This is a genomic window from Cryobacterium sp. Hh11, from assembly GCF_004404045.1.
GTDB lineage: Bacteria > Actinomycetota > Actinomycetes > Actinomycetales > Microbacteriaceae > Cryobacterium > Cryobacterium levicorallinum.
Genome location: NZ_SOHF01000018.1, coordinates 1 through 50,987, shown reverse-complemented (window position 1 = coordinate 50,987; position 50,987 = coordinate 1). Strand labels below are relative to the sequence as shown.

The following is a 50,987-nucleotide window of genomic DNA, read 5'->3' as shown; positions in this document are numbered from 1 at the left end:
GTCGAGCCTTGAGCCATCAACACCCAAAACCGCGCCTGCTTCTCAACCAGTTCAAACTTCGACCACACGTACAACACCTCACAAAAATAGAGTGTTGCGACGACCGGTTGAATTCGCCGTTCCCAAGTGACACGGCATCGGCTCGCTCGGCCATCGGTCAGTTTGGACCAAGATCTGTCGCGCCGGCCGTCGCCTTGTGAGCCGGCCGGCTGACCTCGGAACCGAGACCACAGGAACCACGATTTGCGTCGCGCATCAACTTTTCCACGAATGCCTTGATCGAAGACCAAGACGGGGTAAGAAGTTCGCCCAACAGAATCTTTTCCCCGAAAAAGCGTTGGCAGGTCTTAATACTGCAATGCTCTTCTATCCTCCGAGGAGAACCCCGTGCACGAAGATGATCGCCGGGAATGTCGCGGTGAACGCCCAAAAGAAAGTGTCGAGGCCAATTAGTACGGCGGTTCCGAGATGGAGCATGGCCCCGGCGAAAAGAAACGCGACCAGTACGCCAGGCGGAGCCACAAGGGCTACGGGAAAAATGATTTCCACGCCGATAACTGACCATCCGACGAAGCCTCCAAGCCAGGGTCGCCTACGAATTACGGCTGCGGCCGTGGAATGTCCATATGTAGCCGTGTTGAGAATGCTCTGCATCGCTGATCCTTGACGCCATTGTGCGTTGGATATCTTCGATATCCCCGCAGCAAAATATGCCAACAAAGCCTGCGCCGCGATGAAATACAAACCCACGGCTTGAAAAGGACTCGACGTTGGAATCAGGAAGGTGAATGCCAAGCCCGCAAGGATGATGACCGATATTTGATTGGAGCCATCTTTGCCATAGCGAATTTGATAGGCCAGGAAAAGGCTTGACAGCAAAATGATCGTCACGTAAGCGGCGTAGAGCAGGTTGCTTTGAAACGGAGTGATGAGGGCTATGGAACAGACGATTCGAGCAATCACAACGACACGTAGCCACACTGAGCCGCTGTGCCCGACCATCCATCCACGTGACCCACCGTGTGACCTAGCGAGGATCTGTTTACTATTCCAGTCAAACAGCCCGCTCAATCCGAATTCTTTCAAGCTGAAGAGTAATTGCAGAGAACCTTGAAGAATGCCTATGCCCACGATGACGGCGGTAATTCGTGCGGCGCTCTCGATTGTCAACATGGCTTATGACACCGGGTGAGTCAGCGAATAGAAACGAACGAGTGGCACAGATGCTCCGCTTGGACCGCGTGTTTCAATCAAAGCGAATTGGTATAAGGCCTGCGCCGACAATGAACCTCCGAGGCGTTTGCGCGCGACGTCAAGCAAGATTATGTATGGCGCGGTGAACTGAAGCCTGTCTGTAGAGCTGTTGATACTGGAAAGCGCCAGCAGCTGGAACAATTCGATCATGCCCTCTCGGTAGCGTTTTCGAGGGTTCCAAAGTGGATAGAGAATTCCTCTCGGGGATAAGTTCAACTCCAACCATGGGCTGAAGCTCGTTTCCTTGTCGCGACTGCGATAGACAAAGTGATAGTTGCTCGCACCGGGATCTGGCGTGAAAAACGACCATTTTGGTATGAGTGTGAACCGGTCAAACCGTGTCGTTAGCCGGCTGAGCCGATTATTTTTCTGAAATGCGATCGTCAGTAAAAACCAGAAAGAGAAAACAACCATTCCAATAACGCCGAAGACGGAGCTTGCAATATCACTCATCATGTGGACTTCCCCAGATCGAATCGGTCGGCGAACAACTTGTAACGCAAGCCACTTAACGAGCGAACTCGTAGCGGAATCGTTTACCGATTTTGGTAGCAGGCAGCTGTTGGTGATTTGAGAACAGGAAGCAGAGTCCGGTTCACTTCGATCGGGCGGCCCTCGCGCGCGCCTGGAAGGCTCGAAGCACCTCCAACGTCTGTGCCGGTCGGTGCTCTACAGGTACTTCTGCAAGCTCGTCGCTCATACCCTCGGTGTCGCAACGTATAGCCGAACCCCCGTCCGTGACGATCCAGTCGTCCTGGGGGTCGACAGGGGTGACGAGGCTGTCGAGGTTCGAGAGTTCTAGATCCGTGAGGCTGATGGCCATGTGCGTCCCGTCTTTCGGTCTCGGAGAATATTTACAGACGCGCTCTCACTATGAATCCAGAATAACTTGCGGTCGCTCATAATCTAGCGGGCCGGTCCACAGAAACGAAAGCCGTGAAGGTTCAACAGCCTGATATTTATTCTCAAAATTGTCTTTCGTCAACAATGAAAAAAGAGCATGACAGACATCTCAGTTCGTTACAGGAAGGCCTTGCATCGCAGTGTTCTGGGGTAGCGGAGCATCAACCCGCCATCCGCGCTGAGTGCGATTACCTCCCGCCGGCAGGAACTCTCTCGAATGCCGTTCAAGGTTGCTGTTTGACAGGGTCACAGTCGGGTAGCGCTAATCGTTGCGCGCGGTTATAAGCGCCGTGTCAGAGTCAGAACTTGCTTGCAGTTCAGATCGAAACAGCCACCAAACGATTACGCCACAGCAGATGAAAAGGGTGCCGCTCGCCAGGAACGGCACGGACAAGGACAGCGACGAAGCGAGGACCCCGCCGAGGGCTGCTCCCACAGTGAGACCGATAAGACCGAGGACCTTTGACGATGCGTTGACCCGCCCTCGGAAGTGCTCGGGGACAAGGCGCTGCCGAAGCGAGCTCACGCAGATACCCCACACGACGGAGTGCAGGATGTACGCGGTTAGGAGAGCCGCGGCTACCCATGGAATCCGGACGAACGCGAGCGCAAACATGGATACGGCGCCGAGGCAGAGACTGCCCACGATCGTCCATCCGTATCCCGCACGTGAACGCAGTGGAGCAGTGATGATCGAACCGACAAGACCGCCGAGTGCTGACACCGCCAGAATCAGGCCGTACCCGGCGGCGCCAAGTCCTAAAGTCTGCTGAGCAAATAACACCAGAACGGAAAACGGCATCATGTATGCGACACTCGCGAGCCCGCCAACTACAGCCAGGCCGCGCAATAAACGGTGGCCCCGAAGCCACCTGGCACCGTCCGCGGCTTCACGAAACACGGATCGGCGAGGCGCGGGAAGGGCGTTGACGACGCCCCGACGCGGGAGCGCGAGGAAGAAGAACCCGGCCGCTGCATAGAGGCCGCCAGCGGCCAGGACCGGAACCGCCACCCCGAGGGCGAACAGGAGGCCGCCCAGTGGTGGCCCAGCGAATTCATCGGCGAGGAGTTGAGCTGCCGAGATGCGGCTGTTCGCCTGGTCTAGTTTGTTCGCTGGAACGACCGACGGCAGGATCGACAGGGCTGCGTTGTCCGCGGCGGTCTCCAGGATTCCGACGCCCGCAAGGACGACATACAGGAGCGGAACGGATCCGAAACCGACTGCGAACAAGACCGCCATCATGATCAACAGCGACGCTCGGCTGAGATTCGTGATCCACAGGATCGTTCGACGGTCGAAGCGATCGACGTAGACCCCGACCGGAACCACCACAAGCAACCGCATCGCCGAGTATATGGCGGCAAGGCCGGCGATGAGAATGGCATCCGTCGTCAATGATGTTGCCAGCAGCGGTATCGCCACAAAAATCAAGCCGTCACTCAGGTTACCGGCCGCATTGCCCGCCCAAAGCTGCCTGAACCCTCTACCTAACGACACGAACAAACCCTAGCCGCCCCGAGCCATCAAGCCGCCAAGAGACGTCCCGTACAAGGTTCCCCTTGAGGGCTCTCTCGTGAGCGCTTTGCCGCAAGCCGCTGCGGCAGTTCTGGCACTCGCAGGGCGTCGGTCAGGCGGTGAGCAACGCGAGCGGGATGACTGCCACGCCATCCTGTCGGCGATAGGCGTGGGTGCCAGTGTTGATGACAACGAGGTCGACAATTTGGTCGGGAAGGGACTCCTTCAGCCACAGCAGGTGGCGAACGTCCTGGTCGGTGATGGCGGACTTGAGCTTGACTTCAATACCGACAGCTTCTGCGTCTCCTCGGTGGATGACGAAGTCAATCTCGTGTCGCCCATCATGGTCGCGGAAAGGTGACAGCTTCGCGTCGTTCGCTGCCGCATAGGTCTGGAGGCTGAGGGCCACGAGGGCTTCGAAGAAGTCGCCGAGGCGAGTCCGGTCGCGGTTGTTCTTCGCGGGCCCGGTTGCTGACATCAGTTTGACCTCGTTGAGGCCCAGGACGCGCGCGGCCAGGAAGTAGAGGGCGGTGCCACTGACCCCCAAGGCTGAACATTGGTCCATACCACAGCAGCCCGCGAAGCGCAGTCCCCTCATGAGCCGACGTGTGATCATCTGCGGCAAGTCGTACCTTTCAATTGCACCTGTGTTGAGCGCTCAATATGTGCAAAGTCATTGGTGACTACTTGGCAATCCACTACCCACAAGGAAAAGGATTTTTCATGCATAAAAGATTTTCGGAACAGATGCGTCTCAAGCTCTTCACCGCAGCGGCTGCCTCGTCGGCGATCCTGATCGGCATGACCGGACTGGCCCCTAGCACGCCCGCTTCGGCCGCTCCCGCCCCACAAGCCAACGGTACCGCTGCTGCCGCAGTCCCCGGCGAGCTCGTCGTCGGCTACGTGGCCGGCGCCTCCGCCGACCAGCGCGAGCGTGCTCGCGGGCACGCCTCGGCACGGTTCGCCGAGCGCATCGTCGCCGCGGCCGCCGACCGCACCGAGGTCGAGCTCGTCCGTCTGCCGCAGGGCAAGAACCTGGACGAGGCGATCGCGCAGCTGAAGAGTGACCCCGCCGTCGCCTACGCCGAGCCGAACTACGTCCTGACCCACCAGGCCACCGCCACCGACCCCATCTTCACCAGTACCAATACCTCCCAGGATCTCTGGGGCATGTATGGCGACGCCTCGACCCCCGCCAACGCCTACGGCAGCCAGGCCGCCGAGGCCTGGACCGCCGGCCACACGGGGTCGAAGAGCGTCTACGTCGGGATCATCGACGAGGGCATCCAGTACACCCACCCCGAGCTCAACGGGCAGGTCTGGACCAACCCCTACGAGATCGCGGGGGACGGCATCGACAACGACGGCAACGGCTACGTCGACGACGTCAACGGCTGGGACTTCGCCAACAGCGATAACACCATCTATGACGGTGGCTCCAGAGGCTCGCTCGACGACCACGGCACGCACGTGTCCGGGACCATCGGCGCCAAGGCCAACAACGGGCAAGGCGTAGCCGGCATGAACTGGGACGTGACCCTGATCAGCGGCAAGTTCCTCGGCAGTCGGGGCGGATCCCTGGCCGACGCGGTCAAGTCGGTCGACTACTTCACCGACCTCAAGACCCGCCACGGCCTGAACATCGTGGCGACCAACAACAGCTGGGGCGGCGGCGGCTTCTCCCAGACCCTGCTCGACGCCATCACGCGCGCCAACGCCGCGAACATCCTGTTCGTCGCGGCCGCCGGCAACAGTGGCACGAACAACGACACGACGGCGTCCTACCCGGCCAACTACGACGTCGCCAACGTCATCGCAGTCGCCGCCATCGACCGCAATGGGGCGCTGGCGTCCTTCAGCCAGTACGGCGCCACGACCGTCGACCTCGGCGCCCCCGGAGTCGGTGTCTGGTCGACGACCGCCTTCAACACCTACTCGTCCTACAACGGCACCTCAATGGCCACGCCACACGTCACGGGCGCGGCCGCCCTCTACGCCTCCACGCACCCCGGTGCGACAGCGGCGCAGATCAAGAGCGCGATCCTGAGCTCAGTCGTCCCGACGGCCTCCCTCAGCGGCAAGACGGTCACCGGCGGACGGCTCAACGTCAGCGGCTTCTGACCTAGAAGACGGTCAGCGGGTGTGGTCGGGGCGAGAGCCCGGACCACACCCGCTTCTCGTTGCCGAGCGCCGTCTCCAAGACTGACTGACAGTTCACGACGCCACGCTCAACAACGGGCTCGTCGTACACCACGTCCGTGGACTCAACTAGCCGTCATTGCGGCTCTTCTCAGTTTGGTGTTCGGCGCCACAGCGGCGAGTGATCTGGACAGTGTGATCCTCAGCCTCGGCGAACACGTCGGCCGAGTACTTGCTCAGGTCTGATGATCACCGAGTCGTGGTGCGAAAGTCATTGATCAGAGTCATGTGATCATCGCGTTCGGAATGCATTCGGAAGTACAGACACTACCGGCGCTGCGCACCAGTCATGACCGCTCTGGACCAGCCGCAGTCATCCAGCGACAGTAACTGCTGATAGGACATGGATACCCCTGACGAAGTATTGAGCGGAATCTCTGATCGAGGTCCGACCATCGTCACTTGCGGCACGTGCCCACTTCTTGCCCACAATCGTGGCGCAATCATTGCTCAATCATGATCGCTATTGTGAGTGAAAACGACTCTTGATCGGCTATTCGCCGTCGGGAGGACGACTGGAAAAGGTCCGTGGTTCGCCCTCTGGAGGCAGGGGCAGCAGTTCGAATCTGCCTGGGGCGCACTCTGAAAGCCTCGGTCACGCCAGTTACAGCAATTGTTCGTTGCGTTCAGGCTGCAACTATCTGGGCCGATACACATCGGCGCGGTGATCCACCTGCACGGCGATGATCACCAGCCGTTCCTCGACGATGTCGTAAATAATGCGATAAGGGCCACGGCGCGCGCTCCACAGACCTTCGAGTTCGCGTTGCAAAGGTTTACCGACTCGCCGCGGGTATCGGGCGAAGTCTCCGCAGACGAACTCAATTATCGCTGGCACAATCCGGGGCAGTGCTCCTGGTAAATCTCGGCGGGCCGAACCAGCGAATTCGACCTCGTAGCTCTTCTCGTCGTCCGAGCTCACTTCCACGATCGACGGGGGACGTTGAACTCGGCGCGTATCTCGTCCTCGCCGATCGTGCGACCGTCGACCAGCTCCTGGCGCGCTTGGGCGACGGCAGCGAGAGTCCCGGGCCGAGAAAGCCAAAAGAGCGTCTCCTGCAACGAATCCCATTCATCGGCTCCGCTCAAAACCGCCACCGGGGATCAATTTTTCGTGATCGTCACCTGCTCGTGAGTGAGCGACACCGCGTCGACGAACTCACTCAGCCGGTCCTTGACATTAGAAATCGGTAGCGTCTGCAGGCCAATACCGTAGGCCCGAATCCTGGCCATGAATAGGCCCATGTAGCGGCTCTTCTTGGCGATCGTTATCTTGCGGTGAGCGAACGGATCAGTCTGCCGCGATCTGTCGCGTGTCGTCGCGACCTTTGCGCCCCGGTCATCGGCAGGCCCACAACTCAGCGATTGGGATCTCCCGGTTCAGCACGTTCGATGCGGCGCGGTGGCCGGAGCAGAGCGCCGCGGTGACCGTGGCAGGGTCATCCGTCCAGGTCGCCTCTCCGGCGATGTGGAGCACCCCGCCGACGGGCGTCGCGAGGTCGTCGTGGTCGGCCGTGGTAGCGCCGCGCGTCATGTACGCGTAGGAACCACGAGCAAAGGGATCGTCCTGCCACGCGGTGATGTCAACCCGGGTTGGAAACTCCACCTTGTCGCCGTACAGCCTCCGCAGCTGCGCCAGAACCGAGTCGATAACCTGTAGGTCAGTCCAGTTACGGATCTCGCGGGCCGCAGGCCCGGCGGCGAAAGTCAGCAGGGTAGGCGTTCCGTGCAGGGCCGTCAGGTCGTACCAGGAGTGCCACGCGCGACCCTCGGGCCCTTGTTGCCGGATTGCATAGACTCCGTCGTCCCAGAATTTCGTCGGAAACCGCAGGAAAATCTTCTCGAATGCGTTCATCGTCAGCCGCCCCAGGGCGCCCACGTTCGGTTCCGGGAGCGGCGGTTCGATGGTGAACTCCGGTGACTGGAGAACCCCGACGGGCACCGTCACGACGGCCGTGTCCGCCGTCAGAATGCCATGGCCTGTCGTGACCGTGACGTCCGTTGAGGACCATCGCACGTGGGTGACGACGTGCTCCAGGCGGATGTCGAGTCCGGTCGCGAGGTGCGTGGCCAGTCGGTCATAGCCGTCAGGAAAAACCACCTCGTCACCCTCTATGACATCGTCGTCGAGTCCGTGGGCGGCAAGATCGTCGATCCAAACCCCGTACTGCTCTTCGCTGCGGTGCTGCAAAAACTCCCGCACACGTTCGGCCCGAGCCGGGTGCCAGCCCTGGCCAGCGAGCGCTGTCTCGGTCACGTCGCGGTAGGAGGCATCCGCTTCTGACGCAGCGACCGCCTTGACGAGCGCGGCATCAACCGAGCGGATGTCGTCGGTGAAGGCCCGCACGGCATCATCGGGCAGTCGCTCACCGCTCGGACCGTAGTACGCGATCGGGCGGCTGTCCGGTTGGTATCCGCCGACCGTGAACTCCACGGTTGGCATCCCAAATGCTGCGGCCGCTGCTGCGACGGGGTTGTCGGTGATGCCGTGGATCCACGATGCGCCGCGGTCGGTGACGAACCCGTCGGCGCGATCCGTGCAGACCCGGCCGCCCACACGGTCGCGGGCCTCGAGCACCACGACGCGGCGGCCGGCGTTCGCCAGCAGTCGAGCAGCGGCCAGCCCCGCCACCCCGGCGCCAACCACGATCGCATCGAAATGTTCCATACCTAACCTTCTCCTACGGGGGCGAGCAGCGCTGCCCAAGTCGGCTGACATTCAGCCGTGAGCCCACTCTCCCATGCTCGTCCTCCATGACGGCGGCAGGGATCGCTGAGCGTCTGAACTTGACCGTACGGGGGATGCGCATGTCGGGTTGATACCGCAGACGCTGGCCGATTCCCACGGCCACCGATATTGCATTCGCTCTCGGAATCCTCGCCGTGTTCGGCAAGGGCATTCCCTCCCCGTCGGGCGGCACACCACCGCCACCTGCGCACCCGCGAACAGACGGAGCTCCAGAGCAGTAGCTAGACTGATTCACCTGATCGGGGAGGTTGTGGATGGCTGGAAAGAACAGCGTCGGGCCGGCCAAGCCGCAGCCGTGATCGAGGCGCTGTGAATCGGCATCGCCTCGCCGGAATCGGCGCGATCACCGTCACGTCCATTCTGTGGGGCACCACCGGAACCGCCGCGACTCTCGCGCCCGGCGTTGGGCCGCTCGCGATCGGCTCAGCGGCTCTCGGCATCGGGGGGATTCTGCAGGCCGTCATCGCCATCCCCGCGCTTCGGGCCGCCCTACCCGCCGTGCGCGGCAACCTGCGGCTGATCGTGCTCGGCGCGGTGGCGGTCATGATCTACCCCCTGGCCTTCTACAGTTCCATGCACTTCGCGGGCGTCGCGATCGGATCGGTCGTTTCACTCGCCTCCGCGCCCCTCGCCTCCGGCCTCCTCGAATTCCTGCTCGAACACAAACGACTCAGCCGGTGGTGGGCCCTGGCGGCGGGCCTGGGAATCATCGGCAGCACGCTGCTGTGCCTGTCCAAGATGACGGATGCCGCAGAGTCGGCCGGTCAGACCGTGGCCGGCATCTCCCTCGGACTCCTCGCCGGGGCAACCTATGCCACCTATTCCTGGGCAGCACACCGCCTCATGAACCGAGGCATCAGCCGCGCAGCATCGATGGGCTTCGTGTTCGGGCTCGGCGGCACGCTCCTGCTGCCCGTGCTCATTGTCACCGGCGCCCCGCTGCTCGCATCCACCCAGGCCTTCAGCGTTGCCGCGTACATGGCGATCATTCCGATGTTCCTCGGCTACCTTCTGTTCGGCTACGGCCTGACCCGCGTCTCGGCCAGCACCGCCACAACGATCACGCTCACCGAACCGGCGATAGCGGCCATCCTCGCTGTGCTCATCGTCGGCGAACGCCTCACGACGCTCGGCTGGGTCGGCCTCGCGGTCATCGCCGGCGTCCTGGCCATCCTGGCGATTGCCCCGACCAACGAAGTCGAGCGCAAGACCGCGACCTCAACGCAGAGAACACCCGCCGCGACCCGGTGACCGGCTCGGCGCATCCGCTCGTCAGAGGCTGTCTCGTCAACGGCTGTTCGGGCACACGAAGAGGCCTCAGTCTTGCGACTAAGGCCTCTTCGTTACTCCGATTTAACTTAGTGGCTACTCAAAGCCGGTTCCTCGAACTGGTTGCTCGTGTTGTTCACGCCGCCAGCCTTCAGCGCGGCTTCGCCGGCGAAGTACTCCTTGTGGTTGTCACCCAGGTCGGAGCCCGACATGTTCTGGTGCTTGACCGTGGCGATTCCCTCACGGATTTCGCGACGCTGCACGCCCTTGACGTAGGCGAGCATGCCCTGGTCGGCGAAGTAGCCCTTGGCCAGGTCATCCGTCGAGAGTGCGGCCGTGTGGTAGGTCGGCAGGGTGATGAGGTGGTGGAAGATGCCGGCCTCTTTCGAGCTGTCGCGCTGGAAGGTGCGGATCTTCTCGTCGGCGTTCACGGCCAGTTCGGTCTCGTCGTAGTCGACGCTCATGAGCTTGGCACGGTCGTAAGCGGAGACGTCCTTACCCTCGGCGAGGAGTGCGTCGTAGGCCTGCTGGCGGAAGTTCAAGGTCCAGTTGAACGACGGGCTGTTGTTGTAGACCAGCTTGGCGTTCGGAATGACCTTGCGCACCTCGTTCATCATGCCCGCGATCTGGCCGATGTGCGGCTTCTCGGTTTCGATCCAGAGCAGGTCGGCACCGTTCTGCAGCGACGTGATGCTGTCGAGCACGCAACGCGCCTCGCCGGTTCCGGCGCGGAACTGGAACAGGTTGCTGGCCAGGCGCTTCGGGCGAAGCAGCTTGCCATCGCGCTTGATGACGACGTCGCCGTTGCCGAGGTCGGCTTCGGTGATCTCGTCGACGTCGAGGAAGGAGTTGTACTGGTCGCCCAGGTCGCCGGGCGTGTACGTCACGGCGAGCTTCTGCGTGAGGCCGGCACCGAGCGAGTCGGTGCGCGAGACGATGATGCCGTTCTCGATACCGAGCTCGAGGAACGCATAGCGAACGGCGTTCAGCTTGGCGATGAAGTCTTCGTGAGGAACGGTGACCTTGCCGTCCTGGTGGCCACACTGCTTCTCGTCCGACACCTGGTTCTCGATCTGAATGGCGCAGGCGCCAGCCTCGATCATTTTCTTGGCCAGGAGGTAGGTGGCTTCGGGGTTACCGAAGCCGGCATCGATGTCGGCGATGATCGGCACAACATGGGTCTCGAAGTTGTCAATCTGCACCTGGATCGCAGCTGCCTTGGCGTCGTCGCCAACGATGCGGGCGTTGTCGAGGCCGGTGAAGAGCAGGTCGAGCTCGCGGGCATCGGCCTGGCGGAGGAAGGTGTAAATCTCCTCGACGAGAGCGGGAACGGTCGTCTTCTCGTGCATGGACTGGTCGGGGAGCGGACCGAATTCGCTGCGCAGCGCCGCAACCATCCAGCCGGACAGGTACAGGTAGCGCTTGTTGGTGGTCTTGAGGTGCTTCTTGATCGAGATCATCTTCTGCTGGCCGATGAAGCCGTGCCACACACCGAGCGACTGGGTGTAGATGGAGGAATCTCCGTCGTACTCCCCCATGTCCTTGCGCATGATGTCGGCCGTGTACTGCGCGATCTCCAGGCCGGTCTTGAAACGGTTCTGGGCACGCATGCGGGCGACAGACTCCGGGTTGATGGCGTCCCAGCTGCTTCCAACCTGCTGTTTGAGGGCTTCGATGGCCGCGATGTCTTTCCGGTAGACAGTCATGTTAATTCCTTCGACGTGTGAGTTGGGCTGAGCCGGAACTTCTGACTCAACGAGCCGCTATCGGCTGATAAACCCAGATTGGCGCAAGAACAGTGAGTCTTTCCCAAGAAAGTCGAGAGAATAAATGTGATTCTTCTGCAATTGAAAAGTTATTCGCGGAGTTGGGTGTTCTCGGGGGCATCTCCGGGCACGACGATGACCAGCCGGCACCTGGGGCACCGATGGCACTCTTCCAGACCGTCAGCGGTGTCGACGCCGTCCGGGATCATCTCGGTGCCGCAGGCCGGGCAAGCGGGACCGTCGTCGTCAAAGTCCTTCATCACACGGGCGATTTCAGGCCGGCGCCGCACAGCGGCACGACCACGGACTCGGCCGTGAGCAGGCTCGCGGCCACCGCCCAGGTGGGACTGGCTTTGTCGAACGTCGAGTCAACGGCGGCGCGCACGGCAGCGAAGCAGACAGCCGAGGTCGGCTCGACGAAGAGTCCCTCGTCGGCCAATTCCTGCCGCGCGCCCGCGGTTTGCCGGTCACTGACGGAAACGATCGTGCCACCGGTGGCACGCACAGCGGACAGAATCTGCCGGCCCCGGGGAGGCGCCGCGATGGCGATACCCTCGGCGATCGTGGTGCCGCCGTCAACCGCCGCGGGCATCGCGAAGCCCTGCGCCATGGCCTGTTCCAGCGGCGAACAAGCGGCTGCCTGCACCGCGACAATCCGCGGCATCCGCTCGGCGAGACCAGCGGCGACCAGTTCACTGAAAGCGAGGTAACAGCCGAGCACCAGCGTGCCGTTGCCGACCGGAACCACCACCGTCTCGGGCAGCGAGCGCCCGCGTTGCTCCCAGATCTCATAACCGTAGGTTTTCACGCCGTGCAGAAAGTACGGGTGATAGACGTGGCTCGCGTACATGACGCCGGGTCGGCCCGCTGCCCGCAGGGCCGCCGCGGAGGTATCCGCGCGCGAGCCGGGTACCAGCTCGACCGTGGCGCCGTGCGTCCGCATCTGCGCGAGCTTGCCGGGCGAGGTGGACTCGGGAACGTAGACCGTGCAGCCGATGCCGGCCCGCCCGAAATAGCCGGCCATCGCCGTGCCGGCGTTTCCGCTGCTGTCGACCATGGCGTTGGTCACACCGAGCCGTTGGGCGAGGGTTGCGAGCAAGACCGCGCCGCGGTCTTTGAACGAGAGCGTCGGCAGCAGAAAGTCGAGTTTAAACTGTACGTGGGCCAGAGCGCGGGACGGCACGAGGGGCGTGAAGCCCTCTCCCAGGGTGATCGCCGGGTCGACGGCGATCGGCAGCGCCTCGGCATAGCGCCAGAGCGAGGGGGCGCGGCCGGGCAGCGCCCGGGCATCCACTTTAATGTCGAATTCGGCGACGTCGAGTAGGCCGCCGCAGGTGCAGCGCCAGACCAGGCTCTCGACCGGATAGACGGCGGCGCACTCGGAGCAGACAAGGTCAGGCATCCCTCGATGCTAGCTGCCCCGCCGTCAGCTGCCGGTGGTGAACCTCCAGATGCTCGTCGAGACGGGGTTGCCGGCCAGATCACGCACGGCACTGCTGCCGCCGGTGACCGTGACGGTGAAGTTGGAGGTGGCGGCCAAGGTGCTATCTGGGTTCAGAATCCACTGATTCGTTGTGCCTCTGCGGGAGACGACGGCGGCGATCGCAACGCCGGTCGCGGTGTTCTTCAGCCTGAAAGTGGATGCCGCCACCCCCGCCATTCCCTCGCTGAACGTCACCGAGACACCCGCGGTGCGGCTGGCACCCGTCGCCCCGCTGGCGGGAGTGCGCGTGGTGATCGTTGGCGCCGGGCCGGTCGTGAAGCTCCAGCCGGTTGACACCAGCGGTGTGCCCGTCGCGTCACGAATTGCTGCGGCTCCGCCGGTGAGGCTGACGCTGTATTTGGTGTCTGGCGCGAGGGTCGCGGTCGGATTGAGCGTCGCGACCCGGGTGGTCGCGTTGTAGCTGACCGCGGCGGAGAGAACCGTGCCGGCCGGATTCTTCACCCGCATCGTTGTCGTCGACAGCCCCTGCACGGCTTCGCTGAAGGTTGCGGTCGCGTTGGCGGTCTGCGCGACCCGGGTGGCCAGGCTGACCGGTGATTTCGCCGTGACGGTTGGCGGGACCTCCGCCGCCACGATCGGGCTCAGAAAACCGCTCCTGGCGGTGTTCCAGTGGGTGGCCAGGTAGTTCGACGCGGGCGGCGTGCCCGGGAAATAGTAGTCCTCGTCGTGACAGTCGATGGCCCAATCGGTTCCCGGGCAGGTGAAAGTCAGGGTGCCGCCCGCGGCGAAGTAAGGCCCGCCGTCGTCGTAACACATGAGGTCGGCCTCGTCGTAGCAGTGGCCGGCCTGGCTGGAATGCGGCGCCGAGTACTGCACCGCCCCGATATTGTGGCCGATTTCGTGGGCGATCACGAGCAGGTCCAGGTAGGCCGACATCGAATAGCGCGGCCGAGTGTCGTTGTTGGCGTTCAGCGCGGGATTCGGCTGGTCGTCGATCGAGAGCTCACCCTGACCCCCGTAGGGATAGACATCCTGAATCTGATCGATATAGGTGATGTACAGACGATCATTGGCGATGAAGTCGACCGGTCCCAGCCCGAATGCGACCTGATTTTGCAGGCTCCAGATGTAATCGTTGAAGTCGTAGGTGGCGTCGGATCCGACCGGCAGCAGGGTCACGTTGCGCACCGTGACGTCGACGCCGTTGGTGCACAGAAAGCGGTAGTTCTGGCTGGTGGCGGCATCCGCTGCCTCGAGATTGTTGTTCACTTGCCGCATCACGTCACGCAGGGGGGCCAACATTGTTGCGTACCGGTTGGTGCGATCCTGCGGAACCCCGTAGATCACCTCGATGCGCTTGCCACTCACACCGCCGGCGCTGCACAGCGCGGTCAGCTCAGAGGCCGGTGCGGCGGGAACGCTCTCTTCTGCCTCAGCGGATGTCTGATTCAGCCTGGCCGCGCCGCCGAAAGCCTCGACCGGGTCGGGTCCGTGGCTGCACAGCCTGGTTCTGGCGAGCGTCAGCTTCAACCGGTCACACAGCTTGGACAGGTCGGGAGCGGTCTGCGCTGTGGTCTGCGCTGCTGTCGGCGCTGTGACGGCGTCGGCGGCATTGGCTGGCAGCGGTGCAAACGAGGTGACGAAAATGGCACCCAACGCGAGCACGGCGAGGCTACGGCGAATAATGCGGGACGGCTTCGGAGCGCGAACAAATGTCATTTTCGTGTCCTTCCGGTGCTGGCCACGATTCGACCCCAACGATAATGCGGTTCGCCCACTCCTTCAAGGGCCGGCGCGCCATAGTGTGGGAGCCATGATGGTTCACCGCTACTGGCGCATCGCGCTGGTTGCGCCCGTGATCGGGTTCCTCCTCGGTGCCGCCGTGGTGGGAGTGATGTCCTTGGGCAGTAACCCCCAGGCGCGAGCCGGCCAGACGATCGAAGGCGTCGTGCGGGCGATTCTGGGCTTCGGTGCCGTCGGCCTGGTCGTCAGCATCGCCGCGCTGGTCGGCGGCGTCGTTCTGGTTGGCTGCCTCGACCGGCACCTCGCAAAATCGTCGGGTGCGCGCACCGCCCTGGCCGCCCTCGGTGCGGCCGGTGGCGTGCTGGTTCTCGGAATCGTGTTCGCCACCGTGCAGGGAATAATCGGAGCGGGCTGGGCGTACCTCATCATCACCTTCACGGTGGCGCTCGCTATCGCGGCGGGGATCGCGGCAGCGTTTCTGGTGCACCGGGCCGAGCGACGAAGCGAGCGCACCCGGCCAGAGCGGGTGGAGCATCCTCTGCCCAGCGCCTGGGTCGATTTCTAGAATGCCGCCGCGACCCGTCGCAACGTAGGGTGGGCACATGATAGTTCGGCGCTACTGGCGCATCGCGGTGTTCGCACCGATCGTGGGGTTTCTGATCGCGGCCTGCGTCGCAGTCGTCATGACCGACGCCGGCAGCGGTGAAACCGAGTTTCGGTTCTGGTTTGTCGTGCGTTCCATGGCGAATTATGGCGTGATCGGCCTCGTTATCGGGGCGGTCGCGTTGCTGGGCGGTCTCGTGGCGGTGGCGATTGCTGATCGAAAGCTCACTAAATCGCGGCGCCTGCGCACGACAGCGGCCGCATTGGGTGCGATGGGCGGTGTGGTGTTGCTGTCCCTGACGATCGCCGCAGTCTTGACGATGCTGGACGACGGACTGTATGCGGGCATCACCATCGCCTTCGGCCTGGCCTTCGGCGCGGCGGCAAGCGTGGTGGCGGCCGTGATGGTGTTCTACGCGGAACGTCACACCCGCTAGCCCGCAGCAAACCGCTTCTGCGAGCGCGATTTGGCCTTCTCGGCCTCGATTTACCGGTTTTTCGGCGGTGCGGAGCTCACCAGATCTTCGAGCAGGTGCCGAGAGATGCGCGCTATCTCGTGCACGACCAGCTCAAAGGCTTCTTCGTTCGCCTTCGACGGATGCGTGCGCTGGGCCGAGTTCTGCAGCCGGCACATTCTGGTCGACGCGGGCGTGTTCGTGCCGCGTCGCCGAACCGAGTGCTTGGTCGAGCAGACCCTGGCGCTGTGTCCCCCCGAGGCAGTCATCGTCGATCTCTGCTGCGGATGCGGCAGCGAACGGGTGGAGAGCTGATCGCGTTCCCCGGGCAGGTCGACGACCCTCTCTCGCTGCACGATGGTGGGCGTCGACGACAGCACGATGACGCGCTCGGCCAGGTACACGGCCTCGTCGATGTCGTGCGTGACGAACAGGGTCGTGATCTTCACGTCGCGCAGTGCTTCGAAGCTGGTGCCGCGACAGGCCAACCGCGGCGGCAAACTCAGGGCCGAGCGAAGTGTAGTTCTGGATAATCTCCCGAACAGCGTCTTCATGAGCGGATGCATACGCAAACGATTCCGCGAGCGCCGCCCGGAAACTCGTGACGAGGTGAGGGTTGGTCGGGGTGCTACAAACGCTGAGCTCCTCCGACATTGTCGGGGAGGTTACTGAATCAGGTAGTGGCTGGCAACGACGCATAGGCGTTCAAAATGAACCTTTATTGTCAATCTATGAAAAGTAACGACCAAAGCCAAACAATGTCAAGGTCTCGTCAGATGGCAATAATCACGTTACGTGAGCGAAACATCCGCTTCACAGGCTGATTGTGCACTCATTGCGAGCACCGGACCAGCGTTCAACCACCAGTGATGACTGAATTCTCTTGTCATCTAATGAAATAGGTGTTTTACTAAATGCAATTGTGAGCGGCATGGAAACACGAGGAGCTTGACATGAGCGCAGTACCCGGCAAACCAGACACGACCACGCGAACGGCCGAGCGTGCCCTCGCTCTGCTCAGCGTTGTCTGCGAGCGAGGCTCACTCACCCTCGGTGAAGCCGCGAAAGCGGTCGATCTCTCCGCCAGCACAGCACTTCGCCTCTTGCGCACCCTCGAGGCAGCCACCTTTATTCGCCGTGACGACGAGGGCTCCTACCACCCAGGAGTGGCGATCGTGCAGCTCGGCGTTCTCGCCCTGAGTCAGGAATCACTCGTGGCGCTCTGTCGCGATCCGATGACGCGAATTGTCGAACAAACCGGAGAATCCGCGTATCTGAGCATCCCGGCCCCGGGACGACAGGGCCTCTACGTGGCCATTGTCGAGGGAACCCACTCCGTTCGGCACTCGAATTGGGTGGGCCGCAAGTTTCCCCTGGATTCGAGCGCCTCGGGGAAGGCCCTGCAGGGCGGCACCGGTGACACCGGCTACTGCGTCGTGAGTGACGGTGTGGAGCGTGACGTCACGGCAATAGCGGTACCGATCAGCGTCGGCGACCGCATCGTGGGCGCCCTCAGTGTGGTCGTTCCGAGCTACCGCATCACCACGTCAAGCATCGAACGTATCGGCCAGCTCTTGCTCGGCGAAGCGCGCCAACTCTACGCCCGCTGATCACTCTGAAACTTTCCCGCATCATCCACTGCCCCGCCGGAACAAGGGAACCCCACCTATGACTCACACCTCGTCGCACCCGACCACCCACACCGCACGCCCCGTTCGCGCCGCCCGCGGCACCGAACTGACCGCGAAGAGCTGGCAGACCGAGGGCCCGCTGCGCATGCTCATGAACAACCTCGACCCCGAGGTCGCCGAGCGCCCCGACGACCTCGTCGTCTACGGCGGCACCGGCAAGGCCGCGCGAAACTGGGAGTGCTACGACGCGATCGTGCGCACCCTCGAAACGCTGGAGAAGGACGAAACCCTGCTGGTGCAGTCGGGCAAGCCGGTCGGCGTGTTTCGCACCCACGAGTGGGCGCCACGGGTGCTCATCGCCAACTCCAACCTTGTCGGAGACTGGGCGAACTGGCCCGAGTTTCGTCGCCTCGAGCACCTCGGGCTCACCATGTACGGGCAGATGACCGCCGGATCGTGGATCTACATCGGCACTCAGGGCATCCTGCAGGGCACCTATGAAACCTTCGGCGCCGTAGCCACTAAGCGGTTCAACGGCACCCTGGCGGGCACGCTGACCCTCACCGGCGGGGCCGGCGGCATGGGCGGCGCGCAGCCGCTCGCCGTCACCATGAACGACGGCGTTGTGCTCATTGTCGACGTCGACCCGGCGCGGTTGCAGCGCCGCGTCGATCACGGTTACCTCGACGAAATGACCGCCGATCTCGACGACGCCATCGCCCGGGTGCTCGCGGCCAAGGCGGAACTCCGCGCTCTGTCGGTGGGTCTGGTCGGCAATGCCGCGACCGTGTTCGCCGAATTGCTCGCCCGCAAAGTGCCGATCGATATCGTGACCGACCAGACCAGCGCGCACGACCCGCTCTCCTACCTGCCCGAGGGCGTCACCGTCGAGGAATGGCACAGCTACGCGGCCGAAAACCCGGAGGAGTTCACCGTGCGCGCCCGCGCCGCCATGGCCAAGCAGGTCAAAGCGATGGTCGAATTTCAGGATGCCGGTGCCGAGGTCTTCGACTACGGCAACTCGATTCGGGCCGAGGCGAAGCTCGGCGGCTACGAGCGGGCGTTCGAGTTTCCGGGGTTCGTGCCCGCCTACATTCGCCCGCTGTTCGCCGAGGGCAAGGGCCCGTTCCGCTGGGTGGCCCTCTCCGGCGACCCGGCCGACATCGCCGCCACCGACAAGGCCATTCTGGAGCTGTTTCCGAACGACGCCGGGCTGCACCGCTGGATCACCAAGGCCGAAGAAAAGGTGCAGTTTGAGGGCCTACCGGCCCGCATCTGCTGGCTCGGCTATAAGGAACGCCACCTGGCCGGGCTCAAATTCAACGAGATGGTCGCCTCCGGCGAGCTGCGCGCCCCGATCGTGATCGGCCGCGACCACCTCGACTCCGGCTCGGTCGCCTCGCCCTACCGTGAGACCGAGGGTATGTTGGACGGCTCCGACGCGATCGCCGACTGGCCGCTGCTGAACGCGCTGCTGAACACCGCTTCCGGCGCGACCTGGGTCTCCATTCACCACGGCGGCGGGGTCGGAATCGGCCGCAGCATTCACGCCGGGCAGGTCATCGTCGCCGACGGCACCGCGCTGGCCGCGGAGAAGATCGCGCGCGTGCTCACCAACGACCCGGGCACCGGAGTGATGCGGCACGTCGACGCCGGCTACGATCGGGCCGAGGAAGTGGCCCGCGACCGCGGCCTGCGCGTGCCCATGTGGGAGGACTAAACGTGCTCGCCGGTCTCGCCGAGATCGCCGATGTCGGCCGCGACCACCGGCGCGGCGGGTACTCCCGCCATCTCTGGCAGGCGGCCGACCTCGAGCTGCGCTCCTGGTTCGTCGCGCGCGCCGAACGGCTCGGGCTGCAGGTCGAAACGGACCGCAACGGCAACCTCTGGGCCTGGTGGGGTCAGCCGGGACCGGATGCGGTCGTCACCGGCAGCCACCTCGACTCCGTTCCCGGCGGCGGCGCCTACGACGGGCCGCTCGGCGTTGTCTCCTCGCTCGAGGCCATCGGCCGGCTGCAGGCGAGCGGATTCGTTCCGACCCGGCCCTGCGCGGTACTCATGTTCGCCGAAGAAGAAGGCTCCCGTTTCGGCATCGCCTGTCTCGGCTCCCGGCTGCTCACCGGAGCGATCGACGCCGATCAGGCCCGCGCCTTGACCGACCGTGACGGCGTCACGCTGGCCGAGGCCGCCCGGAAAGTTGGTGTCGACCCGGCGCACCTCGGCGCCGACCTCGTTGCACTAGAACGCATCGGACTGTTCATCGAACTGCACGTCGAGCAGGGCCGCGGCCTGATCGACCTCGACCAGCCGGTGGCCGTGGCATCATCGATTCTGGCCCACGGTCGCTGGCGCCTCACCGTCACCGGCCAGGGTAATCATGCCGGCGCGACCACCATGATCGAGCGCCGCGACCCGATGGTCGCCACTGCCCAGGCCATCGTGGGTGTGCAGGCCGCCGCTCTGGGTCGCCCGGGAAGCCGGGCGACGATCGGCCGCATCGAAGCGATCCCCGGCGGAACCAACGTCATCGCCAGTTCGGTGCACGCCTGGCTCGACGCCCGCGCCGAGACCGACGAAGAAACCCGTCTGCTCGTGGCCGACATTGCAGCCCGCGCCCAGCAGGCCGCCCAGCAGAACGGATGCTTCGCCACCCTCACCGAGGAATCCTGGGCCGGCGCCGTGCAGTTCACCCCCGGCTTGCGCGAGCGGTTCGCGCAAGCGCTCGGCCAGGTGCCGCAACTGTCGACCGGAGCCGGCCACGATGCCGGCGTGCTCGCCGCCCACGTGCCGAGCGCAATGCTGTTCGTGCGCAACCCGACCGGAATCTCCCACGCGCCGGAGGAATTCGCCGAAGCCGCGGACTGCGTGGCCGGCATCGACGCGCTAGAACTGCTGCTGAGGGATCTGCTATGAGCAACTTCTGGTGCGAAACCCTGCTGATCGACGGGGTCGCCGTGACCGGGGTGAGGCTCGAGGTCGACGACCACGGTCGCATCTCTCGGGTTCAGATTCACGGGGCGGAGGCCGCGGACATCCGTTTGGGAACGGTGTTGCCGGGGTTCGGTAATGCGCACTCGCACGCGTTTCACCGGGCCTTGCGCGGTCAGACCCACACCGAGGGTGGCGATTTTTGGATTTGGCGCGAGCGGATGTACCGGGTCGCCGCGCAGCTCGACCCCGGCAAGTACCAGGCGCTGGCGACGGCGGTGTTCGCCGAGATGCTGGTGAGCGGCTACACCGTCGTCGGTGAGTTTCACTACGTGCATCACCGCGCGAATGGCGAACCGTATGAGACGGAGCACGCCATGGAACTGGCGCTTGCGGCGGCGGCGCGGGCCGTCGGCATCCGTTTGGTGCTGCTCGACACGGTGTATCTGCAGGGCGGAATCGGGCAGGATTTGGCACCCGAACAGCGGGCGTTCGGCGACTTTGACGCTGCGGGCTGGCTGGCCCGATGGCACTCGCTGCGCGCAGCACTGGGGAACGACGACCTCGTGACGCTCGGCGCCGCGCTGCACTCGGTGCGTGCCGTCACGCCCGAGGCGATGCGTGAAGTGCTCGCCGGGTTGCCGGCGGACGTTCCGCTGCACGTGCACCTGTCGGAGCAGCCGCAGGAGAACGCGGATTGCCTCGCGGCGTATGGCCTGACCCCGACCGGTGTGCTCGATTCGCTCGGTGCCCTCGCACCGCGACTGAGTGTGGTGCACGCGACGCATCTGAGCGACGCGGACCGCGCGCTGCTCGGCGACGCCGGCGTGACCGTCGTAATGTGCCCGACCACCGAGGCCGATCTCGGCGACGGAATCGGTCCGGCGCTGGCCCTGGCCGAGGCGGGCTGTCCGATTGCCCTCGGCTCCGATCAGCACGCCATCATCGACCCGTTTTTGGAGATGCGCGGATTGGAAATGGGCGAGCGGCTGGCCTCGCGACAGCGCGGACGTTTTGCCCCGACCGCCCTGCTCACCGCGGCCACGAGCGACGGCTATGCCTCGCTCGGGCTCGGCCGTCTCACGATGCGCGAGGGCGACCCGTGCGATCTGGTCGAGATCAGCACCGCTGGCGTGCGCACGGTCGGATCGTCTGTCGAGCAGCTTCCGCTGACCGCGACCGCCTCCGATGTGCTGCGGGTCATCGTGGGCGGGCAGGTCGTGGCCGATGGCGGTCGGCTGGTCGGCGGCGCGCGGCCGTCGGAGCTGATGGCCGACGCGCTTGGAAGGCTCGGCGAATGAGCGGCACCGAGCTCATCACCGGAATCGGTGAACTGACCACGCACCATGAGCCCGGCGAGCGTCGGCACGACGCGGCACTCGTGATCGGCGACGGCCGCATCCTCTGGATCGGTGCGGCCGCCTCGGCCCCCGCTGCCGATCGTCGAACGGATGTCGATGGCCGCGCCGTTCTGCCCGGCTGGGTCGACTCGCACACCCACCTCGTATTCGGCGGCGACCGTTCGGCAGAGTTCGAAGCCCGCATGGCCGGCCAGAAGTATGCCGCCGGCGGCATCAACACGACCGTCGCCGCAACCCGCGCGGCGTCCGAGGAGCAGCTTGTAGCCACAGCGCTGGGCCTGCGCCACGAAGCCGAAACGCAGGGCACCACCTTTCTCGAAACCAAAACCGGCTATGGGCTCGACGTGGACAGCGAAGCGCGGTCGGCCCAGGCCGCCGCACGTGTCGCCGACGTCGTCAGCTATCTCGGCGCCCACATCGTGCCGACCGGGCTGGATCGTCGCGACTACCTCGACCTCGTCACCGGGCCGATGCTCGCCGCGGTGCTGCCCTACGTGCAGTTCATCGACGCGTTCTGCGAGCAGGGCGCGTTCGACGTGGAAGAAACGCGGGAGGTGCTGCTGGCCGGCCGGGCCGCCGGCCTCGGGCTGCGCGTGCACGGCAACCAGCTCGGCTTCAGTGGCGGCGTGCGGCTGGCCGCTGAACTCGGCGCGCACAGCGTTGACCACTGCAACTACCTGGAGCCATCCGATATCGACGCGTTGGCGGCGTCGGCCACGGTCGCCACGCTGCTGCCGGCCTGCGATCTGTCCACCCGGCAACCGTTTCCGCCGGCCCGCCAGCTGCTCGACGCCGGTGTGACCATCGCCCTGGCGACCAATTGCAATCCAGGCACCTCGTATACCACGTCAATGCCGTTCTGCGTGGCGACCGCCGTGCTGCAGATGGGGCTGACCGTGACCGAGGCGGTCTGGGCGGCGACCCGTGGTGCAGCCCGGTCGCTCGGCCGCGATCAGGGAACGGATGCCGTCGGCTCGCTGTGGGTCGGCGGCCTGGCCGACCTGCAGGTTCTGAACGCCCCGTCGGTCTCGCACCTGGCCTACCGCCCCGGCGTGCCGCTGACCGCAAGCGTCTGGAGACGGGGAGTGCGGGTGGCCTGAACCGCGAAAGCGAGAAAATAGCTGCTTCAGCACACCCGAAGCAACCTTTTTCCCGCTCTGGCGAGACGCGGCAAACTACGCTGGGGGGATGACCTCTGGCCCGATCACCCCTCCCCTGGCAACCAAGAAGCCGCAACGCCGCGAGCACCACAACGACGTCTACGTCGACGACTACGAGTGGTTGCGCGACAAGGACAGCCGCGAGGTCATCGCCCACCTCGAGGCCGAGAACAGCTACACCGAGGCCCGCACCGCCACCCAGGAACCACTCCGGCAGCAGATTTTCACCGAAATTAAGAACCGCACCCAGGAGACCGACCTGAGCGTTCCGGTGCGTCGCGGCGCCTTCTGGTACTACACCCGCACGGTCGAGGGCCAGGAATACGGCATCCACTGTCGCGCACCGATCAGCGGCCCGGATGACTGGGCGGCGCCCGTGCTCGGCACCAACCAGAGCGTGCCCGGCGAGCAGATCCTGCTCGACGACAACGTCGAAGCCGCCGGCCACGAGTTCTTCTCGCTCGGCAGCTTCGACCTCAGCGACGACGGCACCCAGCTGCTTTACGCCGTCGACGTGGAGGGCGACGAACGCTACACGATTCGGGTGCGCACCATCGCGACCGGCGAGAACCTGCCAGACACGATCGAAAACACGAGCGCCGGCGCCCTGTTCGACCCGAGCGGACGCTACCTCTTTTACACCACCGTCGACGACGCCTGGCGCCCGGACACCGTATGGCGGCACGAAATCGGTGCCGCTGAAGTCGCTGACGCCAGCATCTTTCACGAGCCCGACGAACGATTCTGGGTGGGCGTCGGCATCACCCGCAGCCGCAAATTCCTCATGATCGAGGCCGGATCCAGCGTCACGACCGAATCGTGGGTGCTCGACGCGAGCAACCCCACCGGCGACTTCGCCGTGGTCTGGCCGCGCCAGGACAACGTGGAATACGATGTCGAGCACGCCGTGATCGCCGCGGAAGACCGCCTGCTGATCGTGCACAACGGCGGCGCGGCCGTCAATTTCGAACTGGTCAGCGTCGCAGCCGCAGACCCGCAAGGCGAGAAGCGGATGCTGCTGCCGCACGACCCGCAGATCCGGCTGGAAAGCGTCGATGCCTTCGCCGACTTTCTCGTCGTGGAGTACCGCCGCGACGGCCTCACCCGCCTCGCCATCGACCGACACGACGCGAGCGGCCTGACCGAGCTCGACTTCGACGAACCGTTGTTTGCCGTCGGTTCAGCCGGCAACCCGGAGTGGACCCAGCCGACCCTGCGGTTCGGCTTCACGAGCTTCATCACCCCGTCAACGGTCTACGACCTCGTCGTCGCGACCGGCGAACGACGTCTGCTCAAGCAGCAGCCCGTGCTCGGCGGCTACGATCCGGCGCTCTATGAGCAGCGCCGCGAGTGGGCGACCGCCGAGGACGGTACCCGGGTGCCGATCTCGCTGGTCTACCGCCGCGACCTCGTCACGCCCGGAACCCCGGCGCCGACCCTGCTCTACGGCTACGGATCCTACGAGCACAGCATCGACCCCGGCTTCGGCATCGCCCGGCTCAGCCTGCTCGACCGCGGCATGATCTTCGCCATCGCGCACGTGCGCGGCGGCGGCGAACTCGGCCGCACCTGGTATGAAACCGGTAAAACCACGACCAAGCGCAATACCTTCACCGACTTCGTGAGCTGCGCCCGGCACCTCATCGACGCAGGCTTCACCACCCCGGCCCGGCTGGTCGCCGAGGGCGGCAGCGCCGGCGGACTGCTGATGGGCGCCGTCGCGAACCTCGCGCCCGAGCTGTTCGCCGGCATCCTCGCCGAGGTGCCGTTCGTCGATGCGTTGACCTCGATTCTCGACCCGTCCCTGCCGCTGACCGTGATCGAGTGGGATGAATGGGGTGACCCGCTGCACGACGCCGCGGTGTACGCCTACATGAAGTCCTACTCCCCCGTCGAGAACGTGCGGAACGTCGCCTACCCGGCGATTCTCGCCGTGACCAGCCTGAACGATACCCGGGTGCTCTATGTGGAGCCGGCCAAATGGGTGGCCAAGCTGCGCGAGGTGGGAGCGGACGCTCTGCTCAAGACCGAAATGTCGGCCGGCCACGGAGGAGTCTCCGGTCGGTACAGTGCCTGGCACGAACGCGCGTTCAACTACGCCTGGGTGCTCGACACCGCCGGCCTGAACGTGCCAGAGAGCTAGAAATGTCAGAGGGCACCCCAGCCTGGAAGCGGCTGGTGCTGCCGGGGGAACCGCCGGCATCCGCTGGCCTGCGCATCGGTAATTTTGGGCAGCCGAGACCGCTGGCCACGGGACCGAAAGTGCCGATGGGGCTGCAGTTCGAGCTGCGCGAGCAGACTCCGCGCACCAACGACCGCTGGCGCGGGCCGACCGCTAAACCGGTGAAGGCGCTCGTGGCCGGGCACGGCGACTATCGGCTCGGCGTTCGCCCGGTCATCCACAATGCGCAGGGCAACTGGGTGCGCAGCAATGTCACCTGGAGCCACCTCACCTTTCAACTGAATCGGTTCAACCTCGACCCCGAACACCACCGCTGGATCTCCCAATTCGCGGCCCTGTACAAGGCCGTGCGCGAGGTTTACACGAGCCAGGAAACCGACTGGATCTACCTCGACAACTTCACCAGCCCGCTGCTGTGGCCGCTGCTGCGCGAGGCCGAGCAGCTCGGCATCGGCTTCGTCGGCAATAAAAAAGACGTCGTCGTGCGCATCGGTTCGCTCGCCGAGATCAGTCTCGACGCCTCGCAAACGGATGCTGCCGGCCCGCTGCTCCTGCAGTCCCGCCTGCAGATCGACGGCGTCGACCATCCGCTCGAGGCCGCCGGAGTCATCGCCGGCCACGGCATCTACAGCGTGCGGTTCGGCACGCCGACCGTGTTCACGCTCGCGCCGGCCGCCGGCCCGCTGAGCGGCGAACAGCGTCACCTCGTCGGGCAGCTCGAGGCGGCGAGCGTTCCCGCGGCCGACACGGCCGAGTTTCTCGGCTCCGTCTACCCGGCGCTGCAGCGCACGGTCGTGGTCACCAGCGTGGATTCCTCGGTGCGCTTTCCCGAGGCGCTGCCCGACGACTTTGAGCGCACCGAAACGCCCCACCTCGTGATCACGACGGTCGAGACCGACCAGCGCGACTGGTTCGACCTCGGCGTGATCGTCACGGTCGGCGCGATCACGGTGCCGTTCGGCCCGCTGTTCAAGGCCCTCGCCAAGGGGCAGACCCGGCTGAAGCTGGTCGACAACAGCTATCTCTCCCTGCAGCAACCCGAATTCGAGCGGCTGCACGAGCTCATCAGCGAGGGCCGCGCGCTGCGCGAATGGGAGACCGGCCTGCGCATCAGCCGCTATCAGGCCAGCCTGTGGAGCGATTTTGAAGATCTCGCCGATGAGACCGTTCCGGCCGTGTCGTGGCGAGCGGCCGCCGCCGGTCTGAAAGATCTGACCGGGATCGACCTGGTCGACCTTCCCGCTGGCGTCCACGCGACCCTCCGGCCGTACCAGCAGGAGGGGTTCGCCTGGCTCGCCTTCCTCTGGAAGCACCAGCTCGGCGGGGTGCTCGCCGACGACATGGGGCTCGGCAAGACCCTGCAGACCCTCGCGCTGCTGGTGCACGCGCGCGACTCGAGGCCGTTTCTGGTGGTGGCGCCGACATCCGTTGTTATGAACTGGCTGAACGAAGCCACCCGGTTCGCTCCCGGGCTGCGGATACGCACGGTGACGGCGACCGAGGCCAAAAGCCGCACGCAGCTAGCGGATGCCGCCGCCGACGTCGACGTGCTCGTCACCTCCTACGCTCTGTTCCGTCTCGACTTCGACGCCTACCAAGCCCTGAATTGGGCCGGCCTCATCCTCGACGAGGCGCAGTTCGTGAAGAACCGCACCAGCCGCGCCTACGCCTGCGCAAAAGAGCTGAACACACCGTTCAAACTGGCGATCACGGGTACTCCGCTGGAGAACAATCTGATGGACCTGTGGTCGCTGTTCAGCATCGTCGCGCCCGGACTGTTCGCGTCCGCGCGCAAATTCACCGAGGACTACGTGCGACCGGTGACCCGTGGATCGAGCCCGGAGCGGCTCGCCAAGCTGCGACGGCGCATCCGCCCGCTGATTTTGCGCCGCACCAAAGAGGTCGTCGCCCGCGATTTGCCGCCGAAACAGGAACAGGAACTGCAGATCGCGCTGAACCCGGCGCACCAGAAGCTCTACGACACGTTCCTGCAGCGCGAACGGCAGAAACTGTATGGGCTGATCGAGGACCTCGACAAAAACCGCTTCATTATTTTTCGCTCACTCACCCTGCTGCGACTGCTGAGCCTCGACGCCTCGCTGGTCGATAAGAAATATGCCGGCGTGCGCTCCAGCAAGCTCGACGCCCTGTTCGAGCAGCTCGATGACGTCATCGCCGAGGGGCACAAGGCCCTGATTTTCAGCCAGTTCACGTCGTTTCTGAGGCTCACCGCCGCCCGGCTCGACGCTCTGGGCGTTCCGTACTGCTACCTCGACGGGTCGACGCTACGGCGCAGCGAGGTGATCGACCGGTTCAAGAGCGGCGCGGCCCCGGTGTTCCTGATCAGCCTGAAAGCCGGCGGCTTCGGCCTCAACCTCACCGAAGCCGACTATGTTTTTCTGCTCGACCCCTGGTGGAATCCGGCGACCGAGGCGCAGGCCGTTGACCGCACCCACCGCATCGGCCAGACCCGCAACGTCATGGTCTACCGGATGGTCGCGACCGGCACGATCGAGGAGAAGGTGATGGCGCTCAAGGCCCAGAAGGCGCAGCTGTTCAGCGCGGTGCTCGACGACGACGCCCTGTTCAGCACCGCGCTGACCGCCGACGACATTCGCGGCCTGCTCGAGCCCTGACCGCCGCCCCTGGTCAGAGCGTCACCGCCACTTCCGTTCGCCGGCCCGGAAGAGAGCCGGCGGGAGGGGCTAGACGTCGCTTGAGGCTGCCCACAGGTTGATGCCGTTGTCGACGGCGTGAACGTCGATCGCGGTCAGCTCCGCAGCGCTGAACTCGAGGTTCTGCAGAGCTCCCACGTTCGTTTCGAGCTGGGCGACCGACGATGCGCCGACGAGCGCGCTGGTCACTTCGGAGTTGCGCAGGACCCAGGCCAGGGCCATCTGGGCGAGCGACTGACCGCGCTCGACGGCGATCTCGGTCAACGCCCGGATGTGCGCGAGCGCCTCGGTGCTCACCATGGACTTCTTGGCCGAACCCTCCCGCGCGACGCGGGAGTCCGAAGGGATTCCCCCGAGGTAGCGGTCGGTGAGCAGGCCCTGCGCCAGCGGCGAGAACGCAATGCAACCGGCTCCGATGTCTTCGAGGGTATCGAGCAGATCGCCCTCAACCCACCGGTTGAACATGGAGTAGGAGGGCTGGTGAATCAGCAGCGGTGTGCCGAGGTCGGCCAAAATCGCCGCGGCCTGGCGGGTGCGCTCCGGCGAGTACGAGGAGATCCCGGCATACAGGGCGCGGCCACTCGTGACGGCGGTGTGCAGCGCGCCCATCGTCTCTTCGAGCGGGGTGTCTGGATCGGCGCGGTGGGAGTAGAAGATGTCAACGTAGTCGACGCCCATGCGGCCGAGCGACTGGTCGAGGCTCGACAGCAGGTACTTGCGGCTGCCGAAGTTTCCGTAAGGGCCCGGCCACATGTCGTAGCCCGCCTTGGTCGAGAGCACGACCTCGTCCCGGTGGGCAGCGAAGTCTTCGCGGAACAACTGACCGAAGTTCGTTTCGGCTGAGCCGTACGGGGGGCCATAGTTGTTGGCGAGGTCGAAGTGGGTGATGCCGAGGTCGAAGGCCCGGCGCAAAATGGCCCGCTGCGTTGCGAGCGGCTTGTCATCGCCGAAATTCTGCCACAGTCCGAGGGAAATGGCGGGAAGTTTGAGGCCGCTGCGTCCGACGCGACGGTAGGGCATGGACTCATATCGAGAGTCATTGGGAAGATAAGTCATTCGATTATTCTTCCACTTTCAGGCCACGCCACGCCAGAGGCTTGTACGAAAGCTGGCCTGCGAATCAGTGCGCCGCTTCGGTGTCAGCCCAATCGGGGTTCATGTGTTCGCGCAGGTACTCGGCGAATCCCGCCGGGGCTCGGCCGACGCGTCGCCCCGAGGTCAGCACCGGAATCAACGCCGTGCGTGCCTCGGTGACCCCCAGTTCACGCAGGGCTGCCACGAGAAGCCTGTCTTCATCACAATCGACCGGCGCAAATTCGCCGGCGGCCAGGTATCGATCAGCCCGCACGCCCAGATTGGCACCGTGAACGTGCGGATGCCCCTCACCGATCGTGTGCAGGGACTCCCAGTTCACCAGCTCGTGGGCGGCCAGGTCGTCGTCGGGATGCACCGTTCCGAGTACCAGATCGATACCGTTGCGGGCAAACGCCAACTGGGTGATCAGCCAGTTCGGCGGCACGGCCGAGTCCGCGTCGGTGCTGGCGATCCAGATTCGCTCGGCTTGGCCATCACCCACAGCGGATGCCGCCGCACCCGACGCCGAGACCGCTTCCAGCCGGCGCAGCGCGCGCTGCACACCGAACCGACGCGCCACGCCGACGGCGCCGGCCTCAATTTCAACTCGGTCGAAGTCGGGCCAGAGTGCGGCGACTCGGGCCGATAAATCGGTGCACTGGTCCAGGACCAGCAGCACCGACACCGCTGGGCGGTCCGGCTGCGGCAGCACGTTGAGCGCGTCGATCGCCACGGCCAGTGCTGCCAGGGCGCGCGGCAGCAGGACCTCCTCGTTGCGCACCGGCACCACGATCGTGACGAATTCGGGGCTCGACGGACTTGTTTGTATGCTCACGGCACGAGGCCGTCGCGCTGCGCGACCGAGAGTGCGGGTCGGGGTTCATACACCTCGAGCACGAAGTCGCGTTCGAGGTGATGCACGGTGCGCTGCAGCCCGACCACGTGGGTGAGCTGCGTGTGCACCGCATCGCCAGTGAGGGGACACTCCGCTACCGGGTGTCGCCAATGGCAGGCCACCAGAACCCCGTCTGGGGCGAGGCTGGCCCGGCAGCGCTCGAGCAGTCGCCGCAGGTCTGCACTGGAACAGTAATATCCGACCTCGGACAGCACAATCAGGTCGAACTCTCCCTCCGGCCAGTCCGCCGGAACCGTTCGCCGCTCAAACCTCACGCCGGGCTGGCCGGCGAGTCGCGCTCGTGCAATGCTGAGCGGCTGTTCGATCAGATCAATGCCGAGCACGGTGTCACACCGTTCGGCCAGCTCGGCCGTGAGCACACCGTTCGAGCAGCCGAGTTCGAGGGCTGCGCCGAAGCGCTGCCGGGGCAGCGCCGCGATCAGGGCGGCTCGTTTGCGCTTCTCGTACCAGCGGGTCTCGAACCCCCACGGATCCGGACCCGAGGAATAGATCGAGTCAAAGTACCCGGTCGTGAGCGTGTGATTCGGGTCGGCGGGTGCGGGGGCATCCGTTTGCGGGCGCGCTGGCGCACCTCCGGATTTTTTCACGGTCACCTCGATGAGGGTCTCGAAGGTGCGCGTGAAATGTTCCTGAAAACCGGCCGGTAGGATCGCTTCGTCGCCGAACGAATCCGACAACGGGCCGACCTGACTGCGATGCAGCGCCAGAGCGCGCGCCTTGGCCTTGCGCTCGGTCGGCAGCAGATCAAAGACGCGCACGGCGGAGTCCGACCAGACGGGAGCATCCGGGTTTGACCAGTGCCAGGCCCAGATCGGGTACTCGAACAGGCGGGCGCTGCGTTCTCGTGCGGCTCGGTCGGCGGCCGCGCTGGCTGCCGCATGATCCGGATGCCCATCGGCTCGCCACGGTGCCACCACCCAGGTCGACGCGCCCACGTCGCCGATCGCCTCGATGATCGCCCCGGCGGCCAGGTCGATGTGCTCGGTGAGTTTGCCGTCGGGGAGCTCGAGCAGGTGCACCTGCGCGTTCGGTGCCAGGTGTGCGAGAGCATCCGTCACTTCGATGCGGCGGATCTGGGCGAGTCTGGCCTGGTCGTGGGTCGGGGAGTTCGGGTGAGACGCCTCGCCGTTGCTGAGTACGATGACCACGATCGGCACGTCGAGCCCCGCAACGTGCGCGATCAATCCGCCAACGCCGAGGCTTTCGTCGTCCGGATGCGCTGCGATCACGACGAGACGGCCGAGCCCGTCCGTGCTCAGCGTGGCGAACCGGTCTGGCCAGTTCGCTGCCTCCCAGATCTTCTCGGGTGTTCCGCCACCGAGATTGCTGAATGTCACCACGGTGCACTCCCCTTCGTTACGAGCATGCGTCCCAACGCAGCGTCATCGTGCTCGGCATGGTGTTGGCGCACGTACAGCTGCAGATCGGCGACCCGCTGCGCGTGCCGATCGTTCAGGGCCAGCGGCGCCGGTCCGAGGGCATGCCCGATATGGAATATGACGTCTTCGGCCGCGCGGGCGACGATCCCGCGCACCCGGGCGGCCAGGAGGGAACCGGCCGGTCCGTCGGCCTCGCCGGCATCGATCGCGGCCGCGGCCGCGGCCAGCGCCGTCGCCGCAGTGGTCACTGCCACGTCGACAGCGCCGAGATGGGCGAGCGCAATCTGGTCGGGGGCGCGCCCCTGGGTCGAGTCGTAGAGGGTGCGCGCCAGGCCGACGGCACCGCCGCACCACACGGCGGCGACTCCGATACCGCCCCAGGCGAACCCAGGCCGGCGCAGGTACCAGCCCTCATCACCAACCGCATCGGCCCCAACACCGTCGAAATCGACCGGGCCGCTCTTCACCTGCGGCAGGCCGCGGGCGATCCACAGCTCGTCATGTACCGTAATGCCGGCCTGCCGCAGGTCGACGGCGAACAAGCGTCTGCCGTGGTCGCCGACGTGGGCGGTGACCAGCGCGTGAGTCAGCAGTCCCGCGAGGGAGCACCACGGCTTGGTGCCGTCGAGCCGCCAGCGGTCGCCCTCTCGCGTCGCTGTGAGCACGGTGCCGGCGGTCTCCGCGGCGAACACGCCCCAAGTGTGATCGGGCTGGGCGTCCTGGCCGGCCTGGGCGAGAATCGCCCGCGCATCAAGGTGCGCCTCGGCCACTCGTGCTGCCGTGAGGTCGGCCGACGCGAGCGTGCACAGTGTGTCGAACAGAACGGCCGTTTTTCCCTCCCCCGGGCGGGGAACGGATGCGAGACCGCTCGCCAGTGTAATCGCCCGCTGCGCGTCACCGTTGACCTCTAATGCAGCGGCGCTGAGCGGGGCCGGTGGAAGCTGCGATTCAAGCCTCATTACTCCCCCTCGACCCACGCGGCCTCAACCGATGTGTTACGACGCCCGCGAGGCGGATTTCAGTGCTGCGCGCTTGCGCGGTTTACGGTTCTCCGCACTGACCATCCAGGAATACTGCTCGAGCTTCTCGATGAACGCGTGCAGAATATCCGCGCTCGTGGGGTCTTCCTCATCGACCTCATCGTGCACCTTGCGAATATTGTCGACGGTGGCATCGAGTCGTTCGGTGATGAGCGTCACCGTCTCCGCCGTGTCGACTTCGCCATCGGGAAACTTGGGCAGATGGGTGGTTTTGGTGACCGTCTCGCTGCGGCCATCGGGCATGGCGTCGAGGGCGCGCATCCGCTCGGCTACTTCGTCGGAGAATTCGCGCGCATCGAGAATGATCTCGTCGAGTTGCAGGTGCAGGTCGCGAAAGTTCTTTCCAACGACGCTCCAGTGCGCCTGTTTTCCCTGCACGTGCAGCTCGATCAGGTCGACCAGAACGGACTGCAGGTTATTACTGAGTGTTTCTGAGGCTTTCATGGTGTCCTCTCAATTGGGGGGGAATTTGACTCGAGACTATATCACCGGAGACGAATCTGGTCCAGAATTCCACCACCCCCATTGGGCGACCGCTCACCCGACCGACGTGTGGCCCCCGGTTTTCGGGCGTGCTGATGGCCGCTCGCCCCTCAGTCGCCTCGCGGCGGGCGCGGCTTGCTGTACTTCTTGTGTGCGGTCTGCGGAGCGGTACCGAGAATTCGTGCAATGTCGGCCCAGGAGCATCCACCGTCGCGCATGGCGTTGACCGCCGCGGTCACCCGGAGGTTGACCTCCACCCGATCGCGCACCGCCCGTTCCAGTTCGCGTTCGAGAGCTCGGTACGGACGCGCAATGTGCGGCGCGACGTCTTCCGCGCGCGGAAAAACGGACGCGGATTCGTTGGGCTGGTCGTTATTGGCGGGCGCAACACTGGTCATTGAGAAACCTTTCCATTGATGCAATGTAGGCCTCGGGCGGTGCCGCGTCAACGGGTTTACACAGACACGGTGACGTATCCGGTTACAGGGCTGCTGGCATGCCTTCGAACGCGCGTGCGCCTGTGGCAGAATCGTCTGCATGACACACGACAAGCGCCCCGGCACGGTCGTTTCGGTCAGCCGCGACGACCTGCACCGGTTCAGCAAGCCTGCGGTGGGCAGCATCCGTTTGCTGGCTGGAATCGGAGTCGAGGGCGATTCCCACGCCGGAGTCACCGTGCAGCACCGCTACGCGAAGAAGCGCAACCCCTTGGCACCGAACCTCTGCCAGGTGCACTTCATGGCCGCCGAGCTGTTCGACGACCTCGTGCCGACCGGGTATGCCGTGACGCCGGGCGAGCTCGGCGAGAACGTGACCACCGCCGGAATCGACCTGATGACCCTACCGCTCGGCACCCGGCTGCATCTCGGCGCCGAGGCCGTGGTCTCGATCACCGGCATGCGCAGCCCGTGCTCGCTCATCAACGGCTACCAAAAAGGTCTGATGAAGCAGCTCATCACAACGGATGCCGGCGGCACAGTGCACCGCCGCGGCGGCATCATGGGCGTCGTCGTCACCGGCGGGGTCGTGAACCCGGGCGACGGCATTCGGGTGGAGCTACCCGCCGGCGAACACGTGCCCCTCGGGGTCGTGTAGCAGGACCCATAGCCGGGCCATCCCGCGACCGACCCACGCCCGCATCCACAGTCGCGGTCGGACCCACGCACGCATCCGCCCCCGGGCCCACCTTAGGGAACGGGGCCCACGATAGAACATGGGCCCCGTTTCCGGGCCCGGGCCCGGACAGAAAAGGGTCGGACTACTCGGCGTCGGCCGAGCTGTGGAACCACGGCGGGTAGACCGCGACCTTGGGCTTGAACGTGCTCGACTTCAGGATGCCCCGAACCGTCTCGCGCACATTGTCGTTGCAGACGCCGATGAGCGTCACCAGCTCCATTGGGACAGCATCGGGCACGAGCAGCTCGGCTTCGAGAATCATCGCGCCGTCGGCTTCGGCGCGGAGCGTCTGCAGCATGCGCTCGGCCGTGGCCGGCGTGGCACCGAATCGGGTGAGCGATCCGGCCGCATCACCGTTGGTGACGGCGACCAGGCTGGGAACGAGGGGGGTCTCGTCGTCGGTGGTGGAAGCATCCGTTACAGCGGCGAGCCCGTCGTTGATCTTCTTCACGGTGCTCACGAGCATGACGAAGTCGAAGGCCTCGGAGCCGTGCGCGTCGAGGGCGAGGCGCGGGTCGGTGGACTCGGCACGAATGCTCTCCCACACGATCGCATTCGGCGACAGGAAGAACGGCACGTACTCGGCGACACTACGGTCAGTTCCAGCGACGAGGGCGTCGCGACGCGATTCGCGCGTGGCGGGCGCCGAGATGTCCACGGCGGGTCGGGTGGTGAGCGCAGCGTTGGCGAACAGGCATCCGTCGCGCAGGATGGCGGCGAGGTTGCTGATGTGGGTGAGGTGGTACACGCGCTGCTCGTCGACGTTGTCGGTCGAGACCTTCTCGGCGCGCACCGGGCGGGGAGCGCCGGCCACGCGAACCGGGCGAGCCGCGCGGGCGGGCGGTGTAGCAGCCGTGGGCAGCGGGTCGCGCAGGGACGACAGCTTGGGAGCGCGGGTCTTCTTCACCGGCACCAGGGGCTCAGTAACGACTTTGGGATAACACAGGGCGCACAATTTGCCCTCAAGTCCGTGGATGCATTCGTCGTCCAAGTGCCAAAACCTTTCTCTTCGCGGCTCGAGCCACCCGGAAAAGCCGAACGTGCATACCGCCTATCAACGTTACGTTCATTTGGGCCCGGGCGGTGACCGTTCTTAGCTTTTCGGTGACTCCACGTGAACGATCAGACCGTCGGGCGTGACCTCAATACGCAGCGAGTCGAGCCCGGGCACGACCAGATCGGCGTCGAGCTCGGCGGCTGGGTAGGTTCCGGCGACGGCGATCGTGGTGCAGCCGGCGGCGCGACCGGCCTGCAGACCGGCGGGTGCGTCCTCGATCACCAGGCAGCGGCTCGGGTCTACGCCAAGCCGCGCGGCCCCCTCCAAAAACGGGTCGGGCTCGGGCTTGCCGTTCGGAGTGTCATCGATGGTCACGATCACCGCGGGTGCCGGAAAAGCGGATGCTGCCAGCCTCGCTTCGGCCAACGGCCGGGCGCAGGACGTGACGATCGCGCGCCGGGCTTCGGGCAGGCTCGTCATGAGCGCGGCGGCGCCGGGCAGCACGGTGATATCGTCCGTGTCGGCTGTTTCGAGCGCGAGGACGCGGGCAATGGCTTCGTCTACCCGGTCGGCCGGTACCAGTTCCTCGATAATGTCGCGCGCCGGACGGCCGTGGGCGGTGTCGTCCTTCGCCACTCCCCATTCCCGCGCCCAGGCAGCCCAGGAGCGGTCGACCGCCGGCGTGGAGTCGATGAGGGTGCCGTCCATATCGAACAGCACGGCATCGAAGGTGCGCCCCTGCAGAACGTTCTCGGTGGGCAAGCTCGCGTGGGGCATCCACTGTCCTTTCGTCGATTTATCGGGTGACTGCCGTGCGGCGGCCCCGCATTAACGGTAGCCCACGCGTCCGCGACGTCGGTTGGTGTGGTCTGGGCCGGTAACGTTGAGTGCAACAACCTAGCTGGGAGACCGTACCGTGTGGACGACCGTTCTGGTGATTGCGGCCGTGCTGATCGGCTCGAGCATGCAGCGCATCACCGGCATGGGGTTCGCCCTGGTCGCTGCGCCCTTTCTGGTGCTGCTGTTGGGGCCGATTGACGGTGTCATCGTCGTCAACGTCTGCGGGGCCCTGACCGCCGGCGTGATCCTGATGCGCGTGTTTCGAGACGTGGACTGGCGGCGCTACGGAATTCTGGCGGCCTGCGCCGTGATCGGCATCGTGCCAGGCTCCTACGTTTTGCAGTTCGTACCGGTGGCGTGGCTTGAGATCTCGATCGGTGTACTCGTGGCCGCCGGGCTGACCGTATCGGTGAATCTCGGCCGGGTGGTCGTGCGGGACCGGCTGAGTTTTCGCGTGATAGCCGGCATGACCAGCGGGGTCATGAACACGACGGCCGGCGTCGGCGGCCCGGCGGTGAGCATCTACGCGATCGCCACAGGCTGGCCGCAACGGTCCTTCGCCGCGACCATGCAGCCGTACTTTCTGACCATCGGGCTGGCCTCGCTGTCGTCCAAATTCGCCCTCGGATCCGCCGGCGTGCCGGAGCTGCCCGTGCTGGTGTGGATTCTGATCGGGTGTGCCTGCATCGTCGGGCTCATCATCGGCGACCTGCTGTCGCGGGTGATCGAGCCGCACGTAGCCCGCCGCCTGCTCGTGATCGTGGCATATCTCGGGTCATTAGCGACGATCGTCCGCGGCGTGCTCGAACTGCTCGCCTGACCGCGCGAGACGCCGCGGGGCTAGATCGTGAAGTCGGCGCCTTCGACCGTGACGGACTCACCGGTGGCGGGATGGGCCAGGTGATGCGCGGCATCCGTTTGCATCGGTTGTTTGTCGGGGTAGGTGGCCGTCACCAGAATGGGCATGTGATCTGAGGTGCCCTGCGGAAGGGTCTCCACGTTGGTGATCGCCAGGCCCATCGAGGTTGCGAGGTCGAAGTGTCCGCGAAAGAACTTGTACCGGGTGTAGGTGCGGGTGTCGCTGAGGGTCAGGTCGTAACCGGACTGGTTGACCTTGTTGCCGAGCTTGCCCTGGAAGATCGGGTAGTTGTAGTCGCCGACCATCAGGGTCGGCAGACCGGGGCCGAGCAGACTGAGCTCTTCGTGGGCGGTGCGAATCTGGTTGCGGCGCAGGGAGTTGAGCGCGGTCAGCGGCGCTGCGTGAAAGGATGCGACGACGAGCTCACGCTGGGCGACGTTGTCGATCAGGCGGGTGGCGATCAGGCGCTCGTGTGCCGGCGCCGCCAGGTGATCATGCAGGGATTTCTTCAGCGCGAAGGCCTGCGTCTTGATCGCCGTGTAGCGGTCCCGGTTGTAGTAGATGGCCAGGCCCAGCCGGTTGCGCCGGGTCGCGTCGGCGAGGTGCAGAGTGCCGACCTCGGCCGGCAGGTCGATGGTGTTGCATTCTTGCAGGCAGAGAATGTTGGGACTGTAACGCTCGGACAGCGCGACCAGTTCGCCGCTGGCACGATTCTTGCGGAGGTTGTAACTAATGACCCTCATGGCACCCGTCTCAGACTTGATGGCTTTGAGACAAGCCTACGGCTCTCTCCCGCGTTGAAATTGAACTTCTATCGCAAATTGGGATATGCGCAGGCGGCATCCAGTCTGCGCCGGGTTAGCCGGCACCGACGATGAACATCGTCGCGATGAAGACCAGGCCGGCCGCCAGAAAGGTGATCGTGGTGTAACCAAGAATGTCGCGCATTTTCAGCCCGGCGATCGCCAGAAGCGGAAGCGCCCAGAACGGTTGAATCATGTTGGTCCACTGGTCGCCGTAGGAGACGGCCATGATGGCGACGGAGGGGTCAACGCCGAGCCGTTCGGCCGCGTCGAGCATGATCGGGCCCTGCACGGCGAATTGGCCGCCGCCGGAGGGCACGAAGAAGTTCACCAGTCCGGCCGCCAGCAACGCCATCACGCCAAACGTCGCCGGAGTCGACACGCTCACGAAGAAGTCGGAGAATACCCCGATCAGCCCGGATCCGACCATCATGCCGAGGATGCCGGCGTACAGCGGAAACTGCAGCAGGATATCGCCGACGTTGGAGGCGGCATCCTTGGTCAGCCGAATCAGCTCGAACGGGTTGCGCACCAGCAAGAATATGAGCGCGAGGAATGTCCAGTTGACGATATCGAGCGTGAGGGTTCCGCCCTCGACGAAGTGAACGACCAGGTAGGCGACGAGGGCAAGCCCCACGATCAGGGTCATTATGCGGCTGGCATCGAGGCGGTCAGCGGGCGTCACGACCGGTTCCTCGGCGACCTGCTTATCGCGGGCATCGACCTCAAGCACGAAGATCGGGGCGTTACGTCGCGGGGCGACGAGGGCCAGCGCCAGCGCGACCACCACGATGGTGGCGACGGCCGCCAAAATATTCCACAGCGAGAAGGTGGTGTCGCTGAGCGAAATGGTGCGACCCAGTTGCTCGGCCAGGAAGGAGCCCTCGGTGGCGGCGGTGAGCGGTCCCGACCCGGAATATCCCATGTGCCAGATCACAAAGCCGGAGTAGCCGGCGGCGACCAGGAGCGGGAAGTGCACTGGAACGCCCTTCGCGCGCAGCTGAAAAGCCACCTCCTTGGCGAGCAGCCCCCCGACCACGAGGCCGAGGCCCCAGGTGATCAGGCACGCCACCGCGGCGACGGTGAAGACGAAAACGTAGGCCTGAAGCGCCGTGCGTGGCACAGCACCCAGACGAACCAGCAGCCGGTGCACCGGGGTCGTGTTGGCCAGAATGTGCCCGAGCAGCAGCACGAGGGCCATCTGGGTCATGAAGGCGAGCAGCCCCGCGAGACCGTCGCCCCAACTCCGCACGACATCGATCGGGCCGGAATCGGTGAGCACCAGGGCCAGAATCGCCACGATCACGGTCAGCACGATCACGAACACGAGCGCGCTCGGAATGAATCGTTCGACGAGCGAATTTATCGGGCGCATGAACGCAGCGGCTGGGCCGCTGGCGCGCTTCTCGGTGGCAGTTGACACGATGGTTCCCCCTGAATTGCTACAACATTGTCGCTCAGGGCGCCTGCACTGGCGTATTAAACGTAGCAGGCGGGTCGTCCGCTCCCCCGTCGGGGCACCTGTGGCTGGGTCGAAACGTAGACTTGACCTGCCGCACAGCGGCAACCGCGAGGGAGCAGCATGACCCAGAACGACATCGTTCTTATTCGCCACGGGCAGACGGAATGGAGCATTTCCGGCCAGCACACCGGGCGCACCGACGTTCCACTGACCGATTTCGGCCGTCAACAAGCGGATGCCCTCGGCGAGATGCTGGACGGCCAGCATTTCGATCGGGTCTACTCCAGCCCGCTCGTGCGCGCCTGGGAGACCATGGAGCGGGCCGGGTACTCCAGCCAGGGTGTGGCGAGCGACGACGTGCTCGAATGGGACTACGGGGTCTATGAGGGCCGACGCACCGTGGACATCCGCTCTGAGATACCCGGCTGGACCGTGTGGGGTAACCCAATTGTGGGCGGTGAGACCGTCGATGAGGTGGGGGCGCGAGCCGACCTCGCGATCGAGGAATGCCTCGCCGCAGAGGGCCGCGTCGCCGTTTTCGCCCACGGGCATTTTCTGCGCATCATGACCGCGCGCTGGATGGGGCTGCCGGCAATCGCCGGCAAGAACCTCAGCCTCGGCACTGCGACCGTCTCCACCCTCGGCTGGGAACGCGAAAATCGGGTGCTGCAGATGTGGAACGACGCCTGCCACCTGAGCTCGATGGATCCGGTCGTCTGACGCTGCACGGACCAATACCCCTAGTCTGGGGTTAGACAGATTCTATGCGTTGGAACCGTTGTCGTCGGTGCGTGCGAACAAACATACGAGTAGCATGCCCGGAGGGATCGATCGCGGGGGTTCGAGGGGCGCCTTCTACCCGCGAGCCCGATCAACCAGAGAAACCCGATGTACAGCATCGGTGGCCACGCCAGCGCGTGGCCCTGCCCCGGCCCGCACCGTGCGGGTCCTTCGAGAGGGAAATCACATGAGCACGTTCACACAGCTTTCACCGTCGCGCAAGCGACTTCTCGGCGCCCTGCTCGCCGTTGCTATAGTCGGCGTCGGCAGCATCGGAGTCGGCGGAGCCGTCGCCGACGAGACTGCACCACGAGCCGCCGTCGACCTCGGCGAGGCCGGGACTTTTGCCGTCCTGTCGAAGTCCGGAATTACGGATGTCTACGCCTCGACCGTCAGCGGAAACGTCGGTTCCAGCCCCATCACCGGTGCCGCTATCCACCTCACCTGCCCCGAGGTACTCACCGGAACGATCTACTCCGTGGACGCCGCAGGCCCCTCGTGCAAGGTGACCGACGACACCTATCTCACCACGGCCGTTAGCGACCTCGAACTCGCGTACACCGATGCCGCCGGCCGAACGACCCCCGACTTCATCAACCTGGGCGCCGGCGAAATTGGTGGTCTGACTCTCACTCCCGGTCTGTACAAGTGGGGCACCGATGTGAACATCTCCACCGATGTCACACTGACCGGATCCTCGACCGACGTGTTCATCTTCCAGATCTCCAAGGACCTGCAGCAAGCCTCAGCCCAGAACGTGATTCTGGCCGGCGATGCGCAGGCGAAGAACGTGTTCTGGCAGGTGGCCGGGTCCGTCGCGATCGGTACGACCGCACACTTCGAAGGCACCATTCTCAGCCAAACGATGATCGCTATGAAGACCGGAGCGAGCATCAACGGTCGACTGCTGGCTCAGACGGCCGTCACGCTGCAGAGCAACACGGTCACTGCGCCCGTCGAGTAACGAGCAGGTGCAGGCGTGGGTGACGTATCGTCCCCACGCCCTCACCGGTTCAGCGCACCGGCACCCAGGTACCCTTCACGCGCTCGGTGACCAGGGACGCCCGCAACTCGGCGACGACGCGCAGGTCGGCCACCACGTGAGCGCCGATCCGCAGGGCCGACGCCGCGTCATCCGCTGTGAAACGCACGATGACCCTGGCCGCGCCGGCGACGATGGTGAGGTCGGAGGCCTCCACCGTGGTGAATTCGGCCGCCGCCGCTGCGGCCCGCGGCACAACCGAGGCGGGTTCCGTTCCCGGGTGCAGGGAGTCGATACTCATGGTGACGCGATAAGAAGGCATGGTTTCAGGGTACGGGTACTGCTTTACTGATTGCGTCCCTCATCCCCAAGTTCGGAGACCCATGACTTTCACGGCCACGATCGTTGCCCAGGTTCAGCGCACCAAGCCCGATGCCCTCTGGGCCATCGCGACCGCACTCAGCCGAGAGGTCAGTGGTACATCGGCCGCGGACGCGTTCATCGCACTGCCGGACGGCGGTCGGGTCGAGGTGGAGATTGCCAAGTTCGGCGAAAGCCTGCCGTTGGCGATCGACGTCGTCGATGCGCGCGGCGCGGCCGAGGCGCGGGCATCCGCTCAGAATATTCTGGACCTGCTGGAGCAGTCCACCGGTTGGCAGGTTGACCACCTGCACGACTGAAACGGATGTCCACCCGCGGCACACAGGCGCGCCGCCTAGGATCGTTGGCATGACTGAAACCCCTGCCCCCGCTGCTCGCATCACGATGTATGGAGCCCAGTGGTGCGGCGACTGCCGTCGTTCCAAGTCACTGCTCGACCGCCTCGAGGTGGACTACGACTATGTCGACCTGCTGTTCGTCGAGGATGGCGCCGACCGTGCCCGCGCCATCAGCGGCCGCACCAACATTCCGGTCATTGTGTTTCCCGACGACACGCACATGGTGGAGCCGAGCGACGCCGAGGTGCGCACGAAGCTCGTGGCGCTCGGCCGCATCAGCTGAGGGGTCTCACCCGCGTGCTACTGTCATAAATCGCAGTTACCAACGGGGGTCGCACCATGCACGCATCCATCACCCAGCCGACTCGCCGCCTTCCGCTCTCGTTGTGGGTGAGCATCGTTCTGTTCGTGTTGTACAGCGCTCTGGGCATCGCCGTGTGCGTGTCACTCCCGACCGACCCCCGCCTGCTGTTTGCGCTGCTGACCGTGTCGCCACTGTTGTTCATCGGCATGGTCGTCTCGGTGGTTGACATCGTGCGCACCAGAAAGCGCGGCGACGCCGGGCAGACCTATACCCGGTTGCAGTGGGGTGGCCTCATCCTCTTGGTTGTGGCGATGCCGCTCTGGCTGGCCATTGCCATTCTGATCGTCTCGTTGATCTAGTGCGCTCCAAAGAGTTTTTCTACCGTTAACAGCCCGGGCCCTGGCGCGTCACCGCGAGCATGCTCGGCGACTGGATCAACAATTTGCCGTCGCGCGACTGAGACGGCAGATCGCCGACAACACAGCGCTGGAGCACCCTCGAACGGATGCTCCAGCGCTTCAGCGGGCTAGTCGGTCAGCGGCGCACGATGGAGCGCAGCAGCCGCACGGCGACCGACAGGGACGCCATATCGTCCTGCGCGAGGGAGTTGACCTCCTCGAACACGCTGCGCGCCCGGCCGAGCTGTTCGGCGTTGAGTGCTTCCCAGGCGAGGAGGCGCTCGTCGGGGGCGCCGGCATCCGTTTCATCGAGCACGGACCTGGCCATGTCGGCGACCGTGGAGTACAGGTCGTCGCGCAGGGCAGCACGGGCGAGGGCCTGCCAACGGTCCTTGCGGGGCAGCTTGGTGATGCGCTCCAGCAGGTTGTCGACACCGAACCGGTTGTACACCGCATAGTAGATTGCCGCGACTTCGGTGACCGGAAGGTTGGACCGGGCGGCGACCTTGGCCACGTCCAGCAGCGCGTACGCCTCGAAGAGTTCCGACCAGCGGCGGCCGAGATCGTCGGGCAGGCCCCATTCCCTGGCCTGCTCTTGCTGGGTTTCGAGGCGTTTGAGGTCGGCGCCCTGCAGGTATTCCCCGAGGTGCTCGCGCATCAGCGCGACCTGCGGCTGGTACTTTGCGATCACTCCGGCGACGGGCATATTGCCCCCGTGGTTAACCTGCCAACGCACCGCACGGTCGAGCAGCCGGCGAATGTCGAGGTGAATCGCCGTCCACTTCTCGGTCGGGAACGATGACGGCAGCGCGTTGAGCTCGTCGACCATCTCGTCCAACTCGAAAATCTCCCGGAGGGCCACAAACGCCCGCGCGATCGTCGCCTGGTTCGCCGACGTCTCCTCCATCGTGCGGAACGCGAAGGTGATGCCGCCCAGGTTGATCATGTCGTTCGCTACGACCGTAGCGATGATCTCCCGGCGAAGCGGATGCGTATCCAACTCGGCATCGAAACGTTCAGACAGGTGCGTCGGGAAATACCGACGCAGGGTTCTGCCGAACCACGGGTCATCGGCCAGATCGCTGTCGCGCAGCGCGTTGGCCAGTTCGATCTTGGCGTAGGCCGCCAGCACGCTGAGCTCGGGGCTGGTCAGCCCCTGGCCCTGGTCGAGGCGCTCGCGCAGCGTGGCCGTCGTCGGCAGTGCCTCGAGCTCACGCTGCAGATCGCCGGATGCTTCGAGCCAGTTCATCAGGCGCTCGTAGCTCGGGCTCCAGTTGTTGACGAGGACCCGGTCGTTGAGCAGCAGAATGTTCTGATCGACGTTATCGACCAGAACCAGGCGGCCGACCTCGTCGGTCATCTCGGCCAGAAACTCGGCCCGTTCGGCGGGGTCGAGCTTGCCGGCGGCGACCATACGGTCCACGAAGATCTTGATATTGACTTCGTGGTCGGAGCAGTCCACTCCGGCCGAGTTGTCGATCGCGTCCGTGTTGAGAATGACGCCATTGAGGGCAGCTTCGATGCGCCCGAGCTGGGTGAAGCCGAGATTTCCGCCCTCACCGACGACCTTGACTCGCAGATCCTTGCCGTCGACGCGAATGGAATCGTTGGCCTTATCGCCAACCTGCGCTGCGGTCTCGGTGCTGGCCTTCACGTAGGTGCCGATTCCGCCGTTGTAGAGCAGATCGGTCGGGGCCAGCAGAATTGCGCGCAGCAGCTCCGGCGGGCTCAGGTGCGTCGTGCCCTCGGGCAAACCGAGCACGACCTGTACCTCGGCCGAGATCGGAACAACCTTGGACTGGCGCGGAAAGACGCCGCCGCCGGCGCTGATCAGGTCGGTCGCGTAGTCGGCCCAGGAGGAACGCGGCAGTTCGAACAACCGTTTGCGCTCGGCAAAGGAAAGCGCCGGGTCGGGGGTCGGGTCCAGGAAGATGTGGCGATGGTCGAAGGCCGCGACGAGCTTGGTGTGCTTGGAGAGCAGCATGCCGTTGCCGAACACGTCGCCGGACATGTCGCCGACGCCGACCACGGTGAACTCTTCGGACTGGGCGTCGACGCCGAGCTCGCTGAAGTGGCGTTTGACCGATTCCCAGGCGCCCTTGGCCGTGATGCCCATCTCCTTGTGGTCGTATCCGACCGAACCGCCAGAGGCGAAGGCGTCGCCGAGCCAGAAACCGTACTCTGCGGCAAGTTCGTTGGCGATATCCGAGAACGAGGCTGTTCCCTTGTCGGCCGCGACGACGAGGTAGGTGTCCGCGTCATCGTGGCTGACCACGCGGTTCGGCGGAACAACCCGTTCACCCTCGGGCGTTGCCACGAGGTTGTCAGTCAAATCGAGCAGCCCGCGCACGAAGGTTTGGTAGCTCGCGATGCCCTCGGCCATCCACGCTGCCCGGTCCAGTGCCGGATCTGGCAGCTTCTTGGCGAAGAATCCGCCCTTGGCACCGGTCGGCACAATGACGGCGTTCTTGACCGTCTGCGCTTTGACCAGCCCGAGCACCTCGGTGCGAAAGTCCTCGCGGCGGTCCGACCAGCGCAGGCCACCCCGGGCAACCTTGCCAAACCGCAGGTGCACGCCCTCGACGCGCGGCGAGTACACCCAGATTTCGTACATCGGTCGCGGTGAGGGCATCTGCTCGATCTGCGACGGATCGAGTTTAATGCTCAGATACGGCTTGTACTGGAAGAAGTTGGTGCGCAGCGACGCTTCGATCAGCGTGATCAGGGTGCGCAGCACCCGGTCGGCGTCGAGGGTCGCGACCTGCTCCATGGCCAGGGTGAGCTGGTCGCGCACGTCGGCGACGCGCAGCATCCGCTCATCGTCGGCGAGATCTGGGTCGAATCGGGCTTCGAATAGTGACACCAGGCCACGCGTAACGGCCGGGTTGGCGAGCAGGGCGTTGGCGACGAAACCGTAGGAGTTGGTATTGCCGATCTGGCGCAGATATTTGGCGTAGCTGCGCAGGATGACGACGCGGTGCCACGGCAGGCCGTCCTGCAGCACCAGGCGATCGAGGCTGTCGGACTCGATGGCTCCGCTGATCGCAGCACCGAACGAGTCGGCCAGCAGAGTCCCGGTCGCGATCGGGTCGACTCCGGCCGGGTAGTGCAGGCCCAGGTCGTACAGGTAGAAGCGGCGCCCGTCAGCGGTTTCGATGTCGAACGGCACCTCGTCGAGGACCTCGATGCCAAGGTTCTGCAGAAACGGCAGAATCTGGCTGAGGCTCTTCGGCTCGGTCATGTACAGCTTGATGCGGGCGTCTTCGGCGGGGTCACCGACACTGTGAGGCCGGTAGACGTGCAGTCCAGGGCGGGTGCGCGGGTCAGCGGATGCTCTCACTGGCGCAGCGCAGGCCTCGAAACGCCCAATGTCTTCGAGGGCATCGGCAATTTCATAGTCGACCCGGTAGCTATCGGGAAAAGCTTCAGCCCAGACAGCGGCCAGGCGCTCGGCTTCCTCGACCGAGTGTGTCTCGCGGAGTTCGTCGCTGATCCCCTCGGGCCAGGACCGCACGGCCATGGCGAGACGGTGTTCCAGGGCGGCGGCATCGACCGTGTCGGCGGCGACATCCTTGGGCAAGCGGATGCGATAGAACAGTCTCGCGAGTGCCGATTCGGTCATGCGCGCTTCGAAGTCGAGGGCCTCCGAGTGGAAGGTCTCCTGCAATTCCTTCTCAATGCGCAGCCGCACGGCAGTGTTGTAGCGGTCACGCGGCAGGTAGACCAGGGCCGACATAAACCGGCCGTAGATGTCGGGGCGCAGGAACAGCCGGGTGCGTCGGCGCTCCTGCAGACGTTGGATGGCGAGCGACGCGGTGATCAGGTCGGGGACTTCGATCTGGAACAATTCGTCACGCGGGTAGGTTTCCATAATGCCGAGCAGGTCTTTGCCGCTGTGCGACTCGAGCGGAAAACCGACCTCGGTCATGACGGCCTTGACCTTTTCGCGCAGCACCGGCACGGCCGTGACCGAGCTCGTGTAGGCGCTCGCGGCGAACAGGCCGATGAAGCGCTGTTCTCCCTTGACCTGACCGGCGGCGTCGAAACTCTTGATGCCGATGTAGTCGAAGTAGGCGGGGCGATGCACGGTGGAGCGCGAGTTGGCCTTGGTGATCACCAGGGCGGTGCGCTCGCGCGCTTTCTGCCGGCCGGCATCCGTTAGATGCTGAATCTGGTGACGATCGTCGGCGGAACGCAGCAGGCCAAGGCCGCTGCCGTCGATCAGGGTGAGGACGTCTTCGCCGTCCTGCGTCTCGAGGTTGTATTCGCGGTAGCCGAGAAAGGTGAAGTTGCCCTCGTCGAGCCAGTGCAGCAGCTGCTGGGTTTGGGCGAGGTCCTTGACCTGATCGGCGCCGACGACCTTGTCGAGGGCGTTTGCGATCTGCATCGCCTTGGTGCGCATGAGCGGCCAGTCCGCGACGGCGGCGCGAACATCGCCGAGAACGGCTGTCACGCCAGCCACCAGCAGGGCCTGCTCCTCGTCGCTCGCACTGTCGATCTCAATGGCGATCCACGATTCGAGGTGCGAGGCGTCATCGCCGGTGGCGATCAGGTGGGCAATATTGGGCATCGCCGAGGTATCACCGCTGGAGACGCCAACACCGGCCGGAATGCGGTTGATGTCGACGAGTTCATTGCTGGCCTTGCTGCGGGCCACGATGAGCAGCGGGTGCACGACGAGGTGGATGGCGGAGTGCTGGCGCACCAGCTCGGCGGTGACCGAATCCACCAGGAAGGGCATGTCGTCGGTGACGATATAGATGACGCTGCGTCCGGGCTCATTCTGAATCTCGACCGAGGCCGTTTTGGGCACCCGGTACTGCGCGACCTTCCAATGGGCTCGCGCTCGGGCTTGCAATACTGGCGGGGAATAGTGCGCCGCGTCTTCGTCCGTCAAATGCTCATAATAATCAGTTATGAACGACTCGAGTGTGGGGTCTACCGGGGCTAGACCCGTAGGGGTGAAACCAGACGACATCGAAAAAACGCCTCCATCAAATATCTGCGCGGGGCTCCTGCAACGGGTACTTCGGTGTACCCCGTCGAACTCAAACGTGGAGTTCCCTTACTTTCTCATCGTAGCGCTGGCCCCAGCGCCCCAGCCGTGCCGCCGCAGAACCTGCGGCGGCACGAAAGAACTGATGAGCGGCCCGATCTTCGCTACGGTTTGGTGTCGACGGCGGTGGGTCAGTACCAGCCGACGGACTGCGAGTGCGACCAGGCCGCACACGGCGTTCCATAGGAGGAGGCCTTGATATAGCCCAGGCCCCAGCTGATCTGCGTCGTGGCGTTGGTGGCCCAGTCGGTGCCGGCCGACGCCATCTTGCTGCCCGGCAGCGCCTGCGGAATGCCGGTCGCACCGCTGCTGGAGTTCAGGGCCGAGTAGGACCAGCCCGATTCCTTCTGCCACAGCCGGTCGAGGCAGCTGAACTGATCCTCGCCCCAGCCGTACTGGGAGGCGGCCATTGAACGCGCTGTGGCGCGGGCACCGTCGACGGTATTGCCGCCCGCGAGGGACTCCATTCGAGCGGCTTCAGCGGCGGCGGCCGCAGCGGCCTCGGCTGCAGCAACTTCGGCTGCGACCCGGTCGACTTCGGCGGTGGCCGCCGCAACTGCGACGGTCTGCGTCTTCGCCTGGGCCGTGAGGTCTTCGAGCTGGTCGATCGGCATGATCTCGTAGCTGGCGAGCGAGCTGGCTACCGAGGTGAGGGTGGAGGCATCCACTTTGCTCACGCTGGCGGCAATGACCAGGTTGGCTTGCGAGAGGGCAGCGGATGCGCTGTCGCGGCTGAGTGCCTCGCCGCGCTGGGCGTAATAGTCGAGTTGTTCGATCTGGCGGCCGGTGCTCTCGGCGAGTGCGGTCGTGGCTGCGATGCTGTCTTGCTTGGCATCAGCCGACTGGGCGGCGAATCCGCTGCCGGCGACGAGGCCGGTGACGACCAGCACGGCACTGGCGGCGAAGAGAATCTGGTGCCTGCGTTTTGGGGAATTGCGGACCGTACGGGCATGGGAAGTTTCGGAGTTTTTTTGGCGCATATCCTTCATCGGGAGCGAGAACTCGACGCTAGGTACGCCGGCTCGCCGGGTTTCGGGCTCGCGCACTTCGGGTCGGCGCGGGCAAGGTCGCTAGCTTGCACCGCCTTTTTGAATGAAACCTCACGATTTTCTCCGAATACCCTGACTTTCGGTCACGATCGTTCAGCCGTGACATAATTTGCGACCCGCGGGGCACTCGATGGCTCCACGAACGCCTGTTTCGAGCGGTTAGGCGCGGGTGCAGTCGAGAGCGAAAGGGGACCTATTGGACCGATCCCACAGGAGGATGATTCAGTTCTGCAGGAATCAGCAAGAACCCTGCGCGAGCGGACGCCGTTCGGAGCTGAATATCAAAAGCAGCCATGCTCCGACAATCCGAATCGACTTCGCGGGCGACTTTCGCTGTCGCTAGTTGCACGGCGTCGTAGGCGCGCAATCCATGGATCTCAGTCAACCGAGCGGCGTCATCCAGGATGCCGGATGTGATTCGGATGGGTGCCAACACGGCATCCGCTCCGAATAGATCATTTTCAAACAACCTGACCAAGATCAACGTGTCGCTGGCCGGGAGGCCGTTCGTGCGGCTTTTCCGCCATAGCGCGGCGGGTACTTCGACACGGCAGAGCTGACTGACAGTGACTGCCTCCAGAGAGCGAACCATCTCGCTGCCGACCTCGTCGGCGTACAACTTGACGATGGCGGACGTATCGGCGAAGACAGTCATTCCCGCATCGTGGAGACTATTTCGGAAAGCGGAACACCCGAACCGGCCGCGGCACGCGCCCGCGCGATCTCAGCGCCAGACGGACGAGGCCCGTTCGGCGTTCCCGTGGCAAGCAGACCAGCTGCACGAAGCCGATTTCTTAGTCGTGCTGCGAGGGGATCGCTCTCATCGCTCTGTGCCGCCACAGTCATCACCCTGTTCAGGAATTCATTCATGCTCAGACCCTCGGCCAAAGCCAGGTTTTGGACCTGCTTGACCAATTCATCGGATGTTCGCCACGTGACCTGTGCCATACACCAATTCTAGCTCCAGTGCAGGCATGCCTGCACTGGAGCTCCGCGGCTGTCGTCATTCGGTTTTGGGCTGGGGACGGAGCGGCACGCGGCCCTAGATCAGATCGACCCGACGCTCGATCACGGTGCCGACCGGCCAGAATTCGGCAAAGCTAATGAGTTCGTCGACAAATTCGCTCACGGTGCGCATGTAACAACACAGGCACCATCCGCGGGCATCAAAACTGGCCGCAAGGGCATTTTCATAGTCGATGCGGGTGAGGTCGGGGAGGTCCGTCACCAGCGCGGTTGTCGTTCCACGATCCGAACTCAGCCCACGAAACGATCGGCCGCACGGGCACTTGCCGTCCGGCTTGCGCCGGCTTTCGGGACATGCGTCGAGCATCCAGACCAGCTCACCCTCGACGCAGTCTGCGTAATCACTTCGGCGAGCGCCCTGTGTCGCCTTTGTAGCTACCAGCACGAGCATTGCCTTCTCCACATTCTCGGCACGAGTGTCTGTGAGTAGATACTGACGACGTTAGAGGCACCCCCCAGCTGGCGCTGTCACGGGTGGCCGAGTTGGCGGGCTTGGAGTGACTACGAGACTCCAGCTGTGACTACCGCCGAGTTTCGCAGGAAGAGGAACGGAAAGCCTGGACAACCATTGGGCAAGCACCTACTAGGTGCGCCAGGGTGGTTCGGGGCTCGGGGTGTTGGCTCGGTGTGATTGGGCGGGGCGCCAGGTTTGCGTTGGGTCCCAGAGGAGTGGGCCGCGTACCTGGGGTCGGCCGTTGATCATGCGGATGGTCCAGCCGTTGGTGTCGATGGTGTGGTGGTGGAACCAGCACAACAGTGTTCCGTTGTCGACGTTGGTGGGTCCGCCTTTTGCGGCAGGGTGGACGTGGTGCACTTCGGTCCAGCGGGCGGGGATGGTGCAGCCGGGGATGATGCAGCCTCCGTCGCGCGCGGCGATCGCGGCGCGTTGTTTGGCGGTGAAGCACCGCACCTTGTCGCCGAGGTAGAGAATGGCGCCGTGGTCGTCGATGATGACGCTTTGGGAGCCACCGGTGCAGATGGTTTCTTTCACTCTGCGCATCGAGATAGGCGCGTCGATGCCATCGATCCAGCCAACACCGCGGTCGTTGTCGAGGTCGCTGGCGTTGATGTGGATCATGACGTTGGGGGCGGCGCCGCCCATGGTGGGGGTTTTCGGGTCGCGGGCGGCAGCTTCGAACACAGTGCGGAGGATGTCGGCGCGTTTCTCACCCGCGGTGCGGTGGTCGCCGTCGAAGCGGGTATCGCCGGTGAACGGGTCGGCGTTGAAGCGCTCACCGTCGAGGCCGGCGTCCGCGTTCGGGTCATCGACGTCCAGGCCGTTCAACGCGGTGACGGCACCGTCAGCCGGATCGGTGGGTTCAAACCGCGGCGTACGCGACCGAGCCGATAGATGAGTGTCGAAGAAGGTGTCCATGATGCCGCGCAGCTCGGGGGTGACGTCGGCCCGCAGCGGGTAGAGCCCGTTGCGCAGCTGCCCGAACGTGAGGGTGCTCTTCGCCTCCACCGCGTCGTCGTTGGGGGCGGTGCCGTCGGGGTCGAGCCGCCCTTGCCACTCCAAAGCTTGCGCCCGCAGCAGATCCGGCGCGAAACGAATGCCCGCCCCCGGCAGCCCGGCAGTCTCCGGAGTGATCGCCCCGGTCGCGGAGGCCACGAGGGCACGTTCGACGTGGTCGAGGTCGTCCTGCAGCACCTTCCCGTGCAGGGCGGTGAGGGTGGTCGCGATGATCGAGCCTGTCAAATCTTTTGTGTAAGTGTTGGGAATTGGTTAGAGGTGGGGGTTGATTCGGTCGGGGTAAATCATCACGAGCTGGCTGAGGGCTTGCTTCCAATTCGTGGTGACTTGGC

The 50,987-nt window shown here is 64.7% G+C and carries 48 protein-coding genes and 2 pseudogenes; 19 read left to right on the top strand and 31 right to left on the bottom strand.

Translation table 11 applies throughout. The annotated features are described in order from the left end of the window. Window positions 1-366 precede the first annotated feature (366 nt). The 5 genes from E3T46_RS08300 to E3T46_RS08280 all read right to left on the bottom strand — a co-directional run bounded on the left by E3T46_RS08300 (window position 367) and on the right by E3T46_RS08280 (window position 4,289). Complete coding sequence (locus E3T46_RS08300) at window positions 367-1,173, bottom strand: hypothetical protein (RefSeq protein ID WP_134578191.1); 807 nt, start codon at window positions 1,171-1,173, stop codon at window positions 367-369. A 3-nt stretch (window positions 1,174-1,176) separates the two neighbouring features. Further along, window positions 1,177-1,710: a hypothetical protein gene (locus E3T46_RS08295; RefSeq protein ID WP_134578190.1), complete on the bottom strand. Its 534-nt coding sequence runs from the start codon at window positions 1,708-1,710 to the stop codon at window positions 1,177-1,179. Window positions 1,711-1,849: 139 nt separating this feature from the next. Continuing rightward, window positions 1,850-2,077: a hypothetical protein gene (locus E3T46_RS08290; RefSeq protein ID WP_134578189.1), complete on the bottom strand. Its 228-nt coding sequence runs from the start codon at window positions 2,075-2,077 to the stop codon at window positions 1,850-1,852. A gap of 342 nt (window positions 2,078-2,419) precedes the next feature. Next, window positions 2,420-3,655: an MFS transporter gene (locus E3T46_RS08285; protein WP_134578188.1), complete on the bottom strand. Its 1,236-nt coding sequence runs from the start codon at window positions 3,653-3,655 to the stop codon at window positions 2,420-2,422. A 130-nt stretch (window positions 3,656-3,785) separates the two neighbouring features. After that, window positions 3,786-4,289, bottom strand: a complete 504-nt coding sequence (locus E3T46_RS08280; protein WP_241980541.1) for a DUF4143 domain-containing protein — start codon at window positions 4,287-4,289, stop codon at window positions 3,786-3,788. 107 nt (window positions 4,290-4,396) lie between these two features. On the opposite strand from E3T46_RS08280, the gene E3T46_RS08275 reads away from it, so the two are divergent. After that, window positions 4,397-5,794, top strand: coding sequence for a S8 family peptidase (locus E3T46_RS08275; RefSeq protein ID WP_198419153.1), 1,398 nt, complete (start codon window positions 4,397-4,399; stop codon window positions 5,792-5,794). A 715-nt stretch (window positions 5,795-6,509) separates the two neighbouring features. On the opposite strand, the gene E3T46_RS08265 is transcribed toward E3T46_RS08275, so the two are convergent. From E3T46_RS08265 to E3T46_RS08255, 3 genes are all read right to left on the bottom strand, one after another. Continuing rightward, the gene (locus E3T46_RS08265) at window positions 6,510-6,794 is read right to left on the bottom strand and encodes a type II toxin-antitoxin system RelE/ParE family toxin (RefSeq protein ID WP_134578186.1); all 285 of its coding nucleotides are present in this window, start codon (window positions 6,792-6,794) and stop codon (window positions 6,510-6,512) included. A 182-nt stretch (window positions 6,795-6,976) separates the two neighbouring features. Then, window positions 6,977-7,117 carry a type II toxin-antitoxin system prevent-host-death family antitoxin gene (locus tag E3T46_RS18695; protein ID WP_277870943.1) on the bottom strand — a complete coding sequence of 47 codons (141 nt, stop codon included), beginning with the start codon at window positions 7,115-7,117 and terminating at the stop codon, window positions 6,977-6,979. Between the two features lie 94 nt (window positions 7,118-7,211). Then, complete coding sequence (locus E3T46_RS08255; protein ID WP_134578185.1) at window positions 7,212-8,540, bottom strand: NAD(P)/FAD-dependent oxidoreductase; 1,329 nt, start codon at window positions 8,538-8,540, stop codon at window positions 7,212-7,214. A gap of 164 nt (window positions 8,541-8,704) precedes the next feature. Here E3T46_RS08255 and E3T46_RS08250 point away from each other — a divergent pair. Both E3T46_RS08250 and E3T46_RS08245 read left to right on the top strand, forming a co-directional pair. Continuing rightward, window positions 8,705-8,779: pseudogene (locus tag E3T46_RS08250) on the top strand (Na+/H+ antiporter NhaA); the annotation flags it as partial. A gap of 151 nt (window positions 8,780-8,930) precedes the next feature. After that, on the top strand, window positions 8,931-9,872 hold the full coding sequence (locus tag E3T46_RS08245) for an EamA family transporter (RefSeq protein WP_134578184.1): 942 nt from the start codon (window positions 8,931-8,933) through the stop codon (window positions 9,870-9,872). 107 nt (window positions 9,873-9,979) lie between these two features. Here E3T46_RS08245 and E3T46_RS08240 read toward each other — a convergent pair whose 3' ends face one another. The 4 genes from E3T46_RS08240 to E3T46_RS08230 all read right to left on the bottom strand — a co-directional run bounded on the left by E3T46_RS08240 (window position 9,980) and on the right by E3T46_RS08230 (window position 14,819). Continuing rightward, window positions 9,980-11,596: an isocitrate lyase gene (locus tag E3T46_RS08240; RefSeq protein ID WP_092448782.1), complete on the bottom strand. Its 1,617-nt coding sequence runs from the start codon at window positions 11,594-11,596 to the stop codon at window positions 9,980-9,982. A 149-nt stretch (window positions 11,597-11,745) separates the two neighbouring features. Continuing rightward, the gene (locus tag E3T46_RS17855; RefSeq protein WP_166789488.1) at window positions 11,746-11,919 is read right to left on the bottom strand and encodes a hypothetical protein; all 174 of its coding nucleotides are present in this window, start codon (window positions 11,917-11,919) and stop codon (window positions 11,746-11,748) included. Beyond that, window positions 11,916-13,058, bottom strand: coding sequence for a threonine synthase (locus tag E3T46_RS08235; RefSeq protein ID WP_134578183.1), 1,143 nt, complete (start codon window positions 13,056-13,058; stop codon window positions 11,916-11,918). Before E3T46_RS08235 ends, E3T46_RS17855 begins: the two co-directional genes overlap by 4 nt. A gap of 24 nt (window positions 13,059-13,082) precedes the next feature. Beyond that, window positions 13,083-14,819, bottom strand: a complete 1,737-nt coding sequence (locus E3T46_RS08230; RefSeq protein ID WP_134578182.1) for an Ig-like domain-containing protein — start codon at window positions 14,817-14,819, stop codon at window positions 13,083-13,085. Window positions 14,820-14,913: 94 nt separating this feature from the next. Between E3T46_RS08230 and E3T46_RS08225 the strand changes: the two genes are divergently transcribed. Both E3T46_RS08225 and E3T46_RS08220 read left to right on the top strand, forming a co-directional pair. Beyond that, window positions 14,914-15,408, top strand: coding sequence for a hypothetical protein (locus E3T46_RS08225; RefSeq protein ID WP_134578181.1), 495 nt, complete (start codon window positions 14,914-14,916; stop codon window positions 15,406-15,408). 37 nt (window positions 15,409-15,445) lie between these two features. Further along, a complete protein-coding gene (locus E3T46_RS08220) occupies window positions 15,446-15,883 on the top strand; it encodes a hypothetical protein (RefSeq protein WP_134578180.1) in 438 nt (145 codons plus the stop codon). 50 nt (window positions 15,884-15,933) lie between these two features. On the opposite strand, the gene E3T46_RS18250 is transcribed toward E3T46_RS08220, so the two are convergent. Both E3T46_RS18250 and E3T46_RS18245 read right to left on the bottom strand, forming a co-directional pair. Beyond that, complete coding sequence (locus E3T46_RS18250; protein WP_166790212.1) at window positions 15,934-16,080, bottom strand: DUF2277 family protein; 147 nt, start codon at window positions 16,078-16,080, stop codon at window positions 15,934-15,936. Window positions 16,081-16,191: 111 nt separating this feature from the next. Further along, window positions 16,192-16,356 (bottom strand): annotated as a pseudogene (locus tag E3T46_RS18245) (ABC transporter ATP-binding protein); the annotation flags it as partial. 498 nt (window positions 16,357-16,854) lie between these two features. On the opposite strand from E3T46_RS18245, the gene E3T46_RS08210 reads away from it, so the two are divergent. The 7 genes from E3T46_RS08210 (at window position 16,855) to E3T46_RS08180 (ending at window position 27,799) form a co-directional block, all read left to right on the top strand. Then, the gene (locus E3T46_RS08210) at window positions 16,855-17,511 is read left to right on the top strand and encodes an IclR family transcriptional regulator (RefSeq protein WP_134578178.1); all 657 of its coding nucleotides are present in this window, start codon (window positions 16,855-16,857) and stop codon (window positions 17,509-17,511) included. A gap of 58 nt (window positions 17,512-17,569) precedes the next feature. Continuing rightward, on the top strand, window positions 17,570-19,252 hold the full coding sequence (hutU, locus tag E3T46_RS08205; protein ID WP_134578177.1) for a urocanate hydratase: 1,683 nt from the start codon (window positions 17,570-17,572) through the stop codon (window positions 19,250-19,252). A 2-nt stretch (window positions 19,253-19,254) separates the two neighbouring features. Further along, window positions 19,255-20,445 carry an allantoate amidohydrolase gene (locus E3T46_RS08200; RefSeq protein ID WP_134578176.1) on the top strand — a complete coding sequence of 397 codons (1,191 nt, stop codon included), beginning with the start codon at window positions 19,255-19,257 and terminating at the stop codon, window positions 20,443-20,445. Next, a complete protein-coding gene (locus E3T46_RS08195; protein WP_134578175.1) occupies window positions 20,442-21,761 on the top strand; it encodes a formimidoylglutamate deiminase in 1,320 nt (439 codons plus the stop codon). The genes E3T46_RS08200 and E3T46_RS08195 overlap by 4 nt, the downstream gene beginning before the upstream one ends. Then, on the top strand, window positions 21,758-22,921 hold the full coding sequence (gene hutI / locus E3T46_RS08190) for an imidazolonepropionase (protein ID WP_134578174.1): 1,164 nt from the start codon (window positions 21,758-21,760) through the stop codon (window positions 22,919-22,921). Before E3T46_RS08195 ends, hutI begins: the two co-directional genes overlap by 4 nt. 88 nt (window positions 22,922-23,009) lie before the next feature. After that, window positions 23,010-25,124 (top strand): S9 family peptidase, encoded by a 2,115-nt coding sequence (locus E3T46_RS08185; protein ID WP_134578173.1) that lies wholly within the window; start codon window positions 23,010-23,012, stop codon window positions 25,122-25,124. Window positions 25,125-25,126: 2 nt separating this feature from the next. Next, window positions 25,127-27,799 (top strand): DEAD/DEAH box helicase, encoded by a 2,673-nt coding sequence (locus E3T46_RS08180; protein WP_134578172.1) that lies wholly within the window; start codon window positions 25,127-25,129, stop codon window positions 27,797-27,799. 69 nt (window positions 27,800-27,868) lie between these two features. On the opposite strand, the gene mgrA is transcribed toward E3T46_RS08180, so the two are convergent. From mgrA to E3T46_RS08150, 6 genes are all read right to left on the bottom strand, one after another. Next, window positions 27,869-28,894 carry an L-glyceraldehyde 3-phosphate reductase gene (gene mgrA / locus E3T46_RS08175; protein ID WP_134578171.1) on the bottom strand — a complete coding sequence of 342 codons (1,026 nt, stop codon included), beginning with the start codon at window positions 28,892-28,894 and terminating at the stop codon, window positions 27,869-27,871. A 64-nt stretch (window positions 28,895-28,958) separates the two neighbouring features. Then, window positions 28,959-29,747 carry a glycosyltransferase family 2 protein gene (locus E3T46_RS08170; RefSeq protein ID WP_134578170.1) on the bottom strand — a complete coding sequence of 263 codons (789 nt, stop codon included), beginning with the start codon at window positions 29,745-29,747 and terminating at the stop codon, window positions 28,959-28,961. Next, a complete protein-coding gene (locus tag E3T46_RS08165; RefSeq protein ID WP_166790211.1) occupies window positions 29,744-31,165 on the bottom strand; it encodes a PIG-L family deacetylase in 1,422 nt (473 codons plus the stop codon). Before E3T46_RS08165 ends, E3T46_RS08170 begins: the two co-directional genes overlap by 4 nt. After that, entirely contained in the window at window positions 31,162-32,166 is a 1,005-nt protein-coding gene (locus E3T46_RS08160) for an acyl-CoA dehydrogenase family protein (RefSeq protein WP_134578168.1), read from the bottom strand. The genes E3T46_RS08165 and E3T46_RS08160 overlap by 4 nt, the downstream gene beginning before the upstream one ends. 36 nt (window positions 32,167-32,202) lie before the next feature. Then, window positions 32,203-32,691 (bottom strand): DNA starvation/stationary phase protection protein, encoded by a 489-nt coding sequence (locus E3T46_RS08155; protein WP_134473228.1) that lies wholly within the window; start codon window positions 32,689-32,691, stop codon window positions 32,203-32,205. Between the two features lie 149 nt (window positions 32,692-32,840). Beyond that, window positions 32,841-33,128, bottom strand: coding sequence for a hypothetical protein (locus tag E3T46_RS08150; RefSeq protein ID WP_092448804.1), 288 nt, complete (start codon window positions 33,126-33,128; stop codon window positions 32,841-32,843). A gap of 139 nt (window positions 33,129-33,267) precedes the next feature. Between E3T46_RS08150 and E3T46_RS08145 the strand changes: the two genes are divergently transcribed. Then, the gene (locus tag E3T46_RS08145; RefSeq protein ID WP_134578167.1) at window positions 33,268-33,825 is read left to right on the top strand and encodes an MOSC domain-containing protein; all 558 of its coding nucleotides are present in this window, start codon (window positions 33,268-33,270) and stop codon (window positions 33,823-33,825) included. Between the two features lie 163 nt (window positions 33,826-33,988). Here the strand turns inward: E3T46_RS08145 and E3T46_RS08140 are convergent, their stop codons facing one another. Further along, on the bottom strand, window positions 33,989-34,813 hold the full coding sequence (locus tag E3T46_RS08140; protein WP_206751482.1) for a DarT ssDNA thymidine ADP-ribosyltransferase family protein: 825 nt from the start codon (window positions 34,811-34,813) through the stop codon (window positions 33,989-33,991). Between the two features lie 186 nt (window positions 34,814-34,999). Next, entirely contained in the window at window positions 35,000-35,680 is a 681-nt protein-coding gene (locus E3T46_RS08135) for an HAD-IA family hydrolase (protein WP_134578165.1), read from the bottom strand. A gap of 139 nt (window positions 35,681-35,819) precedes the next feature. Here E3T46_RS08135 and E3T46_RS08130 point away from each other — a divergent pair, with 139 nt between their 5' ends. After that, the gene (locus E3T46_RS08130) at window positions 35,820-36,563 is read left to right on the top strand and encodes a sulfite exporter TauE/SafE family protein (protein WP_134578164.1); all 744 of its coding nucleotides are present in this window, start codon (window positions 35,820-35,822) and stop codon (window positions 36,561-36,563) included. 20 nt (window positions 36,564-36,583) lie between these two features. On the opposite strand, the gene E3T46_RS08125 is transcribed toward E3T46_RS08130, so the two are convergent. Both E3T46_RS08125 and E3T46_RS08120 read right to left on the bottom strand, forming a co-directional pair. Continuing rightward, entirely contained in the window at window positions 36,584-37,345 is a 762-nt protein-coding gene (locus tag E3T46_RS08125; protein ID WP_241979052.1) for an endonuclease/exonuclease/phosphatase family protein, read from the bottom strand. Window positions 37,346-37,460: 115 nt separating this feature from the next. After that, window positions 37,461-38,780 (bottom strand): TIGR00366 family protein, encoded by a 1,320-nt coding sequence (locus E3T46_RS08120; RefSeq protein WP_134578192.1) that lies wholly within the window; start codon window positions 38,778-38,780, stop codon window positions 37,461-37,463. A gap of 207 nt (window positions 38,781-38,987) precedes the next feature. On the opposite strand from E3T46_RS08120, the gene E3T46_RS08115 reads away from it, so the two are divergent. Together E3T46_RS08115 and E3T46_RS08110 are read left to right on the top strand one after the other, a co-directional pair. After that, window positions 38,988-39,587, top strand: a complete 600-nt coding sequence (locus E3T46_RS08115) for a histidine phosphatase family protein (RefSeq protein ID WP_092448810.1) — start codon at window positions 38,988-38,990, stop codon at window positions 39,585-39,587. A gap of 247 nt (window positions 39,588-39,834) precedes the next feature. Further along, complete coding sequence (locus E3T46_RS08110) at window positions 39,835-40,611, top strand: ice-binding family protein (RefSeq protein WP_134578163.1); 777 nt, start codon at window positions 39,835-39,837, stop codon at window positions 40,609-40,611. 49 nt (window positions 40,612-40,660) lie between these two features. Here the strand turns inward: E3T46_RS08110 and E3T46_RS08105 are convergent, their stop codons facing one another. Beyond that, window positions 40,661-40,951: a hypothetical protein gene (locus E3T46_RS08105; RefSeq protein WP_134443616.1), complete on the bottom strand. Its 291-nt coding sequence runs from the start codon at window positions 40,949-40,951 to the stop codon at window positions 40,661-40,663. Window positions 40,952-41,012: 61 nt separating this feature from the next. Here E3T46_RS08105 and E3T46_RS08100 point away from each other — a divergent pair, with 61 nt between their 5' ends. The 3 genes from E3T46_RS08100 to E3T46_RS08090 are packed head-to-tail and all read left to right on the top strand — an operon-like array spanning window position 41,013 to window position 42,011. After that, complete coding sequence (locus tag E3T46_RS08100) at window positions 41,013-41,309, top strand: hypothetical protein (protein WP_092448812.1); 297 nt, start codon at window positions 41,013-41,015, stop codon at window positions 41,307-41,309. A 49-nt stretch (window positions 41,310-41,358) separates the two neighbouring features. Next, window positions 41,359-41,631, top strand: coding sequence for a glutaredoxin domain-containing protein (locus E3T46_RS08095; protein WP_134578162.1), 273 nt, complete (start codon window positions 41,359-41,361; stop codon window positions 41,629-41,631). Window positions 41,632-41,687: 56 nt separating this feature from the next. Further along, complete coding sequence (locus E3T46_RS08090; RefSeq protein ID WP_134578161.1) at window positions 41,688-42,011, top strand: hypothetical protein; 324 nt, start codon at window positions 41,688-41,690, stop codon at window positions 42,009-42,011. Window positions 42,012-42,186: 175 nt separating this feature from the next. Here the strand turns inward: E3T46_RS08090 and E3T46_RS08085 are convergent, their stop codons facing one another. From E3T46_RS08085 to E3T46_RS08060, 6 genes are all read right to left on the bottom strand, one after another. After that, a complete protein-coding gene (locus E3T46_RS08085; protein WP_134578160.1) occupies window positions 42,187-47,028 on the bottom strand; it encodes an NAD-glutamate dehydrogenase in 4,842 nt (1,613 codons plus the stop codon). Between the two features lie 209 nt (window positions 47,029-47,237). Next, window positions 47,238-48,086, bottom strand: coding sequence for a hypothetical protein (locus tag E3T46_RS08080; protein ID WP_134578159.1), 849 nt, complete (start codon window positions 48,084-48,086; stop codon window positions 47,238-47,240). 262 nt (window positions 48,087-48,348) lie between these two features. Next, window positions 48,349-48,810 carry a type II toxin-antitoxin system VapC family toxin gene (locus tag E3T46_RS08075; RefSeq protein WP_134578158.1) on the bottom strand — a complete coding sequence of 154 codons (462 nt, stop codon included), beginning with the start codon at window positions 48,808-48,810 and terminating at the stop codon, window positions 48,349-48,351. After that, a complete protein-coding gene (locus E3T46_RS08070) occupies window positions 48,807-49,103 on the bottom strand; it encodes a transcriptional regulator (RefSeq protein ID WP_134578157.1) in 297 nt (98 codons plus the stop codon). The genes E3T46_RS08075 and E3T46_RS08070 overlap by 4 nt, the downstream gene beginning before the upstream one ends. A gap of 94 nt (window positions 49,104-49,197) precedes the next feature. After that, complete coding sequence (locus E3T46_RS08065; RefSeq protein ID WP_198419149.1) at window positions 49,198-49,566, bottom strand: hypothetical protein; 369 nt, start codon at window positions 49,564-49,566, stop codon at window positions 49,198-49,200. A gap of 198 nt (window positions 49,567-49,764) precedes the next feature. Beyond that, window positions 49,765-50,880, bottom strand: coding sequence for an HNH endonuclease signature motif containing protein (locus tag E3T46_RS08060; protein ID WP_134578155.1), 1,116 nt, complete (start codon window positions 50,878-50,880; stop codon window positions 49,765-49,767). Window positions 50,881-50,987: the final 107 nt, after the last annotated feature.

What these genes read in the sequence shown, in the direction of transcription:
- E3T46_RS08300 (WP_134578191.1), bottom strand. Translation starts at nt 1,173, where the DNA reads ATGTTGACAATCGAGAGCGCCGCACGAATTACCGCCGTCATCGTGGGC.
- E3T46_RS08295 (WP_134578190.1), bottom strand. Translation starts at nt 1,710, where the DNA reads ATGATGAGTGATATTGCAAGCTCCGTCTTCGGCGTTATTGGAATGGTT.
- E3T46_RS08290 (WP_134578189.1), bottom strand. Translation starts at nt 2,077, where the DNA reads ATGGCCATCAGCCTCACGGATCTAGAACTCTCGAACCTCGACAGCCTC.
- E3T46_RS08280 (WP_241980541.1), bottom strand. Translation starts at nt 4,289, where the DNA reads ATGATCACACGTCGGCTCATGAGGGGACTGCGCTTCGCGGGCTGCTGT.
- E3T46_RS08275 (WP_198419153.1), top strand. Translation starts at nt 4,397, where the DNA reads ATGCATAAAAGATTTTCGGAACAGATGCGTCTCAAGCTCTTCACCGCA.
- E3T46_RS18695 (WP_277870943.1), bottom strand. Translation starts at nt 7,117, where the DNA reads ATGGGCCTATTCATGGCCAGGATTCGGGCCTACGGTATTGGCCTGCAG.
- E3T46_RS08255 (WP_134578185.1), bottom strand. Translation starts at nt 8,540, where the DNA reads ATGGAACATTTCGATGCGATCGTGGTTGGCGCCGGGGTGGCGGGGCTG.
- E3T46_RS08240 (WP_092448782.1), bottom strand. Translation starts at nt 11,596, where the DNA reads ATGACTGTCTACCGGAAAGACATCGCGGCCATCGAAGCCCTCAAACAG.
- E3T46_RS08235 (WP_134578183.1), bottom strand. Translation starts at nt 13,058, where the DNA reads ATGCCTGACCTTGTCTGCTCCGAGTGCGCCGCCGTCTATCCGGTCGAG.
- E3T46_RS08230 (WP_134578182.1), bottom strand. Translation starts at nt 14,819, where the DNA reads ATGACATTTGTTCGCGCTCCGAAGCCGTCCCGCATTATTCGCCGTAGC.
- E3T46_RS08225 (WP_134578181.1), top strand. Translation starts at nt 14,914, where the DNA reads ATGATGGTTCACCGCTACTGGCGCATCGCGCTGGTTGCGCCCGTGATC.
- E3T46_RS08220 (WP_134578180.1), top strand. Translation starts at nt 15,446, where the DNA reads ATGATAGTTCGGCGCTACTGGCGCATCGCGGTGTTCGCACCGATCGTG.
- E3T46_RS18250 (WP_166790212.1), bottom strand. Translation starts at nt 16,080, where the DNA reads ATGTGCCGGCTGCAGAACTCGGCCCAGCGCACGCATCCGTCGAAGGCG.
- E3T46_RS08210 (WP_134578178.1), top strand. Translation starts at nt 16,855, where the DNA reads ATGAGCGCAGTACCCGGCAAACCAGACACGACCACGCGAACGGCCGAG.
- hutU (WP_134578177.1), top strand. Translation starts at nt 17,570, where the DNA reads ATGACTCACACCTCGTCGCACCCGACCACCCACACCGCACGCCCCGTT.
- E3T46_RS08195 (WP_134578175.1), top strand. Translation starts at nt 20,442, where the DNA reads ATGAGCAACTTCTGGTGCGAAACCCTGCTGATCGACGGGGTCGCCGTG.
- hutI (WP_134578174.1), top strand. Translation starts at nt 21,758, where the DNA reads ATGAGCGGCACCGAGCTCATCACCGGAATCGGTGAACTGACCACGCAC.
- E3T46_RS08185 (WP_134578173.1), top strand. Translation starts at nt 23,010, where the DNA reads ATGACCTCTGGCCCGATCACCCCTCCCCTGGCAACCAAGAAGCCGCAA.
- E3T46_RS08180 (WP_134578172.1), top strand. Translation starts at nt 25,127, where the DNA reads ATGTCAGAGGGCACCCCAGCCTGGAAGCGGCTGGTGCTGCCGGGGGAA.
- mgrA (WP_134578171.1), bottom strand. Translation starts at nt 28,894, where the DNA reads ATGACTTATCTTCCCAATGACTCTCGATATGAGTCCATGCCCTACCGT.
- E3T46_RS08160 (WP_134578168.1), bottom strand. Translation starts at nt 32,166, where the DNA reads ATGAGGCTTGAATCGCAGCTTCCACCGGCCCCGCTCAGCGCCGCTGCA.
- E3T46_RS08155 (WP_134473228.1), bottom strand. Translation starts at nt 32,691, where the DNA reads ATGAAAGCCTCAGAAACACTCAGTAATAACCTGCAGTCCGTTCTGGTC.
- E3T46_RS08150 (WP_092448804.1), bottom strand. Translation starts at nt 33,128, where the DNA reads ATGACCAGTGTTGCGCCCGCCAATAACGACCAGCCCAACGAATCCGCG.
- E3T46_RS08145 (WP_134578167.1), top strand. Translation starts at nt 33,268, where the DNA reads ATGACACACGACAAGCGCCCCGGCACGGTCGTTTCGGTCAGCCGCGAC.
- E3T46_RS08135 (WP_134578165.1), bottom strand. Translation starts at nt 35,680, where the DNA reads ATGCCCCACGCGAGCTTGCCCACCGAGAACGTTCTGCAGGGGCGCACC.
- E3T46_RS08125 (WP_241979052.1), bottom strand. Translation starts at nt 37,345, where the DNA reads ATGAGGGTCATTAGTTACAACCTCCGCAAGAATCGTGCCAGCGGCGAA.
- E3T46_RS08120 (WP_134578192.1), bottom strand. Translation starts at nt 38,780, where the DNA reads ATGCGCCCGATAAATTCGCTCGTCGAACGATTCATTCCGAGCGCGCTC.
- E3T46_RS08115 (WP_092448810.1), top strand. Translation starts at nt 38,988, where the DNA reads ATGACCCAGAACGACATCGTTCTTATTCGCCACGGGCAGACGGAATGG.
- E3T46_RS08110 (WP_134578163.1), top strand. Translation starts at nt 39,835, where the DNA reads ATGAGCACGTTCACACAGCTTTCACCGTCGCGCAAGCGACTTCTCGGC.
- E3T46_RS08105 (WP_134443616.1), bottom strand. Translation starts at nt 40,951, where the DNA reads ATGCCTTCTTATCGCGTCACCATGAGTATCGACTCCCTGCACCCGGGA.
- E3T46_RS08100 (WP_092448812.1), top strand. Translation starts at nt 41,013, where the DNA reads ATGACTTTCACGGCCACGATCGTTGCCCAGGTTCAGCGCACCAAGCCC.
- E3T46_RS08095 (WP_134578162.1), top strand. Translation starts at nt 41,359, where the DNA reads ATGACTGAAACCCCTGCCCCCGCTGCTCGCATCACGATGTATGGAGCC.
- E3T46_RS08090 (WP_134578161.1), top strand. Translation starts at nt 41,688, where the DNA reads ATGCACGCATCCATCACCCAGCCGACTCGCCGCCTTCCGCTCTCGTTG.
- E3T46_RS08085 (WP_134578160.1), bottom strand. Translation starts at nt 47,028, where the DNA reads ATGTCGTCTGGTTTCACCCCTACGGGTCTAGCCCCGGTAGACCCCACA.
- E3T46_RS08080 (WP_134578159.1), bottom strand. Translation starts at nt 48,086, where the DNA reads ATGCGCCAAAAAAACTCCGAAACTTCCCATGCCCGTACGGTCCGCAAT.
- E3T46_RS08075 (WP_134578158.1), bottom strand. Translation starts at nt 48,810, where the DNA reads ATGACTGTCTTCGCCGATACGTCCGCCATCGTCAAGTTGTACGCCGAC.
- E3T46_RS08070 (WP_134578157.1), bottom strand. Translation starts at nt 49,103, where the DNA reads ATGGCACAGGTCACGTGGCGAACATCCGATGAATTGGTCAAGCAGGTC.